At 45.4% G+C, this 49,581-nt stretch carries 37 protein-coding genes; 20 read left to right on the top strand and 17 right to left on the bottom strand.

Annotated features, from left to right (window positions below; translation table 11 throughout):
• The first annotated feature begins 305 nt into the window (after positions 1-305).
• A complete protein-coding gene (locus QUB35_RS24695; RefSeq protein WP_333144315.1) occupies positions 306-860 on the top strand; it encodes a class I SAM-dependent methyltransferase in 555 nt (184 codons plus the stop codon).
• Positions 861-963: 103 nt separating this feature from the next.
• Positions 964-2,466, top strand: coding sequence for a cryptochrome/photolyase family protein (locus QUB35_RS24700; protein ID WP_333144316.1), 1,503 nt, complete (start codon positions 964-966; stop codon positions 2,464-2,466).
• Between the two features lie 106 nt (positions 2,467-2,572).
• Here QUB35_RS24700 and QUB35_RS24705 read toward each other — a convergent pair whose 3' ends face one another.
• Complete coding sequence (locus tag QUB35_RS24705) at positions 2,573-2,842, bottom strand: hypothetical protein (RefSeq protein ID WP_333144317.1); 270 nt, start codon at positions 2,840-2,842, stop codon at positions 2,573-2,575.
• Between the two features lie 211 nt (positions 2,843-3,053).
• Here QUB35_RS24705 and QUB35_RS24710 point away from each other — a divergent pair, with 211 nt between their 5' ends.
• A complete protein-coding gene (locus QUB35_RS24710) occupies positions 3,054-3,311 on the top strand; it encodes a DUF2811 domain-containing protein (RefSeq protein WP_050813024.1) in 258 nt (85 codons plus the stop codon).
• 469 nt (positions 3,312-3,780) lie between these two features.
• Here the strand turns inward: QUB35_RS24710 and groL are convergent, their stop codons facing one another.
• Positions 3,781-5,472 (bottom strand): chaperonin GroEL, encoded by a 1,692-nt coding sequence (gene groL / locus QUB35_RS24715; RefSeq protein ID WP_333144318.1) that lies wholly within the window; start codon positions 5,470-5,472, stop codon positions 3,781-3,783.
• Between the two features lie 358 nt (positions 5,473-5,830).
• On the bottom strand, positions 5,831-5,989 hold the full coding sequence (locus QUB35_RS24720) for a hypothetical protein (protein WP_333144319.1): 159 nt from the start codon (positions 5,987-5,989) through the stop codon (positions 5,831-5,833).
• A 56-nt stretch (positions 5,990-6,045) separates the two neighbouring features.
• Between QUB35_RS24720 and QUB35_RS24725 the strand changes: the two genes are divergently transcribed.
• Entirely contained in the window at positions 6,046-7,794 is a 1,749-nt protein-coding gene (locus QUB35_RS24725) for an ABC transporter ATP-binding protein (RefSeq protein ID WP_333144320.1), read from the top strand.
• Between the two features lie 1,005 nt (positions 7,795-8,799).
• On the opposite strand, the gene QUB35_RS24730 is transcribed toward QUB35_RS24725, so the two are convergent.
• Complete coding sequence (locus QUB35_RS24730) at positions 8,800-10,272, bottom strand: Dyp-type peroxidase (protein WP_333144321.1); 1,473 nt, start codon at positions 10,270-10,272, stop codon at positions 8,800-8,802.
• A gap of 401 nt (positions 10,273-10,673) precedes the next feature.
• Here QUB35_RS24730 and QUB35_RS24735 point away from each other — a divergent pair, with 401 nt between their 5' ends.
• The 7 genes from QUB35_RS24735 (at position 10,674) to QUB35_RS24765 (ending at position 22,574) form a co-directional block, all read left to right on the top strand.
• Positions 10,674-10,991, top strand: coding sequence for a hypothetical protein (locus QUB35_RS24735; RefSeq protein WP_333144322.1), 318 nt, complete (start codon positions 10,674-10,676; stop codon positions 10,989-10,991).
• Between the two features lie 193 nt (positions 10,992-11,184).
• Positions 11,185-11,508, top strand: coding sequence for a hypothetical protein (locus tag QUB35_RS24740; RefSeq protein WP_333144323.1), 324 nt, complete (start codon positions 11,185-11,187; stop codon positions 11,506-11,508).
• A 46-nt stretch (positions 11,509-11,554) separates the two neighbouring features.
• Positions 11,555-11,884 (top strand): hypothetical protein, encoded by a 330-nt coding sequence (locus tag QUB35_RS24745; RefSeq protein WP_333144324.1) that lies wholly within the window; start codon positions 11,555-11,557, stop codon positions 11,882-11,884.
• A 238-nt stretch (positions 11,885-12,122) separates the two neighbouring features.
• Positions 12,123-14,378: a TOMM precursor leader peptide-binding protein gene (locus QUB35_RS24750; RefSeq protein WP_333144325.1), complete on the top strand. Its 2,256-nt coding sequence runs from the start codon at positions 12,123-12,125 to the stop codon at positions 14,376-14,378.
• Between the two features lie 310 nt (positions 14,379-14,688).
• Positions 14,689-15,783 carry an amidohydrolase family protein gene (locus QUB35_RS24755; protein ID WP_333144326.1) on the top strand — a complete coding sequence of 365 codons (1,095 nt, stop codon included), beginning with the start codon at positions 14,689-14,691 and terminating at the stop codon, positions 15,781-15,783.
• A 154-nt stretch (positions 15,784-15,937) separates the two neighbouring features.
• Positions 15,938-21,277 carry an AAA family ATPase gene (locus tag QUB35_RS24760; protein ID WP_333144327.1) on the top strand — a complete coding sequence of 1,780 codons (5,340 nt, stop codon included), beginning with the start codon at positions 15,938-15,940 and terminating at the stop codon, positions 21,275-21,277.
• Positions 21,278-22,217: 940 nt separating this feature from the next.
• Positions 22,218-22,574, top strand: coding sequence for a hypothetical protein (locus QUB35_RS24765; protein WP_333144328.1), 357 nt, complete (start codon positions 22,218-22,220; stop codon positions 22,572-22,574).
• Positions 22,575-23,310: 736 nt separating this feature from the next.
• On the opposite strand, the gene QUB35_RS24770 is transcribed toward QUB35_RS24765, so the two are convergent.
• Positions 23,311-24,426, bottom strand: coding sequence for a fatty acid desaturase (locus QUB35_RS24770; protein WP_333144329.1), 1,116 nt, complete (start codon positions 24,424-24,426; stop codon positions 23,311-23,313).
• A 258-nt stretch (positions 24,427-24,684) separates the two neighbouring features.
• Between QUB35_RS24770 and QUB35_RS24775 the strand changes: the two genes are divergently transcribed.
• Together QUB35_RS24775 and QUB35_RS24780 are read left to right on the top strand one after the other, a co-directional pair.
• On the top strand, positions 24,685-24,888 hold the full coding sequence (locus tag QUB35_RS24775) for a hypothetical protein (RefSeq protein ID WP_333144330.1): 204 nt from the start codon (positions 24,685-24,687) through the stop codon (positions 24,886-24,888).
• 101 nt (positions 24,889-24,989) lie between these two features.
• Positions 24,990-25,457 (top strand): hypothetical protein, encoded by a 468-nt coding sequence (locus QUB35_RS24780; protein WP_190734193.1) that lies wholly within the window; start codon positions 24,990-24,992, stop codon positions 25,455-25,457.
• A 67-nt stretch (positions 25,458-25,524) separates the two neighbouring features.
• Here the strand turns inward: QUB35_RS24780 and QUB35_RS24785 are convergent, their stop codons facing one another.
• The 4 genes from QUB35_RS24785 to QUB35_RS24800 form a co-directional block, all read right to left on the bottom strand.
• The gene (locus QUB35_RS24785) at positions 25,525-25,791 is read right to left on the bottom strand and encodes a type II toxin-antitoxin system mRNA interferase toxin, RelE/StbE family (protein ID WP_333144331.1); all 267 of its coding nucleotides are present in this window, start codon (positions 25,789-25,791) and stop codon (positions 25,525-25,527) included.
• Positions 25,792-25,793: 2 nt separating this feature from the next.
• Entirely contained in the window at positions 25,794-26,000 is a 207-nt protein-coding gene (locus QUB35_RS24790) for a hypothetical protein (RefSeq protein ID WP_190734189.1), read from the bottom strand.
• A gap of 112 nt (positions 26,001-26,112) precedes the next feature.
• Positions 26,113-27,222 carry a glycine oxidase ThiO gene (thiO, locus tag QUB35_RS24795; protein WP_333144332.1) on the bottom strand — a complete coding sequence of 370 codons (1,110 nt, stop codon included), beginning with the start codon at positions 27,220-27,222 and terminating at the stop codon, positions 26,113-26,115.
• A gap of 296 nt (positions 27,223-27,518) precedes the next feature.
• A complete protein-coding gene (locus tag QUB35_RS24800; protein WP_333144333.1) occupies positions 27,519-27,857 on the bottom strand; it encodes a 2Fe-2S iron-sulfur cluster-binding protein in 339 nt (112 codons plus the stop codon).
• 75 nt (positions 27,858-27,932) lie between these two features.
• On the opposite strand from QUB35_RS24800, the gene cimA reads away from it, so the two are divergent.
• Positions 27,933-29,717: a citramalate synthase gene (cimA, locus tag QUB35_RS24805; protein WP_445252071.1), complete on the top strand. Its 1,785-nt coding sequence runs from the start codon at positions 27,933-27,935 to the stop codon at positions 29,715-29,717.
• A gap of 503 nt (positions 29,718-30,220) precedes the next feature.
• On the opposite strand, the gene QUB35_RS24810 is transcribed toward cimA, so the two are convergent.
• Together QUB35_RS24810 and QUB35_RS24815 are read right to left on the bottom strand one after the other, a co-directional pair.
• Complete coding sequence (locus tag QUB35_RS24810; RefSeq protein ID WP_333144334.1) at positions 30,221-31,189, bottom strand: SPFH domain-containing protein; 969 nt, start codon at positions 31,187-31,189, stop codon at positions 30,221-30,223.
• A gap of 137 nt (positions 31,190-31,326) precedes the next feature.
• Entirely contained in the window at positions 31,327-31,758 is a 432-nt protein-coding gene (locus QUB35_RS24815) for an NfeD family protein (protein WP_333144335.1), read from the bottom strand.
• Positions 31,759-32,092: 334 nt separating this feature from the next.
• Here QUB35_RS24815 and QUB35_RS24820 point away from each other — a divergent pair, with 334 nt between their 5' ends.
• The 6 genes from QUB35_RS24820 (at position 32,093) to QUB35_RS24845 (ending at position 39,941) form a co-directional block, all read left to right on the top strand.
• The gene (locus QUB35_RS24820; RefSeq protein WP_333144336.1) at positions 32,093-34,222 is read left to right on the top strand and encodes a protein phosphatase 2C domain-containing protein; all 2,130 of its coding nucleotides are present in this window, start codon (positions 32,093-32,095) and stop codon (positions 34,220-34,222) included.
• 859 nt (positions 34,223-35,081) lie between these two features.
• Positions 35,082-36,989, top strand: a complete 1,908-nt coding sequence (gene dxs / locus QUB35_RS24825) for a 1-deoxy-D-xylulose-5-phosphate synthase (protein WP_333144337.1) — start codon at positions 35,082-35,084, stop codon at positions 36,987-36,989.
• 191 nt (positions 36,990-37,180) lie between these two features.
• The gene (locus tag QUB35_RS24830) at positions 37,181-37,879 is read left to right on the top strand and encodes a hypothetical protein (protein ID WP_333144338.1); all 699 of its coding nucleotides are present in this window, start codon (positions 37,181-37,183) and stop codon (positions 37,877-37,879) included.
• A 151-nt stretch (positions 37,880-38,030) separates the two neighbouring features.
• Positions 38,031-38,348, top strand: a complete 318-nt coding sequence (locus tag QUB35_RS24835) for a hypothetical protein (protein WP_333144339.1) — start codon at positions 38,031-38,033, stop codon at positions 38,346-38,348.
• The gene (locus QUB35_RS24840) at positions 38,345-38,713 is read left to right on the top strand and encodes an aspartyl protease (protein ID WP_333144340.1); all 369 of its coding nucleotides are present in this window, start codon (positions 38,345-38,347) and stop codon (positions 38,711-38,713) included. Before QUB35_RS24835 ends, QUB35_RS24840 begins: the two co-directional genes overlap by 4 nt.
• Before the next feature lie 7 nt (positions 38,714-38,720).
• Complete coding sequence (locus QUB35_RS24845; protein ID WP_333144341.1) at positions 38,721-39,941, top strand: NAD(P)/FAD-dependent oxidoreductase; 1,221 nt, start codon at positions 38,721-38,723, stop codon at positions 39,939-39,941.
• Between the two features lie 56 nt (positions 39,942-39,997).
• Here the strand turns inward: QUB35_RS24845 and QUB35_RS24850 are convergent, their stop codons facing one another.
• The 6 genes from QUB35_RS24850 to QUB35_RS24875 form a co-directional block, all read right to left on the bottom strand.
• Positions 39,998-42,424 (bottom strand): sulfotransferase, encoded by a 2,427-nt coding sequence (locus QUB35_RS24850; protein WP_333144342.1) that lies wholly within the window; start codon positions 42,422-42,424, stop codon positions 39,998-40,000.
• 134 nt (positions 42,425-42,558) lie between these two features.
• A complete protein-coding gene (locus tag QUB35_RS24855; protein WP_333144343.1) occupies positions 42,559-44,631 on the bottom strand; it encodes an ATP-binding cassette domain-containing protein in 2,073 nt (690 codons plus the stop codon).
• The gene (locus QUB35_RS24860; protein WP_333144344.1) at positions 44,632-45,423 is read right to left on the bottom strand and encodes an ABC transporter permease; all 792 of its coding nucleotides are present in this window, start codon (positions 45,421-45,423) and stop codon (positions 44,632-44,634) included.
• Positions 45,420-45,680 carry a hypothetical protein gene (locus tag QUB35_RS24865; protein WP_333107368.1) on the bottom strand — a complete coding sequence of 87 codons (261 nt, stop codon included), beginning with the start codon at positions 45,678-45,680 and terminating at the stop codon, positions 45,420-45,422. The genes QUB35_RS24860 and QUB35_RS24865 overlap by 4 nt, the downstream gene beginning before the upstream one ends.
• A 30-nt stretch (positions 45,681-45,710) precedes the next feature.
• A complete protein-coding gene (locus QUB35_RS24870) occupies positions 45,711-47,129 on the bottom strand; it encodes a glycosyltransferase (RefSeq protein ID WP_333144345.1) in 1,419 nt (472 codons plus the stop codon).
• A 389-nt stretch (positions 47,130-47,518) separates the two neighbouring features.
• Complete coding sequence (locus QUB35_RS24875) at positions 47,519-48,748, bottom strand: glycosyltransferase (protein WP_333144346.1); 1,230 nt, start codon at positions 48,746-48,748, stop codon at positions 47,519-47,521.
• Positions 48,749-49,581: the final 833 nt, after the last annotated feature.

Here is a 49,581-nt window from a genome sequence, read left to right on the forward strand (position 1 = left end):
TGACTTCGACTGCTAACTCTGGCGTAGAGGATGGTTGGTTTAGTAGATGGAATATTGACAACTGAGTCTCCGTCGTATCGTCGCTGTCCTGATGGTGTTCTGTACGCTTTGATTTTCCCTTCTTTTTCCCACCGCTAAGCGTGTTTTTGAACATACTCCGAGTCGTTGAATAGCGATTCTTGGTGGTACATATGTGGACATATCTGGGTTTGGTTAGGTGAATTATTCCAGTCTACACCAATTGTCTGATTTATAAGGAAAATGTCTAAGAAAAGCCCGTCCTAGGGATTACTCCCCTTTTAGAAATGCTGGCGACACTTCAGCAGACCAGCAAGACAAAACTCCGAGTTTTGGATCTCGGCTGTGGCAATGGCAGCCTCAGTCACGTTATCGCAGAGCACGGCTGCGAAGTTGTCGGCGTTGACACTTCTGCACCCGGAATTGCCATCTCCCGTCAAAGTTTCCCAGAGTGTCAGTTTATCCAAGCAGATATTTACGACCTTCCAGATACCGATATTCTGAACTCATTTGATGTTGTCTTAGCTATTGAAGTAATCGAACACTTGCTTTATCCTAAAGAACTAGCAAGAACTGCAAAAAAATGCCTCATTCCTGGAGGAACATTAATTATTTCCACCCCCTATCACGGCTATTTAAAAAATCTGGCTTTAGCTGTTTATGGCAAACTAGATCAACATTTTACCGTTCTTTGGGATAACGGTCACATTAAATTTTTTTCAGTAGAGACGCTGACCAAGTTATTAATATCCGAAGGATACACAGAGATAAAATTTCAATTTGCTGGCCGGTGTCCCTATCTTTGGAAATCAATGTTATGCTCTAGTAAGTTTTCAGGATAACCTGAAAACATATGAGTTGTGAGTTGTCAATCAATTCAGTTTCTTGACTAGACCGCCCGACCTCATAAAAAGTAAAAAATAAGTTTCACTAAAAAAAAGTAAAATGACTGTTGGCGTTTGGATATTAGGCGATCAACTATGGCAGAACCAAGCTGCCCTCAACCGCACAGATGATAAACCCTCCCTACCGATAATTTTAATTGAATCTTGGCAGCACGTTCAACACCGGCGCTACCACCAACAAAAATTAGTATTAATTTGGTCGGCCATGCGGCACTTGGCTGAAGAATTGCTCGTCGGTGGATGGCAAGTTACTTACACAAAATCGGAGGACTTTGAAGCACCTCTCAAAGCTTGGATACAAGCTCAGAATATCACCGAAGTGCGGGTGATGGCTCCGAACGATCGACCTTTTTTACAGCTCGTTCAAAATTTGCAACTGCCCTGTAAAATAACCCTAATTCCCAACAATCAATTCCTCTGGACACAAACAGAATTCAAAGATTGGGCGTCAAGCCGCAAACGTTTGTTAATGGAAGACTTCTATCGAGCCAGCCGCCAGCGTTTCCAAATTTTAATGGATGGCAATAAACCTGTCGGAGGAAAGTGGAATTTTGACAAAGAAAATCGTCAGCCACCAAAAGGAAAACTGGATACCCCCAAACCTCTCTGGTTTGAACCGGACGCCATAACTCAAGAAGTTATCGCACAAGTTAAATCTCTATCTTTCCCAACTTACGGAAGTATTGAACCTTTTCGCTGGGGGGTTACACGAGAGCAAGCATTGCAAGTATTAGATAATTTCATCGAACAGGGTCTCCCCACTTTTGGCCCTTATCAAGACGCGATGGTAACGGGGGAGGAAACAATGTGGCATTCCCTAATTTCTCCGTATCTCAATATTGGCTTGCTGCATCCTTTAGAAGTTATTCAAGCGGCGGAAACAGCCTACCTCGAAAAAAACTTAAATTTAAACGGCGTCGAAGGTTTTATCCGCCAAATTCTGGGCTGGCGAGAATACATTCGCGGTATGTATTTTTACGTGGATGCTGATTATTTTGAGAAGAATTGGTTCAACCACACTCAGCCACTGCCGGAGTTTTTTTGGGACGCTAGTAAAACAGATATGAACTGTTTGTGCCAAGTTTTAACTCAAGTCGAAGGCAGCGGTTACGCGCACCATATCCAGCGGTTGATGATTTTGAGCAATTTTGGTCTAATTGCGGGAATCTCGCCCCAGGAGCTAGAAAAATGGTTCCACAGTGCGTTTGTGGATGCCTATGACTGGGTAATGCAGACTAATGTGCTGGGCATGGGTTTGTTTGCTGACGGCGGTGTGTTGGCCTCGAAGCCCTATGCTGCTTCTGCCAATTACATTAATAAAATGAGCGATTATTGTCGGGGGTGCAAATTCGATCGCACAGTGCGATCGGGCGAAAATGCCTGTCCCTTCAACTTCTTCTACTGGGATTTCCTAGCGCGCCACCGGGACAAACTTCAGTCGATCGGTCGCATGAGCTTTATCTTAGCCAATCTCGACAAAATGCCGCCGCCAGAATTGGCAACCATCCGCCAAAAAGCGGCAGAGTGGCACTTAGGAAGTTGACTGTTGACTGTTGTCAGTTGACTGTTGTCAGTTGTCAGTTGTTAATCCTTTGCAGTGGCTAATAACAAATAACCAATAACATTAATCAACAGTCAACAGTCAACAGTCAACAGTCAACAATGCCCCATGCCCCATGCCCCATGCCCCATGCCCCCATGCCCCATGCCCCATGCCCTTTGCAATTCTTATTTTTTCCCTGACTTTTCCCTAAACATTCCACAGCGTTTCCCCAGGCAAGTCTGAGGTTTTCCACAGATTCGACAAAGTTTTCCACAGAAATTAACGGCACGGTAGCATCTTGCTGCGGAATTGGGGATTTCCTTAACTTGCTGCCTAATTCCTCATAAACCCCCCGACACATAAAGATATGTAACAAAAAATGCCCTAAAAAGCTGATTATTTGGTAGACTTTTTTTTTATCTAAAGGAGTTTGTAATATTTCGCAACATTGACAAACCCACCCCCTCATAGCGCACAATGATGCGACCGACCTAAAAAAAAGCGCTCTGATTTCGGCTGTGCCTGCACCTGTATCCGGCCGAAGGGGGGGTTCTGTTTTCAATTTATTAGCGAGACTAAAAAAAATGATGAACCCAACAGTCAGTATTTTTGCTGAAATTCCCGAAACGCTGCACGATTCTCTCAAAACTTACCTGGAAACCCATCCCGAATGGGATCTAGACCGAGTATTTTGCGCGGCCCTGTCGCTGTTTTTGTTGCAGAATGCCGATAGCGGTACGCCTGAAGCTTCGCGCAGTTATCGCCAAGCTGCGAGAGTTTATCTCGAAACTCTGTTTCAATCTCCTCAAGACTTGCACAGCAACAATGTAACTCCCTCGTCTTAAAGGATCGGGGGAGAGGGGGAGACGCGGTTTCTGGGAAGGATTTTAGTTGACCCAGAGGGCGCGTACTGCAGAGGTGGCAACTTCAGCTTAAAATCCCTGAGAACTATCGCTTATAGCTTAATGCCGAGCCCCATTGCATCTCCCTTAAGAAGGAAACTTTGATAGCTTCAAGTCCCCCCGGACTATCAGGGCAGGGCTGTTTCATTCTCAGGAAAACCAGCCTTTTGACTCTTGTCGTGCCAAGAATGCCGACCCGACCCCTCCACGATTTGTTAGCCCTTGGGTGGGATTGGGGCTGCCACGGGGGGATTGCCCCTACAAGAGAATGAAAAATCCCCCCGGACTATCAGGGGATGCCGGGGGGATAAGCTGCCTTAATCGTCAAACAGTAGACGGGTAGTACATAAGACGCGCTTGTTTACACGCATGGTGCGGCGCACCCTACAGACTACAAACTAATGGCTGAAGACTACATCATGCCCATGCCGCCCATGCCACCCATGCCACCCATGCCGCCCATGCCGCCCATGCCGCCCATGCCGCCCATGCCGCCCATGTCGCCCATGTCGCCGCCGGCTTTTTTCTTCTCGGGTTTTTCGACAATCACAGCTTCAGTGGTCAATACCATACCAGCAATGGAACCGGCATTTTGCAAAGCCGATCGCACCACCTTAGCCGGGTCAATAATCCCGGCGGCAATCATATCTTCGTACACGTCGGTAAGAGCGTTGTAGCCAACGTTGAACTCGCTAGCCCGCACTCGTTCGATGACGATCGAACCTTCAACACCGGCATTATCAGCGATTTGACGCAAAGGTGATTCCAAAGCTTTCTTCACCAAGTCAGCGCCTACTTGTTCTTCGGTGTCTAAAGTATTTCTGATCGCATCTATTTTTGTAATCAGGTGAATTAGCGTCGTCCCACCTCCGGCAACGATACCTTCTTCCACAGCAGCTTTCGTAGCGTTCAAAGCGTCTTCAATACGCAGTTTACGGTCTTTGAGCTCGGTTTCGGTAGCTGCGCCGACTTTAATTACAGCGATGCCGCCGGCGAGTTTGGCGATGCGTTCGGTTAGCTTTTCCTTGTCGTAGTCGGAATCCGTCGCTTCTAGCTGCTTGCGGATTTGCTCGATCCGTTTTAGCACGTCAGCTTTGTGTTCTTCGCCTGCAACAATGATCGTGTTTTCTTTGTCGATCGTAATTTTGCGGGCGGTACCGAGCATTTCTAGGGTTGCGGTATCGATGCTGAGTCCGACTTCTTCAGAAATCAGTTGACCGCCGGTGAGCACGGCGATATCTTGAAGCATAGCTTTGCGTCGATCGCCAAAACCAGGAGATTTGGTTGCTGCGATGTTCAATACGCCGCGGGCTTTGTTGACTACCAGAGTTGCCAAAGCTTCGCCTTCAATATCTTCGGCGATAATTAGCAGCGGTTGACCGGTGCGGGCGATTTTTTCGAGAACTGGAATTAGTTCTTGAATCGAGCTAATTTTTTTGTCGGTAATCAGGATGCGAGCGTTTTCGTACTCAACTTCCATGCGATCGGTGTTAGTGACGAAATACGGAGAAAGATATCCGCGATCGTACTGCATCCCTTCGACAACTTCCAATTCTGTTGTCAGAGATTTCGACTCTTCTACAGTAATTACGCCGTCTTTCGTGACTTTTTCCATTGCTTGGGCAATCATGGCGCCGACTTCTTCGTCGTTACCGGCGGAGACAGTGGCGACTTGAGCAATGGCGCTTCCTTCGACTGGTTTCGCCAATTTCTCGATTTCCAGCACCAAGTGGGCGATCGTTTTTTCAATACCCCGGCGCAGCGCGACTGGGTTTGCGCCTGCAGCGACATTCTTCAAACCTTCGCGAATGAGGGATTGAGCGATAACCGTTGCGGTTGTTGTGCCGTCGCCTGCGATATCTTTAGTTTTGGAGGCGACTTCTTGAATTAAGCGAGCGCCGGCATTTTCCAGGGGGTCTTCGAGTTCGATATCCCTAGCAACGGTGATACCGTCGTTAACTATTTGGGGAGCGCCGTATTTCTTTTCCAATAGGACATTCCGGCCTTTCGGGCCCAAGGTGATGCGGACAGCATCGGCGAGTTGATTGACGCCGCGTTCTAGTGCCCGCCGAGATTTGTCGCTAAATGCAACTATTTTGGTCATGTTTGTCTCCAATCGCTTACATTAGCAAATTTAGCACTCTCTGAGTCTGAGTGCTAAGTTGATCGATTTTTGATTGTAGCGCGCCTCAACCGTGTGGGGGATTGGGGGGACGGATGGGAGATTTGGGCGAGCTCGTTCCGGGTGGCTAAGGACAGGGCAATGCCGTGTCCCCACATATCTCGTGTCGCCACAGATATAATGTGGTTTGTTACATATCGATATAATTAGGTTTTGGTTGAGGCCAAAACCTAATTTTGATGGCGCGTCCTCCCAAAGCAGAATTTTTATTAAAAATTTCTTAACTGGTGTTTTCGGTCATCTACCTTTCGATAGAGCTTCTATTTTTTTTTTCAAACTTCTACCTTCTATAGCAACCACGCCCGACGATGATGACGTTCTTAATTGCTGAAACATGAGCTGAAGATTGCGCCTTCCTTCTTCCTTCTTCCTTCTTCCTTCTTCCTTCTTCCTTCTTCCTTCTTCCTTCTTCCTTCTTCCTTCTTCCTTCAGCATCCATCCGTTACATCCGTTACAAAATCCGCTGCCGAACCTTCTTCCTTCTTCCTTCTTCCTATGGCTCGTTATTCTCGACTGCAAAAACTCGGCTCTTATATGCGCCCGCACTGGAAACCAACATTCTGGGGCATTTTTTCGCTATTGGTTGTCAATGCTGTGGGCGTTTACATTCCCCTGCTGATTCGGAATGCAGTTGACACTCTCCAATATGCGACTAAATTTGACCAAGTTTTCAACTTCGTGGCACTAATTCTGATTCTCGCCTCAATTATGTGGGTGATTCGGATGGCGTCGCGGATTTTGCTGTTTGGCGTCGGGCGTCAAGTCGAATTTGACCTCAAACAGCAAATATTTAACCATTTATTAACATTAGAACCGTCTTATTTTGCCGCCAATACGGTAGGGGATTTAATTAACCGCGCTACTTCCGATTTGGACAATATTCGGCGCTTGGTGGGGTTTGCGGTACTCAGTTTGGCGAATACGGCATTTGCCTATGCTTTGACTTTGCCGGTGATGCTGGGGATTAATGTAAGGTTGACGCTGTTTGCGATCGCAGTTTATCCTTTAATGCTGGTTTTGGTACAGTTATTTAGCGACAAACTTCGCATCCAACAGTTAGCCGTGCAAGAGGAATTGTCGGCGATGAGCGATTTAATTCAGGAAGATATGAGCGGGATGTCCGTAATAAAAATCTACGCTCAAGAAGAAAACGAACGCCGAGCTTTTCGCAATTCCAACGCGCAGTTGCTATCAGCAAATTTGGAATTAGCAAAAACTAGAAACTTTATTTTTCCGCTGCTGGGCGGTTTGGCAAGCATCAGTTTGTTGGTGCTGCTTTCTGCTGGTGGCGGGGCAATTGCTAATGGTCAAATTAGCATTGGCGATTTTGTGGCGTTGCTGATTTATGTCGAGCGCTTGGTGTTTCCGACGGCGCTGTTGGGTTTCACAATTACGGCTTACCAGCGGGGAGAAGTGAGTGTCGATCGCATCGAATCAATTCTGACTGTGGAACCGCAAATTAAGGATACTGCCGATGCAGTTGAACTGGCAACTCCAGTCAAAGGAGAAATTGTGGCTCGCCATCTAAATTATACTTATCCGGGTGCTAAGACACCCGCGCTTAAAAATGTTGATTTTACCATAAAACCGGGCGAAACTGTCGCAATTGTTGGGGCGATCGGATCGGGAAAATCAACTTTAGCTAATGCACTGCCACGCTTGCTAGATATCGATCCGGGCGAGTTATTTTTAGACGGACAGGATATTACTGAGGTAAAATTGAGCGAATTGCGCGGGGCGATCGCCTACGTTCCGCAAGAAAGTTTTCTGTTCGGCACTACCATCAAGAATAACATCCGCTACGGAAACCCTTTAGCGGAACAGCCGGAGATTGAAGTCGCAGCAAAACAAGCGCAAATTCACGCCGAAATCCTCAACTTCCCGCAACAGTACAAAACAGTTGTCGGCGAGCGCGGCATTACTTTATCCGGCGGACAGCGGCAGCGGACAGCACTTGCTCGCGCTTTGTTAGTTGACGCCCCGGTGTTAATTTTGGATGATGCTCTTTCCAGCGTTGACAATCAAACTGCTACCGACATTTTGCGAAACTTGGCAACGGGAACCGATCGCAAAACGGTAATTTTTATCTCCCATCAAATGTCAGCAGCGGCCAGTGCCGATCGCATTTTTGTGATGGAGAGAGGAGAAATAGTTCAGAGTGGCACTCACCTTGAATTGGTAGGGCAAACAGGGCTTTATCAGTATTTGTGGAACCAGCAAAAATTAGAGGAATTGCTGCATTGACAAGTGACAGATACTTTGAGTCATCTATACTTAGACCCTAAATAAGTAGATTGGTCAGAACTTACGCAAGTACGCTATATATAGCGCAATACGGTTCAGTTAAGAGCAATCTGACTTCTAAAAGATGCCTGTATTTCCCATAAAATCGTGAGGTTAAATTCGTCGGACAGCGTTAACTGAACCGTATTGACATATAGCGTGCTTGCGTAAGTCCTGTGGGAGTCGGAGTGATTTCGGGGATGACGGGATTGTTACATCTCTTTACATTTGGGTTTGGGACAGCTCGTATTCATAAAAATTCATACCGGATGCGGGAAACTCAGCGGCTTCAGCCCTGAGAGGTAAGCGACGCGGGGACTTCAGTCCCCGTGTTTTTCTTTGTTTCTATTTTGGTTGAAATATTGTATTATGTTCGAGAAGTGAGTAAGAACGAGCATCTACGTGTTGAGACATCCTAGAAGGCGAGAAATTCCCGCCCCTGGAAACAACGGTCAAGTGCAAGCTTGATGACAGTATGACAGTAAAGGGCAAGCAATAGCAGGTTGTTGAGCGTACCGCATTTTGGCAAGCGTGATGGTTCAGAAAACGTTAAAACGACAAAAGTAGCTAGAAACCTAAACTTGATTTGGGTGACTAAGTAGACGGTATTTGACCACCGTAGCGAGAATTAAACTTTAGTAATAACTAAAGTTATTCTGTCAGCAGAATCTCAGTGGCTTTAGCCCGCTTGAGTGTCAAGCTTACCTTCTATTGTATGTTATGCAAGCTTTTTACTTGTTCTGCTTGCTTCAATAAATCTGCCTGGGAGTGGCGGCTTCATTACATTTCTTTACATCCTGTCCTATTTTGTCCGTATCCCGGCTTTACCCCTAAAGGGGATATTTAAGCCGGATTTGGTATAGCGGTTCTCAAAAAAGTGAGGTATGCCCTATGCCCACGGAGGCCTATGCCCTATGCCCATGAGTACCTCATATGAGAGCTCGAAAGGCTATATAATCGCGTGTTTTATTTCACGGCGAGCGCTGAAATATTTTTCAGAAAACTAATGCTAGGAGCAAAAAAGAATTCGCCTCCTTTCATCGTGACAAAATTATAAAAATCGAACGGTACTTTCTCGTCCTTCCCCCACTCTTTCGGCCACGCTTGCCCTTCAATTTGTTTTTTTCCTTGACCTGCAATGCCGTCCAAGCCTGTTGTATAGTTGACAAAATGCTGATTATTCGCCCAGTTTTTTTGCATAAACATAAACTGGTTGAAAATGTCGCGCTGAAAACATAGAAACAGCAATCCTACTTTTTCGCCTGACGCTGGCTGAACCTTCAACTCTTTTAAATGTTCCAGTTGATTTTCAAATCGCGAGAGTTTTGACAGGGAGTTATCCCGTGCATTCGGCATCTCGCCATAGCTAACTGCTCGACGAACAATTCGACGCTGGCGGTGTTCTTCTAAGGTTTGGTATTTGTCGTTTTTGTCGCCGCGCGGATTTGCTTTGCGGATGTGTGCGTGAAAGGGACATTTCATTCCGTCGCGATCGCTATCATAATTGAAATTATTAGGAACCGTATCGGAATTTTGTTCCGATGGAGAAAGCGTCACTGGGGTTCCGTCTCTGAACCGCCCTACAACTAAAGCGCCGGCCCTTTCTACATCTCGATCTGACAATCGCAGCTTTTTAGCCAGTTCTCTCTCTGCTTCTCTGAATCCTCGCACATCTTGTTCGAGCTTTCGGTAGACGCAATAGCTGCCAAAGCTATGCTCTCCCTCACCGAAAGGATCTTTTACAAGCACTAATTCTAAAGGTGCAGAAGCATCCCACAAATCAGTACCTTGTTCTTTGGCTAGCTCAATATCTTCTTTTAAAAATAGAGGCTGGCTGACACCATCTCTGAACCCAAAATGTTCAATAGTCTGCCCTTTTTTATTTTTGAGGACAATGCCTACTTCTGTATGAACAATCTCTGCGACGCGCCCAACTTCTTCTATGACTTGTTTTGCCTGTTTTTCCAGGTTGTCGCGATCGTTATCAGCCAGGAGAATAAAAGCATGAATTTCATCTTGAAAACCTTCTTCCCATTCTTCAACTGGAGGGTCGAACAAAATTGTCCTAAATTGCCGAAGTCCCACCTTAAAAGCCGGACTGGGAAATTCGCCGCTTCCCCCGGCATCTAACTCGAAGCCGAGCACTTTATAACCGTTATAAGATAGAAAAAAGTTGGCAAACAAACCTTCGACTTCTTGACAGTTGCTTCTAAACTTAGCATTATCGTCCCACTGTTTCTTAGCGGACATAACAAACTTTTCGGTAAAGTAGCCGATCCATTTTTTAACTGCGTCCGGGTCTGACTTGAATTTAATCAAAATATGGGTTGAATAGTCTCGTTCGTGACTTTTGAGGATATTTCCCTGCAAATCCTCTAACATATTTTGATACTGTGGATTGTTAGGATCGATATGGGTTTGGTTTAAGTCTATGGTCACAGCTTTTTTGCAGCACTCTATTTTTGAGGTTTTGGCTTTAGCCGTTTCTCAGTTTTGCAAACTGTAAGATAGTTAACAGCTTTGTTGCTTAGCGGAGCTTGGCTTTGATTTATCAAAATTACCAGGTTGTAAGTGTCCTGTCAAGCTATAAACTTTTGTAAAAAATACAACAATTTTCCCGTTTATCTTTAAAACCTTTTATTTGTATTTACAATTCTATGAATTGAAGCCCGCGTTGCGGTCTATGGAAAATATTTGTAAAGAAAAAATACTTGTATAAACTTTTAATAAAACCTCTTGACACAAATATTTTTCCTTAATAAATTTAGGAGGACAAGCTTTTAGCGCAAAATAGTCTGTCTAACTATTTCGCAACACCAACACCTAAAGAGAGGTAAATTATGACTAAGAGTCTGTACCCGTCAGACCTACAGGCTGCGTGGGTCAAGGTCATAGCCTATGCTTGGAAAAATGGAGAGTTTTTGCGGCAATTGAGAAAATATCCAAAACAAACAATCAATAATGTAGTAAACTCTGGAAATCCTCAAAAACTGAGCGGAGCTTGTGCGACTATCATCGAGCATATAAATTCGCCAGATTCAGAAGAGGGTTTTCTCCCGCTTCCCAATCTACCGGAGGAGCTAGATACTTTAAGCGATGACCAACTCTATGGATATGCCAATCAAGGTGGATTATTTGGGCTTATGAGATTCACTTAAATCGGATATCTTGTAGCATTCTCGCTCCGCTCTATAGCCAGCCCGGAAATTTATTTCCGGATTCATAACGTGCAGTTGGCGTAAATTTATGTAAATTGTATCTTGACTTAAAGATATTTCCGTACTAGGCTGTCATCAGCCGATAGGTTTTATCGACAAGTGCTCTATTTGACCATTAGCTGAGAGGTAAATTATGGACAAACCCCTGTATCCTCCAGACTTAGCTGAAGCATGGAACCGTCTTTTTGGTCATGCTTGGCATAAGGATAATAAGGAATTTCTGCACCAACTGAGGAAAGATCCAAGGCAAACAATTGGTGATGTTGTAAACTCTGGTAAACCTGAAAGTATACTAGGGTCATGTGCGACGATTCTCGAATATGTAAATGACGACTACTGCGAGTATGGTTTCATATCGCTGCCGACTCTACCAGAGGGATTAGAAGGATTGAGCGAAGAACAACTCTATGCTTATGCCAATCAAAGCGAGTTGTACGGAATTATGAGACATACTTGAATGGCCTAAAAATTTTGCACGACCTACGCATGAAAAGAGAAAAATAATGATAAACACTCCTTGTCCGCCAGAGTTGCGAGATGCCTGGGCACGGGTTTTTGCTCATGCTTGGAAACACGACAATAAAGACTTTCTGCGAAAACTGAACAAAGATCCGAGACAAACAATTAGTGAAATCGCCAACTCTCGCTCACCTGAAAAGCTAGCAGAAGCTTGCCAGACTATCCTCAAATATGTAGATGCCCCTGACTCGGAAGAGGGTTTTTTAGCCCTTCCTCCCCTGCCAGAAAGTTTAACAACGGGGGATTTAAGCGAGGAACAGCTCTATGGCTATGCCAAGCAAGACGGATTGTACGGAATTCTCAGAGTATGTTGAAGATCGAATCTGGTGTTTTAAAACGCTAATTCTCAAGACATATTTTTTGAATTAGCGATCGCGCGTAAAATTAGCCCTGACTTACTCCTACCAGATATGCCTTCTCCATAGGGGCGCATGGCTATGCGCCCCTAGAGCCTAAAGCACGAAAGAAGAGATAGTTTTTTGGCGGAAATAAAATATAAAAAATTTGCACTAATCTCTGACATGAGTTATTTAAACAATAGTTATTTAAACAATGATGCGTCTGCCGAGGTTTAAGCCCTGTTTTCGCTGCGAAATAGTCCCTTCTGAAGGCGTATTTTTACTTACCGAAAAAGACCATTTTTTGTTACGGGGAGATGCCTACATTCAGCTTGCACCGCTTCTAGACGGTAAACACACCTTAGAAGAAATTATAGAGACTCTGCAAGATAGACTCTCTTTTGTCGAAATATTCTATCTGCTCGATCGCCTGCAAAGTCAAGGCTATATTACAGATGCCGCTCCCTCCGTGTCCGCCGAAAAAGCCGCTTTTTGGGAAATGCTAAAGGTAGAGCCAGAGATAGCTGAAAAACGCCTCAAGGAAGCGATTGTTTCTGTAGTTTCCTTGGGTGAAATCGACACCGAACCCTTCAAAGAAATGATCGCATCTGTGGGAGTTAAACTCGGCGAAAATGGCGATCGCTCGGTGGTGCTAACTGACGATTACCTGCAAGAAGATTTAGAAGAAATTAATCAAAAAGCCTTGCAGAACGATCGCCCCTGGATGCTCGTCAAACCATTAGGAACAGAAATTTGGATCGGCCCGATTTTTATCCCCGGCAAAACTGGCTGCTGGGAATGCCTAGCGCACCGACTGCGATCGCACCGCAAAGTAGAAAATTACCTGCAAAACCAAAAAAACACCGCATCCTTCCCCACTTCTTTGTCTGTATTGCCATCAACCCTAGCTACAGCCTACGGCATCGCCGCCACCGAACTTGCTAAATGGATCGCCTGCGATCGCAGCGAATCTCTCGAAAGCAATATCATCACCTTAAACGCGCTTTCTCTAGAAAAACGCCATCACTTTCTCGTGCAGCGTCCCCATTGTCCGTGCTGCGGAAACCCCCAAGATTTCGCAGCCAAACAATCAGCACCCATCGCTCTTTCTAGTCGTAAGAAATCTTTTACTCGCGATGGCGGACACCGCTGCATCTCGCCACAACAAACCTTGAAAAACTTAGAGCATCACGTCAGCCCAATTACTGGCATTATCAGCATTCTTCAGCGAATTTCTACCTGGGAGGAAGAAAACGGACTGACAACTTCCTACCGTGCCGGTTACAGTTTAGTCGGCGCGATCGCAGACTTAAATGAATTGCAAGAAAGCCTGCGTAGCGAATCTTACGGTAAGGGAAAAAGCGACACTCAGGCAAAAGTCAGCGCCTTGAGCGAAGCAATCGAGCGCTACTCCATCGCATTTCAAGGAGATGAAGCCAGAATTAGAGGGAAGTTAAAAGACTTGGGGAGTGTCGCAATTCACCCAAATACTTGTATGCTTTTTAGCGAAAAGCAGTTTTCAAATCGCGAGGAATTGAATAGCGATCGCATCAGATTTAACTGGATTCCAGAACCATTCAACGAAGAGGTGGAAATCGAGTGGAGTCCAGCTTGGTCGTTAACTCACAACGCGCCTCGATACATCCCCACTGCCTACTGTTACAGCGGTTATTCCCAAAAATATCATGCCCCCTTTGCGGTTGCCAACTCCAATGGATGCGCCGCCGGAAACTACTTAGAAGAAGCAATCCTGCAAGGCTTCATGGAATTAGTAGAACGAGACAGTATTGCCCTGTGGTGGTATAACCGATTGAAAAAACCTGCAGCGGAGCTTTCCAGCTTTGACGAGCCGTATTTTCAGGAAATAGAGGCGCATTACAAAACGCTTCAGCGCGACCTCTGGGTACTCGACCTTACCAGCGATTTAAACATTCCCGTATTTGCCGCTATTTCGCGCCGCAATGACCGCGAGGAAGAGAATATTATTATGGGTTTCGGGGCACATTTTGACCCGCAAATAGCCCTGCTACGGGCCTTAACCGAACTGAATCAATCGCTGCCTGCTGCGTTTTTTGGTATACTCGATCCAAAGAGTGCCGATCGCGATCGCGACCGAGAAGCGATCGAATGGTGGAAGAGTGCAACAGTCGCTCAACACCCCTATTTATTGCCAGACAAAACAGCCCCATCAAAAACACCCGCAGACTATCTCAAACAGTGGAGCGACGATCTTTATACAGACGTAATGAACTGCGTAGAAATTGCCAGAGCGAACGGATTAGAAACAATTGTTTTAGACCAAAGCCGCCCTGATTTAGGCTTATCTGTTGTTAAAGTAATTGTACCCGGACTGCGGCATTTTTGGCCTAGATTGGGTGCAGGTCGGCTGTACGATGTACCCGTTAAAATGGGTTGGCTAGCTAAAGCTTTGACTGAGGAAAATTTGAATCCCCTCCCAGCTTTTTTCTGAGAGGTTTAGGCTTATGGTTAATGCAATTTTAAATCATTTGTGTAAAATTGTAGGGGCGACGCCCCTTGCCCCATAGGTGTCAACATTAAGGTTAAACCCGCAGTCCGACAGGGGTAAAAACCCCTGTCTCATAGCTAAAGTCATCTAAAGAGGACTGAAGAAAACTCTCAAATTTATTAGTCCTCTTCAGAGGACTTAAGCTATTAGCCAGGGGTTAAAACCCCAGGCGGGCTTTCAGCTTAAGTTGACACCAATACACGGGGGGATTGCCCCTATAAATGTTTTCACATTTCAAAAATCTCAATAATCTATGTTGAAGCCCTATCAAATTATCGATGCAGATTGCCACGTTTTAGAGCCGATCGATCTGTGGAAAAATTACCTCGAACCAGCCTTTAAAAACCGGGCACCATCGCTCGATCTAAAAGTTGATGGTCAACCGATTTATCAGAAGATAACCCGCCAACACCAAGAGGAAGGGCTGAAAGTGGCAATCCGGGATTTCACCAGCTACGGAATCGATCGCTACGATCCCTGTTCTCAGGTAAAGGCGATCGCGAAAATGGGAGCTGATATCGCATTTTTGTATCCCACAATGGGACTGTGGCTGCTTGCCGTCGATACAATGGATGCACAACTGGCAGGTGCATTTACCCGCGCCTACAACAATTGGCTGCGAGACTTTTGCAGCTATGACCCCCAGATTCTTAGAGGAGTCGGTGCGATTAATCTCCACGCTGCCGAAGAAATGGTGCCAGAACTGCGCCGCATTGCAGAATTTGGATGGAAAGCCGTGTTTTTGCGCCCCAACCCAGTCAAGGGACGGCTGCTTTCTGACCCCGCTTACGAGCCATTTTGGAGCGAATGCGAGCAGTTGGGGATTGCCGTCAGCCTCCACGAAGGCACTCATTCCCAACTCCCAACCACCGGATCGGATCGGTTTAACACCCGATTTGCCATGCACGCCTGTTCGCATCCAATGGAACAGATGATGGCGCTGTTGACCCTCATCGAAGGAGGAGTGTTGGAACGTCACCCCAAACTCAGGGTGGGCTTTCTGGAGTCTGGTTGCGGGTGGCTGCCCTACTGGTTGTGGCGGCTCGATCGCGAGTATTGCGACTTAGGCTGGGAAGTCAAAGATCATGTTAAAATGAAGCCCTCAGAATATTTTCGCCGTCAGTGCTTCATCTCCTTTGAACCTTCTGAGCCTTATTTAGCTGAGACAATTGACTACATCGGCACGGATAATCTGATCTTCGGTTCTGATTTCCCTCACATCGATCACCACCCAGACGTTATCGGGGAAGTTGTAGCGTTGAGCGATCGCATATCCGAAAAAACCGTAAAAAAAATCCTCTGGGACAACCCCTTTCGCTTTTACGGACTTGAGGGTGAAAATTTGTAGGGCCAAACCCCCCGTAGTTGCCCCAATGCCGAAAACGCCTATTTCCTCCGTTAGTCAAGCGGAGTCGGCACGGGGGTACAACCATACAAAATCCTCATTTTCCTGAGAATGAAACAGATGTCTCTATAGGGATAATGAAGTAAGGAACAAATCAATGACGCTCACAATTTCCGGCTACCAAATTACCCAAGAAATTTACGAAAGTGCCAACTCACTAATCTATCGCGGATGCAGCCCAACAGATAACCAGCCCGTTATCCTCAAAGTGCTCAAACAAGCCTATGCGCCGCCGGAAAAAATAGCCTGGTTCAAGCGGGAATATGAAATCCTCCAAAAATTGAATTTGGCGGGAGTCGTAAATCCCTTAAACCTGGAAAGCTACCAAAATCGCTGGGTAATCGTACTGGAAGATTTTGGCGGCGAATCCCTCCAGCAGTTAAGAAAGAGTCAGCCCTTCACGCTGAGCGAGTTTTTGTCTCTTGCCCTTCAGATTGCAGACATCCTTGCTCAAGTGCATCAGCAGCAAGTTATACACAAAGATATTAACCCTTCTAACATTGTCTTTAATCCCAAAACTGGACAATTAAAAATTATTGATTTTGGTATTTCTACAGTTCTCTCGCGAGAAAATCCCACGCTGCGAAACCCGAATGTTTTAGAAGGAACGCTCGCCTATATCTCGCCTGAACAAACAGGGCGAATGAACCGAGCGCTCGATTATCGTACAGATTTTTATTCGCTCGGAGCAACTTTCTACGAGTTGCTAACAGGGCAATTGCCTTTCCAGATTGACGATGCGATGGAGTTGGTGCATTCGCACATTGCTAAACACCCTACCCCACCTCACCAACTCAACGCAGATATTCCCCAGCCTCTGTCAGAAATTGTCATCAAGCTAATGGCTAAAAATGCCGAAGACCGCTATCAATCGGCCTATGGCGTTAAGGCAGATTTAGAGGAATGTTATAGGCAATGGGAGCGATCGCAGCGCATCGAGCCTTTCCCTCTAGGTCAGCAGGATTTTTCCAGCAAATTCCAAATTTCGCAAAGGTTGTACGGACGAGAGCGAGAAGTGGAAATGCTACTCGCCGCCTTCGATCGAGTCGCAGGCATACAAAAAAATGAAAATCCCCAATCGCAAATCCCCAATCGCAAATCCCCAATTGAAATGATGCTGGTAGCGGGATATTCTGGTATGGGCAAGTCGGCTTTGGTACAGGAAGTTTACAAGCCAATTACGCGGCAAAGCGGGTATTTTATCTCTGGAAAATTCGACCAATATCAGAAAGATATTCCCTATGCCTCGCTGGTACAAGCCTTTCGCTCTTTAGTGGCGCAATTGCTGACCGAAAGCGAATCTCAGATAGTAGCGTGGCGCGAAAAAATGTTAGCAGCTATTGGTGAGAACGGTCAGTTAATCGTTGCGGTTATTCCCGAATTGGAATTGATTATTGGCACTCAACCAGCAGTCCCCGAACTGGCTCCAGCAGAAGCCCAAAATCGCTTTAATTTAGTGTTTCAAAACTTCATTCGGGTGTTGGCTCGACCAGAACATCCAATGGTGATGTTTCTGGACGATTTGCAATGGAGTGATGGCGCTTCTTTAAAATTAATTCAGTGGCTGATGACAGGCTCAGAAAGTCAATATTTGTTTGTTATTGGCGCGTATCGAGATAACGAAGTGAGCGATGCTCATCCCCTAATGCTGACACTGGATGAGATTCGTCAAGCTGAGGGAATTGTTAGTCAAATAACCTTAAAACCATTGGAGTTATCTGATGTCAGTCAGTTGATTGCCGACTCTTTCAACTATGACTTAGCAACGGCTATGCCTTTGGCAGAATTGGTGCAGACCAAAACCAATGGCAATCCCTTCTTCATTAATGAGTTTTTGAAATCTCTGTACAGCGAAGGACTGCTGAAGTTTGATTTTCAGCTTGGGGGCTGGCAGTGGGACTTGCAGCAGATTCAAGCGCAGAACATCACCGATAATGTCGTAGAGTTGATGGCGGGCAAGGTGCAGAAGTTACCGCTTTCAACGCAGCAAGCTTTGAAGCTAGCTGCCTGTATTGGCAACCAGTTCGATCTCCAAACGTTGGCAATTGTCTCTGAAAAATCGCCGCGAGAAATAGCGATTGATTTGTGGGAAGCGATCGCAGAAGGTCTGATATTACCCATCAGCGATGCCTACAAGTTGATAGAACTTGACGTGCAGGGGTTAGCAGAAGAGATAGAAGTTGAGTATAAATTTGCCCACGATCGCATTCAGCAAGCCACCTATTCCCTCATTCCCGAAGCAGACAAAAAAGTTGTGCATTGGCAAGTGGGGCAACTGCTGCTACGGAATACACCGCCCCAGAAGCGAGAGCAAAAAATATTTGATATCGTCAACCAACTAAATCAAGGGGGCGATCGCATTTCCTGTCAAGCCGAGCAAGACGAGCTAGCTCAGCTTAACCTGACAGCCGGCAAAAAAGCCAAGGCATCAGCAGCCTATCAACCCGCCTTCAATTACTTGCAAGTTGGCTTGAGCTTATTAGAAGAAAATAGCTGGGAATGCCAGTATGAATTGATTCTAGCGCTGCACGTAGAAGCCGCAGAAGCAGCTTATCTCAGCGACAACTTCCAGCAGATGGAGCGATTAGCTTCTGTAGTGAAAAATCGCGCCAAAACTGTACTCGACAAAGTAAGAATCTACAGAGTAACCGTACTGGGTTATGCAAACCAGCATCAACTACCAGAAGCAATGCGTAGCGGACTCGAAATTTTAGCTCAGTTGGGGATCGCGCTACCGGAAAACCCAAGTTTAGCAGACATCGGACAAGCTATAGAAGAAACAAAAGCGGCTTGGCTAGGCAAGCAAATTGAGGATCTCATTGACCTGCCAGAGATGACCGCTCCTGAAAAGCGGGCAGCAATGGATATCCTGTTTGATGTCATACATCCAGCCTATGACGGGAACTCCGGACTCTTCACACTGTGTGCCCTGCAAATGGTCAATTTATCGGTCAAATATGGCAATACGCCTCTATCCGCTCAAGGTTATGGATCTTACGGAATAGTTCTGTGTGGTGTCGTCTTCGATATAGAGTCTGGCTATCAATTTGCGAAACTTGCATTGAAGTTGGTAGAGAAATTCAATAGCAAAAAAATCAAATCGGCGGTGATATTCTTAGTTTATTATTTTTCGGTAATTTGGAAAGAACACTTCAGAGAAATACTTAAACCTTTTTTAGAAGGATACCAAAGTGGCTTAGAAACTGGAGACTTGCTATTTGCTGCCTTTAATGCTTACGGCTATTCTTGTCATTTATACTGGATGGGCAAGGAACTGGTCGAAGTCGAACGGGAAATGGGCAAATACAGTCAGGCAATATCCAATATCAATCAGAATCTAATTCTGACTTATCTCAACAGATATTGGCAAGTCGTCTTAAATTTGAGTGGAAAATCAGAAAACACCTGTCGATTAATTGGCGAAAGTTATGACGAAGTAAAGATGTTGCCAAGGATGCAGGAAAACCAAGACAGATACGGAATTGGTGACTTGCATTTACACAAACTTATCCTCTGTTATTTATTTGGAAACTACGGCGAAGCCCTAGAAAATGCGGCCATTGCAGAAAATTATTTAGATGCTATGTTAGCTACGTCATCTGTCGCTATTTTCCATTTCTATCATTCTCTAGCACTGCTGGCAGTATTTGCTGATAATCCAGAGTCCGAAAAAGAGGCTTTTCTGGAAAAGGTTGCTGCCAACCAGGAAAAAATGAAAATGTGGGCGAGTTACGCTCCTATGAATTACCTGCACAAATATTACCTCGTCGAAGGGGAACGCGCCAGAGTTCTGGGCAACTATAAAGATGCCAGAGAATATTATGACTCTGCTATCTCCTGCGCCCGCGAAAATGAATATCTCAACGAAGAAGCTCTCGCCTACGAACTCGCGGGACGATTTTACCTCTGGCGCAACCAAAGCCACGTTGCTGCTCACTATCTCCAAGATGCTCGCTACGCTTACCAGACTTGGGGTGCCCTTGCCAAAGTCAAAGACTTAGAAGCGCGATATCCTCAGTTTCTCACCTCAACAACTAGCTCTACGAAAGTCACCCAAACAACCATTTCCACTACAGGCAGCAGTTCCGGCGAAGGGCTAGATTTAGCCACAGTCGTGAAAGCTGCTCAAGCTATTGCCGGGGAAATTGTCTTAGATAAATTGCTCGCCAAATTGACGAACCTCGTCCTCGAAAATGCCGGGGCACAAAAAGGCTTCCTCATTCTCTCCGACAACGGAATTTTAAAAATTCAAGCACAAGGAGAAATTGAGCGCGAAGCCCAAGTGCTGCAATCTCTTCCAGTTTCTAGCAGCGAAAATCTCCCCTTGGCGATAATCAATTACGTCGCTCGCACTCAAGAAAATGTGGTTTTAAGCGAAGCCACGCGCGAAGGGATTTTTACCACAGATCCTTACATTATAGCCCACCAACCCAAATCAATCTTGTGTAGCGCCATCGTTAATCAAGGCAAACTCACCGCCATTCTTTACTTAGAAAATAACATCGCGATCGGTGCTTTTACACCAGAACGCCTGGAAGTTGTGAAAATCATTTCTTCTCAAGCAGCTATCTCCCTTGAAAATGCCATTCTGTATCGCACTTTAGAACAAAAAGTCGATGAACGCACTGCCCAATTAGCATCAGCCAACCAAGAAATTACGGTGCTTAACGAGCGTCTGAAAGCTGACAATATCCGAATGAGTGCTGAGCTAGACGTAACGCGCCGACTGCAACAAATGATTTTGCCGAAAGAGAGCGAACTCAGTAATATTCCCGGACTTGATATTGCTGGTTTTATGGAACCCGCCGACGAAGTAGGTGGCGATTACTACGATGTACTACAATACGGCGATCGCATCAAAATTGGCATCGGCGACGTAACGGGACACGGATTAGAAAGCGGCGTTTTAATGATTATGGCGCAAACTGCCGTGCGAACGCTAATGGTGAACAATGAAACTGACCCCGTGCGATTTTTAAATGCCATCAATCGCACTCTTTATGACAATGTAAACCGCATGAATTGCGAGAAAAATCTCAGCCTTTGTTTGCTAGACTATGAGGAGGGGACTCTGCGCTTGAGCGGACAGCACGAAGAGGTGATTGTGGTGCGGTGTAGCGGCGAAGTGGAACGAATCGATACGATAGATTTAGGTTTCCCGATCGCTTTAGACTCAGAGATTGCCGATTTCATTCTATCAACTGAAGTCCACTTAAATCCGGGAGATGTGGTGGTGCTTTACACGGACGGAATTACAGAAGCGAGAAATGAACAAGGCTTGTTATACGGTATGGAACCACTGATAGAATCCATCGGCCGAAATCGCGATCGCACTGCTGAAGAAATCCGCCAAGCTGCGATTGATGACTTGCGCCATTACATCGGCGAACAAAAAGTGTTTGATGATATTACCTTAGTGATACTTAAGCAGAAGTAGCCTCGGCGGGGAGACTGGGCTGTTTCATTCTCCGCTCATTCATCAAGTCATGGAGGCAGCTATTCCTTACCGTACAGATTGGGTGATTGAAAATGCGAGCCAAGAAGGCCTAAAAATAGCGAAGCTGTCATCAACCGCAAAGTAGCACTTCAAACCTTTACCTGATAAGGCATTGCGATTAATGTTGCACTTTTTTACACATATCTCGGCTCAATACCCTATTCACATGACACAAGTGAATTAATTCCCTTTTGCCAAATAAGTGCTACAAGGTCAGAAAATTAAGGGATTTTTTATGAAGGTCAACTATAGCAATCCTAAATGATTCGTGTAATTCTTGTAGGGGCTCTCCCCACGCCCGGTTGCCCCGCCTTGACTGGGGTAGGCACGGGGAGTAGGGGTAGCACTACCCCTACATATTTTTACAAATGATTTAGGATTGCTATATCAAGAAAGAAGTGATGCAACAGTCAAGGAGTTGAAAATAATTTTGTCACAACAACGAACTGTAATTAATCGACAAAAAATCCACGCACTTTATTGCTTAAAAGCTGGCTATAGTCTAAGTCTGACAGATGTAGCTGAACGTTTAGGGGTACATAGAGTTACTGTACATATAGCCTTTCTCAGAAAGATGAGGTACTCATGGGCATAGGCCTCCGTGGCCTCCGTGGGCATAGGGCATACCTCACCACGCTTGAGAACCGCTATAGATGGTTGAAAAAATATAGTATTGGCGGTCTATCAGGATTGTTAGGAATACGGCAATCAACGGGTAGACCGCGAGTAATTCTTGCAGGGCGTAATAGCTGGATTGTCAAAAAAGTTAAGTGATGAGTCCTGTGAATTCAAGAGTTATAAGCAAATTGCGAAATGGGTGGAAAACAACTATAAAATATCACTCAATTATCACACATTATACAAACACTTACACTATCGAATGAAAGCTAAACTAAAAGTACCAAGACGCAAAGAGTATAAAAAAAATGAGCAAGCAGCTATCGCTTTCAAAAATACACTCAATAAATTGCTGAAAATGCCTTTATGGTTGGAGTCTAAGACTCCTAATCCAGCAAAAAATGGGGTCAAGGATTGGTCTCAAGATGAAACTAGAATTGGCTTAAAAACGATTGAGAGAAAAACAATTACAGCTTTGGGAGTTAAGCCAAAAGGTAAAGTTCAATGGAATTTTAAAGCCTTCTATTTATATGGGCCAGTTGCCCCGAAAACTGGAGAAAGTTTTTGGTTAGAGTTCTCACATTTTTCTGGGTCTCTGCTTTCAAATATTTTTAGCTAAATTAGCAGAACCATATCCGGATAATTTAAATCTTATCCAATTAGATAATGGGAGATTTCATCATGGTAGTAAGCTAAAAATACCCGCTCATGTTATCTTGATATTCCAACCACCCGGAGGCCCTGAATTGAATCCAATCGAAAGAGTATAGCAGCACATTAAACAAGAACTGAGTTGGGACATTTATGATGATTGATATGGTATTAAAGAAAAAGTTTGCGCTTATCTTAAAGAATTTTATACAGAGACAATAGCATCTATAACTGGATGGGATTACATTTTGTCAGCCCTAGCTACTGTTGCATGATTTTTGAAAATTGGTATCAGTTAAAAGCTAGTTTGTTAGCAGATTACCTCAGCCAAGAGCTTAAACATGCCTCTCTTAAGCTGAAATTTATTTAGTTGACTCCTCAATTCAAACACACATTGATTCTCTTTTTATCTAGCGATCGCCTGAGTCAGACTGTTGGCGATCGCCAGATCCTTAATGCGCTATATATAGCGTCATTGCGTAAGTCCTGTTGGTGCAAATAAACTGGTCACGAGGAGGGCGGGTTTTGTCAGAATAACAGGCTGCTAGCATAGCTCCCGGTTAAACCCGCCAGACCCATCTAATGTTTATTTGTAACCACCTACTTAACTAGGAAAGTTACTGTTAAAATTTATGCCACTAGCTGCATCCCTAATCATAGGATTTTGGTGATAAAAAAGCAACCAAATTTATTGCCCACCGATTTTAATTAGCTATATTACTCAAGGGAATTTCTTCTTGTTGATGAAATAATTTAATCGATTGCAGACTATCTGAAGCAGCATCCCAAAGAATGAATTGGAAGCAGTCAGGAATATCGCGAATTCTCAGTGATTTTGAATTAGCCAGCAGGTGAATATTAGTATTGTGACAAGCCTGAAGATTATAGTTAGGTATTCGCTCAGAAAGATGATGAATATTGTGGTAAGCAATATCAGCAGAAAACCAATTGAGAATAGTCGGTAATTTTAGGTAACTACTGCCTTCAATTGCGCCCAGAAGATAGTCCCAATTTTCTGCTTTATGAGCGTAGGAACCGTCAAAATTATGCTGAACAAAGAAAATACAGATAAATATCGCTGCAGAACAGGTCATGACAATTGAGTAAACACTCCAGAAAAAGCCAAACCCCAGTAAGTTGCTCAGATAAATCCAGCTACCAAGAACACAAATATTGTTGAACAGTAAATCCCAAAACTCAGCCGTCGTATACCAATGTTTGGATTTATAAGAAGCAATAATTGCAGATAAACCCATGCCAAAATCTTGCTTGAGACAAGCAAAAATATGTCGGATAAAACCCGTAATTCCCAATATCAGCGCGAGTCTTGGCTTAATAATTAGATAGAAAAAACCACCGGGAAACAGCATCAATGGGTGTCTGAGTAACTGATACATCTTTTGACTAAATGGACTTAGCGCCGCAAATTTTTCGGTGGATATCAACGCCGAAGGGCCTCGGTACATATCCCAATTACCATTATGTTTGTGGTGATAAGCGTGCCCCCTCGACCAGGGGTACTGAGGAATCGCATTGATGATACCTAGCAGAAAACCCATAAGGCGATTGACTTTTTTGGAACTAAAAAGAGAATAGTGTCCGCAATCGTGCATCAAAGAGAAACAACGTCCTGAAAAAAGTGTCATTAACACCATTATCGGCGGCAGCAAGAATACAGAAATAGCAGCAGCTTTAAATGCTAAAAACCATAAGAATATATAAGGAATAACTGTATTGAGTATTTGGCAAGTAGCTTTCACATTGTTGCTATTCATATAAGGAGCCAGCACAAAATCCGACTTTTTGATCGCGCTTTTCATTCAGTATATCTATGGTGTGTGGATAAGTGCTTAGCTTAGCATCACAGTTGCGGGACAGTGGCGGATTTACCCCGGACTTTCCCCGTTTCTTCCAAAGGTTTTTTTGTGGGAACCGATTTTTGCACATTTATGAGGTTATCACAACTCTGGTTTGTTTACAAAAAAAACTGTGAAGCCTGTTAGCAGCCGAACAAATTGCTGCACCGGAAGGCATTAATATGATTGATTGGTTGCACGATCGACCTTTGGTGATGTAGTATGCCGCTATTTTTGCTTGCATCGTCTGTGCCACACTTTACCGTACCGGGATCTACCCTCAACTCGATCGCACGCTCAAAAGTTGGGATACTGGCGAAAACTTTTTATTGGCGGGCTATAGGGGCGATCGACAAACCGCCCGCCCCGGAAACCAAAGCTGGCACAACATCCAGAAGCGCAGAGGATTTTGGATCAACTCCTTGAGAATATAATTTGAAGGACGATCGCAATTGCCTGCGTTTTTTGTGCTCGGAGATAGCTCGGATTTGCTACAATCTAATCGCACACGCGACTAGAAATGGGTTATGACCGAACTATTAGATGAGACGCTTTCTATTGAAATGGCCGCTCGCATCAAAAGCAACCGTAAAAACTGCTTTGACAACGCTTGTAAAGCAGCATTAGCCACCGAGGGCGCAATTTATGTTCAAGGCTTTTTAGCTGTGCCCGGAGTGCCATATAAACCCATCGAGTATAGCTGGATTGAACTCGACGAGCGAATTGTGGACCCAACCTTTCCCCATCTCGGTTTCATCGCTCAAGACATTCATTACTTCCCAGTCCAGCGCTTCAGCGTCAAGAAACTCAAAGCAATCCTAGAAGAATCAAAAGAAGATTATCCTGAAGACGACCCGCTGCCGATTTATGGCAATCAACCTTATGAATATTACGGCGATTTGATGTTAGGCGGTAGCGATTACCAAAATGCTTACGATTTGGCTGCCGCTAAATGCAGAGAATTAAACCAACCCAAAAAACAGGATGCAAACTAATTGAGGACTTACAAAAAAATGGTTAGGCGCGCTACTTACAGCGGTACTTTAGCCACTGTTGTGTCGATTAATATACTTCATCATGACTTCCCAAATCTACAAACACGGCTTTTCCGTCTTCTGTAAAGTAGAAAAGTACCCTTTCGTCGTAATCTACGCTAAAGCTCCAAAACTCCTTGAGCCTACCGGACAATTTATGAGTTTTTAAGCTTGGTTCAAACGGCTCTCTGATGAACTGTTCCAGCTTTTGCCAAAACCTAGCCTCCAAATCAGCATCGCCTTTGATCCGCTTTTTGAAATCACGCTTGAATGAAGAACTGAAACTGACTTCCACGATTATTCCTCTATCATTACTCTGAGTTCATTGATGTTAGCGGAAAATTTCAGTTCACCTTTTTGTTGTTCAATCTGCGCTGACTTAAAGTTTTGATACATCTCTTCGCGACGTTCTTCCCGGAGATATTGCTTCAACAACAGTTGAAGCTCTTGCTTTTCGTCAGTAGAAAGATTCTTGATCGTCTCGACCACATCACTGAAAGTCATAACTTACAAAACCCTATTGTGCTGATTAGATTATAGCAAAAAATATCCTTTTGGTTGACTTTCGTTTCTCGTTCTGCGGCTCTGCCTCGTCTTAAAAAAGCAACAAATCTCACTATTTACCATTTTCAACCTTCCAAGATTCAGGAAACCTCGAATAATGAAAAGCAGCCAATAACGGCTCTGATTTCTGATTCCAAATCAAATCAGCCAACAATTTAGCCGTCACCGGAGCCAACAAAATGCCATTGCGGTAATGCCCCGTAGCCCATGTCAAATTCTCCCAAGCACTAGCACCCAAAATCGGCAACTCATCGGTCGTAGCTGGCCGAAATCCCCACCAAAACTCCAGAATCGGATAATTTTGTAATTCGGGATATAACTTAATCGCTCCTGCTAGCAAAGTGTGCATTCCTGCAGGCGTATTGCCAGGTGTAAAATCCACATTTTCGCTAGTTGCACCAATAATAATTCTGCCATCTTGACGCGGCACAATATAAATGCCCGTCCCGAATAGAACTGTTTGCAGGGGCTGGATAACTCCACAATCTTCTGGTACACATACTGACAGCATTTGTCCCTTTCTTGGAAAAACAGGAACATTCAATAACTGCTCAGACCAAGCACCGGCAGCCAAAACATAACGGTCTGCTTGCAATTTTCCTGCTGTTGTTTCAATGCCAACAACTCGGTTTCCCTGCCGAATAATTTCCCCTGCATTGCCTTGAATAATCTCAATCTGCAATTCTTTAGTTGCGGCCTGAAGCGTCCGAAATAAAGCGCGGTTGTCAACTTGAGCGTCGTCAGGATACCACCAACCGCCCATTACTTCTTGACCTAATCCAAACTGGTGCTGGCGAACAGTATCTCTGTCCAACCATTGAGAGTTAAGGTTTGACAAAAGCGGCTTTTCTTGAGGCTCATTTTGACAAACTGGTGCGAGAATTCCCGATCGCCAATATCCCGTTTTCAATCCGGTAATATCTTCTAGCTGTTCCACCCAGGCGGGATACAGTGCGCGGCTTTGCAAGCACAAATCCAGCATCGGACTGGGTGTAATTCGTTCGGCTTGCGGGGCAAGCATTCCAGCGGCAGCCCGGGCCGTCGGTGGTTTAGAATCGGCGGTGAGAACCGCGACAGATGCCCCTCGCAATTTCAGTTCTACTGCTAGCGAAAGACCAATTATTCCGCCGCCAATAATCAGAATATCTTTAGATGAATTCATTAACTTTTATATGGACTTTCTGGGTTTTTTAACCGAAAGCATCTAGGATACAAGCCCCCGGATTTATCCGTGGAGAAATAAATAAAAAACGTGTATCCCATAAACAAGCCCCCGAATTTATCCGTGGGGTCAATGCTTCAATCTAAAATCTAAAATCTAAAATCTAAAATCGATTGACCTCTCGGGTTTCTTTATGGTAAGGTGCCCCCGGTGCACCTTACAGTTAGAATTCTTGCACAAGTCTTACAGATTATCTGGCAAGGCGATCGTCCTATCTGCCTTCCTTAACAAAAAATCTATGCTTGGGGTTTCCAGACAGTTTCAGAACCTTGACCCCAGAAACCGTCATATTTTGTCACCTTAATATCGCCTAAAACCTTGGTTTGGCAGGACAAACGGCGGTTGGAGGCGGGAGAATGGGGAGGAACCGAAAGTCTGGCTTTTTCGCGCCACTGGGACTCGGAAACTTCGCCCTCGACGGTGACGGCGCAGGTGCCGCAAGTACCGAGGCCGTGGCAGTTGATGACTTTGGCGTTGCCGTTGTAGAGATCGATGCCGTTTTTGAGCAAAACTTCACGGAGATTGGCTCCGCGATCGCACTCAAATGTTTTTCCTTGCGCTTGTACCTTGACCACAGCAATTTACCCCAGTTAGATTTATGTTAATTTTCCTATATATTATCGCATTAAATTCAAATAAATTCATCTAATATGGTAAGTGATATATTAGCAATTTCTCGATCGCAATTTCCCATGACAAATCGGCTCTGGATCTACGATACCACGCTGCGAGACGGTGCTCAGTGCGAGGGACTCTCCTTATCTCTCGAAGACAAACTGCGAATTGCTCGACAGTTAGACAGTTTAGGAATTCCCTTTATTGAAGGCGGCTGGCCGGGGGCGAATCCTAAAGACGTACAATTTTTTTGGCGTCTCAAAGAACAGCCCCTAACTCAAGCAGAAGTTGTAGCTTTTTGTTCGACTAGGCGGCCGGGAACTACGGCAGCTAATGATGAAATGTTGCAGGCTATTTTGTCCGCCGGTACTCGTTGGGTGACGCTGTTTGGCAAGTCGTGGGATTTGCACGTTATTGAAAGTTTGAAGACCTCGCTCGAAGAAAATCTGGCGATGATTCGAGATACAATTGAATATTTGCGGAGTCAGGGAAGGCGCGTTATTTACGATGCCGAACACTGGTTTGACGGCTACAAACACAATCGAGATTATGCTATTAAAACTTTAGAAGTAGCTGCCGATGCCGGTGCAGAATGGCTGGTTCTTTGCGATACTAACGGCGGTACTTTGCCTCACGAAGTCAGTCAGGTTGTTCGCGAGGTGGCAGAAATAATAGAAAGTTGGGATAATTCGGAAGCGGAAATTCACCCCCCCCAACCCCCCCTTATTAAGGGGGGGAGAAATTCTCAAATTCAACCCCTTATTAAGGGGGGGAGAAATTCTCAAATTCAACCCCTTATTAAGGGGGGGATAAAGTCTCAAGTTCAACTGGGAATTCACACTCACAACGACTCAGGAGTGGCGGTTGCTAATGCTTTGGCTGCTGTGCGGGAAGGAGTGAGGATGGTACAGGGAACTATTAACGGTTATGGCGAACGCTGCGGCAATGCCGATTTATGTTCCTTGATTCCTAATTTTCAGCTAAAGTTGGGTCAGAATTGCATTGAAGACGAGCAATTAGTTAGATTAACTCAAGTAAGTCGATCGATTAGTGAAATTGTCAATCTTGCTCCCGATGACCGTGCTCCTTTTGTCGGTCTTTCTGCTTTTGCTCACAAAGGCGGAATCCACGTATCGGCTGTTGAGAAAAATCCGTTAACTTACGAACATTTAGAACCGGAAAAAATTGGCAATAGGCGGCGAATTGTGATTTCCGATCAAGCGGGTTTAAGCAATGTTTTGGCGAAGGCCCGCACTTTTGGAATGGATCTCGATCGCAAAAATCCTGCTTGCCGCCAAATTTTGGAAAAATTGAAAGATTTGGAAAGTCAGGGATATCAATTTGAGGGGGCTGAGGCTTCTTTTGAATTGTTAATGCGGGAGGCTTTGGGAAAGCGCAAGCGTTTATTTGAAATCAAAGGTTTTCAAGTTCACTGCGATAAAGGTAGGGAGGAAACAGTTAATTCTTTAGCAACCGTGAAAGTGACTGTTAACGGTCAAGATATTCTGGAATGCGCGGAAGGAAATGGGCCTGTTTCGGCACTTGATGCGGCTTTGCGGAAGGCTTTGCGGAATTTTTATCCGGCAATTACTGATTTTAACTTAACCGATTATAAGGTGCGGATTCTCGACTCCGGTGCGGGAACTTCTGCTAAAACTCGCGTGTTGGTTGAGTTTAGCAACGGTCAAGACCGCTGGACGACTGTGGGGGTTTCTGGGAATATTTTGGATGCTTCTTATCAAGCGGTGGTTGAGGGTTTGGAGTATGGTTTGGTGTTGGGAGATAGGGAGGCGATCGTTTTAACTGTGTCGAGTTATTAGGTTGACGGCGAAGAGAAGTTGCCTGAATATCGATGTTTAAATAGATACCAAGGGGAGCATCTCAATGAAAGCAGCCAAGCTAGAAATTGGAGTTTTGAGGCAGGAGGCTCTCTTGCTGCGAGGCAGGAGGAAAGAGTCAGAAGGAAGGAGCCAGAAGAACAATACGCTTGGGTTAAAACTATTTATTCCGGGCGAGATCCCCCTCGCATACCCCCTACTCCCCCTGATTGTTGGGAGACGCAAGAGTAATTTCTTGTCCCCCCCTTTGTAGGGGCGGTGCCCCCGTGCCCGCCCTAGGCTAGGGGGGATCGAGCTTAACTGAACCGTATTGGCCAGAAGAAGTGTTTTTACAAATATGAGATGCTCCCCTACTTTTGGGAGCATCTCAATGAAAGCAGCCAAGCTAGAAATTTGAGTTTTGAGGCAGGAGGCTCTCTTGCTGCGAGGAAAGACGAAGAAGAAATGAGCCAGAAGAAGTGTTTTTACAAATATGAGATGCTCCCCTACTTTTTCACCTCATTATTATTACCTTCCCCAACGATCGATCGCATTCCTTCGAGCGTAGCGGGAATGCTGCGCGGGTCCATAAACATGACCTTGCTGCTGTCGCTGGTGCCAATTTTTAGACCCATATCCAGATAGTTTTGAGCTAGCAAAAATTGTAAAGCTTCGCGAGCATTGGGGTCATTTTGCAGAGTTTTGCCGATAATTTGCAAGGCCTCCGAAGTAGCTTGAGCTTTCAAAACCTGACTTTGGCGTTCTGCTTGAGCTTTCAGGACGATCGCCTTTTGTTGAGCTTCCGCTTCCAAAATAGTCGCTTTTTGGCGCGCTTCTGCATCCAGAACTTGCGCTTCTGCTTTACCTTTGGCGCTGTTAACTGCTGACTCGCGTTCGCCCTCGGATGTCAGAATTGCCGCTCGCTTCCGTCGATCGGCTGCCATCTGCAATTCCATCGATTCCTGTACAGTTTTAGAAGGGATAATATCCCGCAATTCTACCCGCGTTACTTTCACTCCCCAAGGATCGGTAACAATATCTAAATCTCTGAGCAATATTTCATTAATTTGAGAACGAGCAGTAAAGGTTTGTTCTAGATCCAGTTGACCCATTTCGGCGCGAATTTGAGTCAGCACCATATTTACCATTGCTGACTGGAGATTTTCTACTTTGTAACAAGCTTTTTCCAAGTCTACAATGCGCCAGTAAACCACAGCATCAACGGTGAAGGAAACGTTGTCGCGGGTAATACAAGCTTGCGGGGGAATATCTAAGACTTTTTCCCGAATGGTTTGCTCGTACACGACGCGATCGAGAAACGGCGTGACAAAATTTAAACCGGGTTCCAGTTTCTTGCCGCTGTATTTACCTAAAGTTTCCACCAGCGCTTCATTTCCCTGATTGATAATCTTGACGGAACCTGCGAGGGCTGAGCCGCCGAGTGCTAAAAATACAAGTAAAAAAATTTGTTCCACAACTGACTCCTAATAATTGTTGATTGTTAACTGTTGGTTATTGGTTATTGGTTATTGGTTATTGCCAATGCCCAATGCCCAATGCCCAATGCCCAATGCCCAACTACCAATTTCCAATTCCCAATTCCACATTTTGTTTAAGAATGCAAGAGATTTTCTGGCAAAACTATCAGAGTAGTGCCTTTACGCCCGACGACAATTACGTTTTGGTTGGGGGGGATAGTGGCCTTCGTGTCTTCGCAGCGAGCTTGCCAAGAATTCCCCTCATAAATGACTCGGCCGGCTTCTCCGGGGGGAATTTCTGTTAAAGTTTTTGCTTCCTGAGAATCTGCGATCGCCCTTGCCGTGCCTTTTGGTATCAACCGCCGAGACAGCAGCACAAAAACTGTCGAAAATACCATCCAGAGGAATATTTGTAAATTAACGTAAGGTAGAACTAGAGAGCATCCAGCTACGGCGAAGGCGCTCAGTCCCATCATAAAAGCGACAAAAGCAGTGGGGAGAAATATCTCTGCCAAACAGAGCAAAGACCCAGCTATCAGCCAAAGGAGCGTAGGAGTCAAGATCATAAAAAGAATAGGTGATACTATTTAGATCTTAGATTGGAAATTTAAGATTTAAGAATTGCCAACAACTGACTATGCAAGGGTTTGCGACTTGCAGCCCCTCAGAGCGATTTTTCGCGCCGTGGTACCAGGTTGAGGCTTCCATCGTACTCCAAGTCAGAGTTTAGTAACTTAGATTACAATTTTAGCCGGTGCAGACTGGCAGAAACTACAATTTCTAGGGGCCCAAAGGCAGTTAAGAAATTGATAGGGCCTAAAATCAGTTTATTCTCAAGCTCATGAATTTGGGCTGGCGAATCAAATATCTTCAGAATGTTTTTACACAAACTATTTCGATATGATCAGCAGTTTCTCCGAACCCATTTATTGCCCGAATCTTAGCTGTCCAGATCCCCGCAATACCTTTGGCCGCCAGCACTGTGCAGCGTGCGAAACGGATTTAATTTATCGCTATGTGTGGGCGGTGGGGCAAGCAGCCGAGGAAGTGCCGGCGGGTAAGGTAATAGCCGATCGATACTTTGTCATTGCACCCCAAATCTGGCTCGACAGCCGTCCAGCTTTGCCTCCCAGCGTCCCGGAACAACTGCCGGATACGATTATGCCTTACCTGCATTTGTATCCCCAACGGCTGCATACGCCGGAAGTATACGGTTTTTGTGCCTTGGGGGAAGCACCGGAAGCGGCAGAGGTGCTGTTGTTGGAAAATGTGCCAATTAATAATTTCGGCAGCCTGTATCCTTCTATTTTACAAGCTTGGTCTGGGACAACCGGCGCGCGCCAAGTATACTGGCTGTGGCAAATGCTCCAACTGTGGACGCCGCTGTCGGAACAGGGAGTCGCTTCGAGTTTGCTGGTACCGGAAAATTTGCGGGTGGAAGGTTGGCGGGTACGCCTGCTGGAACTGCACCGGGGAAATTTTGTACCGACTCTGCGGGATTTGGGAGATGTGTGGTCAGGTTTGGTGGAATCCGCGCAACCCGAGGTGCAGTCGAAACTCGGAGAAATTTGTCAGTTTATGCGCCGCAGCAGCATGAATTTCGACGCGATCGCCCTGGAACTAAACGATTTACTATTAGAACAAGCCGCTAAATTGCCTCTGCACTTAGAAGTAGTCGGCATGACAGATACCGGGCCGCAGCGCTCCCAAAATGAAGACAGTTGCTATCCGATTGCTGCTGATTTTCAATTTAGCAAAACTTCAGGGGGCGAGAAACTAATTCCTTATTTGACAATGGTTTGTGACGGGGTTGGAGGCCACGAAGGAGGAGAAGTTGCCAGTCAATTAGCCGTCCAGTCCATGAAAGCTTTAATCCAAAATTTGCTCGCCGAAATCACTCAACAAGAAGAGTTGATGACGCCAACAATGGTAATTAAGCAACTCGAAGAAATAGTCAGAGTTGTGAATAATGTGATTTCCGCTCAAAATAATGAGCAGGGAAAAGAGTTGCGGCAGCGGATGGGGACGACTTTGGTGATGGCCCTCCAGTTGCCTCAAAAAGTGAAAATTTCCGAGGATTTGCCCTCGAATAACAGTCATGAACTTTATTTAGTCAATGTTGGAGACAGCCGCGCTTATTGGATTGGCAAAAATTACTGTCACCGGCTGACTGTGGACGACGACGTAGCCTCAAGGGAAGTCCAGCTAGGACATTGTTTATACTGGGAGACTCAAGTGCGATCGGATGCAGGAGCCCTGACTCAAGCTTTGGGAACGCGGGATGCCGATTTCCTGCGCCCGACGATTCAGCGATTTATTGTCGAAGAGGAAGGCGTACTGCTGCTGTGTTCCGACGGTTTGAGCGACAACGACTGGGTAGAGAAATCTTGGGAGAATTATGCCCCAGAGGTGCTTGAGGGCAAAATGTCTTTGGAAGCAGCAGTTCAGTCTTGGATTCGTCTCGCCAACGAGAAAAACGGTTATGACAACACCTCCGTGGTGGCGACTCACTGTCGGATGTCGCCGGAGAGATTGGTACTGTTTGATCCGGCGGTGGCCTCAGCGCCAGTGTCACCCTCGGTGTCGCTGCCGCCTTCCCTCGTCGCTGCGTCCCTCCAGAAGTCCGGGAGGATTCCAGAATCTCAGCTTTCAGAATCGTCCAAACAGTTGTTGTACCCCGAAACTTCCCCCGCCCCGGAACCCTTTCAAAAACAGCGCTCCAAGCTGCCGCTGCCCCTACTGGGGGTGTTGGGGCTGATATTAGCCGGCGGCGGTTTAGGTTTGTGGGTGCAAAGCCTCCAAAGCCCCCAGCCAGAGCCCGCACAAGTTCCCCCACCGCCGGAAACTCCCGCCCCAAGTCCTTCGGAGACTCCCTCGCCCGATAGCGAGAGTCCCTCGCCGTCGCCCGAATCGACTCCTGCGGAAATTCCGCCGCCCGATAGCGAGAGTCCCTCGCCGGCGCCCGAATCGACTCCTGCGGAAATTCCGCCGCCCGAAGAAGCGGAAACTCCTTTGCCATCAGCGGAGTAAGGGAGAGTCTCTCGCCGTCGCCCGAATCGACTTTTGAGCTGACAAAACAATGCTTCGAGCGTCGCAGCTCTCTACTATCCCAATTCGGGAAAACTTTCCCAGTGTAAATGGAATGATTTCTGGTAGAGGTCATTGATTTACAGCATATTCCATTTAGATGTAGATCGCGAGAAACCGGGTTTTTTGAACAGAATGAGTAAGGATGCGAGAACTGTAAAGAAACCTGGTTTCTGGGGTGTACTTCATAAACCTGGAATACGCTGTATATAAATCACACTTCACAGGGGAGCATCTCAATGAAAGCAGCCAAGCTAGAAATTGGAGTTTTGAGGAAAGAGGCAGAAGGAAGGAGCCAGAAGAAGTGTTTTTACAAATATGAGATGCTCCATCACAGTTAATGATTTTGTATCATAGTCCGCTTGCAGAAACAAGATGGCTAAAAAGTCAGCCAGCGCTACAAAAAGTAGTTAAAAATACTTAATAATCTCCATGCAGCTAACAATTAGCGATTAGGAACTAACAACATAAGCTTTTTTATATTGACACGAATTTCAAAGGTGGTACAAGCCCCCGCATTTATCCGTGGAATCAATCGAAAATCGAAAATCGAAAATCCTCAAGCCCCCGCATTTATCCGTGGGGTCGCCTCGAAAATCTCAAATCGAAAATCGAAAATCGATTGACGGCGCACAATTTATTAACTATAATTACCAGGCCAAAACTAACAAAAATCTTACGCCTAACAGTTTTTCTCAAATAACCGTTAAACTATTCTAACGTTTGCGTGTACCCAACCTCGCAGGCACAACCTATATCTGTTAAGGATTCGTCCTGATTCACAGGAGCAAGATTTTAAAATATGCATCTCAGCGAACTGACTCACCCAAACCAATTACACGGCCTCTCGATTCATCAACTCGAACAAATTGCCCGACAAATTCGAGAAAAGCATTTAGAAACTGTAGCCGCTAGCGGCGGCCACCTCGGCCCAGGATTGGGTGTAGTCGAACTGACCTTAGCACTCTACCAAACACTCGACCTCGATCGCGACAAAGTTACCTGGGATGTCGGCCACCAAGCTTATCCTCACAAATTAATCACCGGCCGCTACAACCAATTCCACACCCTACGCCAAAAAGACGGCGTTGCAGGCTATCTCAAGCGCTGCGAGAGCAAATTTGACCACTTCGGCGCAGGCCACGCTTCCACAAGCATTTCCGCAGCGTTAGGAATGGCGATGGCGCGCGACCTCAAAGGGGAAAACTTTAAAACTGTAGCAGTCATCGGCGACGGCGCATTGACGGGCGGCATGGCACTCGAAGCCATCAACCACGCGGGCCATATGCCGAAAACCAATTTGTTAGTTGTGCTCAACGACAACGAGATGTCAATCTCGCCCAACGTCGGCGCAATTACCCGCTATTTGAACAAGATGCGATTGTCGGCACCGGTGCAGTTTCTCAAAGATAACTTAGAGGAACAATTCAAACACATTCCCTTTGTGGGCGAAACTTTTACTCCAGAAATGGAACGCCTCAAGGAAGGGATGAAACGCTTGGCCGTCTCGAAAGTTGGAGCCGTAATTGAAGAATTAGGCTTTACTTACATGGGCCCGGTAGACGGACACAATTTGGAAGAGTTAATTGCCACTTTCAAACAAGCTCATACTATCCAAGGGCCGGTGTTGGTTCATGTGGTGACGGTGAAAGGCAAAGGATATGCGATCGCCGAAAAAGACCAAGTAGGATATCACGCCCAAAATCCCTTTAACTTAGCCACGGGCAAAGGCATTCCCTCCACTAAACCAAAGCCTCCAGCTTACTCGAAAGTCTTTGCCCACGCCCTCGTCAAGCTAGCAGAAGATAATCCAAAAATTGTCGGCATTACCGCTGCTATGGCAACCGGAACAGGCCTGGATAAACTTCATGAAAAACTGCCTAAACAGTACATTGATGTCGGGATTGCCGAACAGCACGCCGTGACTTTATCCGCTGGTTTAGCCTGCGAAGGAATGCGCCCGGTTGTGGCAATTTACTCGACATTTGTGCAGCGAGGCTATGACCAAATAATTCACGATGTTTGCATCCAAAATTTGCCAGTTTTCTTCTGTTTGGATCGCGCAGGCATTGTCGGTGCTGACGGCCCCACTCACCAAGGGATGTACGACATTGCCTTCTTGCGGTGCCTGCCAAATATGGTAGTTATGGCACCAAAAGATGAGGCAGAATTGCAGCGGATGGTAGTCACGGGAATCAACCACACAAGCGGCCCGATCACCATGCGTTACCCGCGCGGCAATGGTTACGGTGTGCCTTTGATGGAGGAAGGTTGGGAAGAATTGCCGATCGGCAAAGCCGAAATTCTCCGCAACGGCGACGATTTGCTGATCTTGGGTTACGGTTCAATGGTTTATCCGGCAATGCAAACCGCCGAGATTCTGAGCGAACACGGCATTGAAGCAACCGTCATCAATGCGCGTTTTGTCAAGCCTTTGGACACAGAATTAATCTTGCCTTTAGCACAGCGAATCGGCAAAGTTGTCACAATGGAAGAAGGCTGTTTGATGGGCGGATTCGGTTCAGCAGTAGCCGAATCTTTGCTCGACAATAATGTCCTCGTGCCACTGATGCGGTTGGGTGTAACCGATACATTAGTAGATCATGCAACGCCTGAACAATCATTTGCCAGTTTGGGATTAACTCCGTCGCAAATGTGCGATCGCATCTTAGCAACATTCAGCCGCAAACAGTCTCCTGTTAGCGTGTAAATAGCTAGAATCGTAGGGTGGGTACTGCCCCACCACGGGTGTCAACAAACACCCTATTTCCCTCAGTACGGCAGGGGTTTAAACCCCTGCCTCAAAGCTAAAGTCTTCTTGGATAGGACTGAAGAACTCATTAGTCCTACTATATAGTTAAGGTCATTAGTTGATAGCCATAGAGCGAATAGGAGGATTTTGTGGGAGAAGCTAACCGCCGAAAAAGATTCGATTCAAATTACGGTAACAGCCTTAATATTGGATGTTTTATCGCTGCTTCTACTTCCAGCGATGCTCATGCTGTCTACCTTGGATTTGGACGCAAAAGAAGCGTAGAACGCAGACTTATATCAGCTCACGCAAGCATCATTGACGCCTGGAAAATCTTTGTTTATTGCCAAGATATTTTATCTAAGCTTAAATATTTTCATCTGCAAAGCAACGATCAAATTACTAGCAATTTCATTAGCAGTTTGATTGGGACTTACGGTGATTATTCTGATGACGATGCTGTTTATGAAGTGTCGGGCGATAAAAAAGCGCTTATGGATTGGCTGTCGCAAGGCAAAACGATCTTGGATGATGATTTGCCTTCCAATATTAACGTTTTGGTTGTAAAGCCCCCTGTTTCCAAAAAGTACAAAGTTTTTTGGTACGAATCACAAGAAGCTCCCAAAAATACTTACGGTAATCCCGAAGAAAATTGTGTTTTTACAGTCGGTAAAAATTCTGATGAACCCATTTCGGGGGGTGCTCACAAGAAAGTAATTTTATTCAGCAGTTATGTAACCGCTGCCTATGTAGCTGACTATGTGAATCGGTTGAACAGAGATAGTTTAACTGAGGAAGAAGTCAAGCGACTGTTGTTTGAAGCCAATCGGCTTCAAGGAAAAATTTAGCCAACTATGAATCAATGCTTTCAGTCATTTCTTATAGTTTTTGACGATCGACAACATAGTATCATCTCACACAAAGGAAAACCAACAATGAAATAGAAGTTTATGGTACAATCAGATTGCAGAAATATGGGAATATAAGGGAGAAAAAACAATGACTAACGTGAAACCAAATCGTACCGTGCGGCGGGGAAGACTGTTCCCAGAAATTCAGTGGTCAGAAGAAAAAAAAGCCCAGTGGCGAGCTGAAAGATCGGCATTTCGCAAGCGTTGCAAAGTAATTTTCGATCGCCTTAAACCAGAATTAATTGACAGTCACTACAACTGGTACATGGCGGTTGAACCTGATAGCGGGGAATATTTTATCGACAAGGATGATATGGCGGCTACCAAAATGTGCCGCCAGAAACACCCAAATGCTATCCCCTACCTTTTCCGCATCAACAATACAGGGGCGTGCGGCTCAATATGATTGAAGGAAGATTTGGTGATGAGGGCGAGCTATTTTTTGAAGTTGAATTGATTGCTAATAACGGCTTAGAATTACCTGTTGATGCTCTGCTAGATACAGGTTTTTCGGGCTGGTTAGCAATGGACGAACAAGATTTCGAGGGACTTGATTGGATTTATATTAGGCGACAAGAAATGCGGACAGCAAAGGGAGAATTTGATTTCGATCTTTATGCAGGAAAAGTACGCATAGATGAGCAAGAGTTTGACATTCCCGTTCATGTGGGTGACGGAGTACCTGAAATTTTAATCGGCCGCCAGTGGCTGAAAACTCGGCGGTTAGTAGTTGATATGTCTGCGGGTGTTTTGACATTGGAAGCGAGTTAAAAGCAAAATGAATTTAAAAACTTTTGACATAGTAATAGTAGGAGCAGGCCCAGCAGGCGGTCACTGCGCGAGAATCCTAGCCCAATCCGGCCACAAAGTCTTGCTGGCAGAGCAAAACGACAATTTTAATAAAAATGACTTCTCTAGCGCCGCCACGCCTCTAGAAACCCTCTCTAAATTCGATTTACCAGAGTCCGTTATCGGCAGTTTTTGGCATAAACTTACTATTGAAACTAGCAAAGTCAGTCAAACTTGGGAGTCTCCCGAAAGCTTGGGAGTTGTTCTCAACTTTGCTAAATTTAGAGCATTTTTGGCCAGCGAAGTTGAGCGATTTGGTGGTGAAGTTTGGCTTGGTTATCGCTACACCGGACATTCACAAAGTAGGGGCGAAACCACAGTCGAATTTAAACAGTTATCCGACGGTAAAATTATCAACGTTAGCACTAAAGTATTGGTTGATGCTACTGGCTTTGCTAGGGCGATTATGTACGAAAAAGAGAATGATAAGCCAGATTTTTTGTCGGGAACCGGAATTGAATATTTAATTGAAGTAGAGCCAGAAGTTTATAATAAATACAGCGGTGATTTAATCTTCTTTTTGGGCAAAAAATGGATGCCCGATGGTTATTCCTGGATATTCCCGATGGAACCAAACAGGCTGAAAGTTGGTGCGGGTCGCATTTTTTTAGATCCCAAAACGGTGAGGCATTTGTCACCGCTGAAAAAATATATTGATTTACTGATTGATGAATATCTGAAGTCAAAAAATTATAAAATTATTGACAAACACGGTTCGACGCTGAAGTACAATCCTGGTTTGAAGGATATTTATTGCAAGGATAATATAATTGCGATCGGTGATACTGTCTCGACAATAAATTTGTTGGGCGGCGAAGGGATTAGACACGGGATGGATGGTGCCCAAATCGCGGGGAAATATATTCAAAGGTATTTGGATGGGAAAATATCAGATTTTCGGGATTATGAGACGGAAATGCACCGCAAGTTTGATCGGAAATGGAATATTTCGGAAAGGTTGGCGGTGAGAAAGTATATCGATGATGTTAATGATGAACTAACCGATAAAATGATTTCTTATTTAAAGTATATGAAAACAGAAGAGGTGATGGAGATTTTATTTTATTATAAATTTGAGAAAATTTCCCGAGGATTAGGCGGTTATTTGCAGAGAAAAATCAAGGAATTGATTAAGAAATTTCACTTGTAATGTGCCTCCGTTGAGAGATTGTTAGTTGAGGGAAAAATCTCGCTGGCTGACGCACCCTACAAACCTAATTGCCATAAAAAATTTTCTCCTGTAACTTTAATGCGGGGCAGCGACAATAAAGAATCGTCAAAACTGCTAAAATTTAATTTATATGATACACCAAAAGTATATCCACTCGCTCCAATTAAATGCGCTACAATTGGATCGACATCCCCGTAAGGATAGGCAAAACATTTAACAGATTTCTCTAATCCCCGTTCCAAGATAGCACGGGATTTGGCTGCCTCCCGCACAATTTCTGTCGGCGACAATGCAGTCAAAGGTGGATGAGTAGCAGACATAGAACCGAATTCAATTCCTGCATCCCGCAGTTGCAAAATTTCCGGCCATCCCATTAACTGCACTTCTTCAAATTCGGCTTTTTCCCAACTATTTGTCTTTCCTATTGACTCCGCTACGAGAAAAACAGTTGCTGTAAAATCGAAGCGTTTTAGCAGAGGCCAAGCATATTGGAAAAAGTCGAGATAGCCGCCGTCAAAAGTCATCAATATAGCTTTACCGGGTAAAGGAGTTTTAGCCAGTTTCGCGCTTCGCCAATTTTCCCAACTCGCACTGTAATAACCCAGATTTTTGAGATTGTGTAACTGTTGTTCAAAAATCTGGGGAGTAACTGCGTCTAAACCGTCAGGAGAAATGCGGCGGTAGGAGAGAATCGGCAGCCTTTGTGTAACGCCATGATTGTCCAAAAGTTGAGGTTTCACGGAGTGAGAAACTTCCCGATAAGAAGATTTTGAACCCATGATTTCCGGTGCGTAAAATACTTGCTTGGGAAACTCGTTTTCTTGGGGAATGTGCATTGTCGGTTCCCCAGCGATTGCCGCCGCTGACTCGATTTCCGGCAGCGCCGCCGCCGGGAGTGAGGCGCGACGGCTGACACTCGTCCCGATCGCACCCGATCGCCTGCCGAAGATCACCGCATTTTGGGGGTAAATGCCCCCAGCACCCGCTGCATTCAAACTGTCGGGCAAATTAGACCTTTGTTGAGCACAAGAGGCTAAGCGCGATCGTAGCCATTGCTTGCCGTTGAGGGGTTTTCCCAGCAAAGCTTCTCGCACGGTGGCGACGCACAACTCAAAACCAATATTTCGATTAATTGTCGATCGCAATTTTTGAGCCGAAACAAAATTATTTTCCACCGCAACAGTGACAATCCCGACAGCAACCCCACCTACTTTCACCAGCACGTCAATTTCAGAAAGCTCAACTTTTATATTAGCAAATTCCTCGCTAATTTCTACAGCAATCCAATCTTTTTCGAGCGTAATTGTTGGGACTTCCTCTGCGCTTTCTGGATTGTAGAAATCCTCCAAATTCCAATGCGGACGCCCCCATAATTCTTGCAAAAATAGCGTCCAGTCATGTTTAGGGTGCAATGGTTTCAGCACAGTTTCCCACAATTTATTGCCTTTTTCACAGCGATTGCGTTGAAAGAAGCGATCGAGAATTTGCCAAGCAAACTGGGCTGCAACCGCATCCGCCAACACCGAAGCCGCAACCATGCCATCGCAAATCGGCAATTCAATAATACCGAGTTTAATTCCTTCTAGTTTGATCGTACAGCACAGGCGATCGTATATTTGCGGAAGATCGCAAATATCGGAAATTGGTTCGCTTACTTCCACCGTCAACTTCCAGGCAATTTCACCCTTGACTCGCTTAATTTTATCTAAAATATATCTGATTTCATTGCTTTTAAAAATTTTATGATATTTGTGAACCTTATTACTTTTAACCTCTCTATCAATCCCTTGATGCCAAGGCAGATTCAAACTGAGATGAGCAGCTTTTTCTTGATAAAATTCCAGCATCCTCTCATCATATTCAATCCCCATAAAATCACAAAGTTCTTCTAACTTTTTGACTTTATTCTCTAGAATTTCCTCATACTTGACTAATATATGATTAGATTTTTTAGCATATTTGTGACTAATTAACATCGCCTCCTTCCAGCGATGGATACAGTGGTTTAAATCCCAACCAGGCCCCCACAAATCATGAGAATTCCTAGTAGCCTCATGCAGAGAAGCTATTGTATCCATACTGTTTCGCAAAATATGTATAAATTTAGCATCCGGCAAAAAGCGCTGTATATCCTCAATAAAATATATGTGTTCCGGCGTTTTTTCCAACCAAATACTTTTGTTTTGTTCCGCCGCCAAACCATCCAAAACTCCGACAAACCAACTAACTTTAGTTGCCACAGTTTGACTATTATCAAAATCTTGCAAAAGTTCAGGCCGATTAATCTCATCCTTAAAAAAAGCTTCCATCCTACCTGGGAACTTTCCCGCAAACTTCTTGTACAGTAAATAGTGAAAAAACTTAGATTCAGGAAAAGAAATAACTTCAGGATGAGCGGCTAATAAACTTTGAAGCATGGTTGTGCCGCTTCTCGGAGAGCCTACTAAAAATATCCGTTTCATTTTTATAGCTGATAAATGGTTTGTGAATTAGATTTTTTTACGAACCGCAGAGAGCGCAGAGGGCACAGAGGAAGAGAAGAAAGAGGTATGATTCATGTTCCTATCGGGGAACTCTGCAGTTAAAAACTTTTTTCCTAAGTCCAACTAAAATCCTCATGCAACAAATCCGAAAGTTCCTGATTGTAAGGTTGGAAATAATTAGTCAATTTTTGTGCGATTTCCGGGGGCATTGGGCTGTATTCATCGACATGATTAATTTCATATTCTTTACTTGGAGTCTCATTAATATCCAGAAATTTCAATACTTCCGAAAAGACTTTGCCTGTATGTGCGTAAAAATCTTCGCTCTTGATAATTAGCAACTGTTCCCTCGGAAAATAGTCGAGCCAATTTTTGATTTGTTCTACATAAATTCCCCGCGACAAATAGGAATAATGCTGGTGATTAAAACTGTAATAATTTTCATCTGCTTTGATTTTTTCAATCTCACCTTTGAGTCTATCAGGTTCAGAAGCGATCGCCTTTTCAAAATCCAACTTTTCGCAGCCACTCGCCACTTCTAAATGATAGTGCATCCACGCTCGTTTTACCGGGTTTCGCAGCATTACAATCAGCTTAACATCCGGGAAACACTTGTAAACTCGCTCCGCCACCAAAGGATGATAAATATAGTAAGAAGTCATCTCCCACAGCAGCACTTTGTCACTCGCTACACTCCGCGTCAACTGCTTGCTGTACCACTCAACACCACGCTCAAAATTTAATTCAAAAAAGTGAATATCCCGGGAACCTTCTTTGATAATTTGCAAGTGATTTGCGAGATAGCCGTATAAAGATTCCGTGCCGCAGTTTTGAGCACCTATCATTAAAAAGTCAGGTTTTTGCTTGTTTTCCAACTGAGTCAAAATCTTGGCGTAGGCGGGATTATTCTTATCCAAATCGTAAGTTGCAGTGGCTGGTTCGGCCACATCCAAAAGTGGCATTTTGCCCTCAAATTCCCAGCGGTACGGCGGACAAAGAATCGTTTTTTGGTTTACAGTCGATCGCACGTACAGCGGATAAACCTGCCACTGATAATCGTAGGCGTAAGCCAAAGTTTCCTCGTAAACCCCAGCATTCACGTAATACTGACCGTTTCCTAAATCCAGCCTATCTATTTGCAGCCGGATTTTGCCTTTCCCTTTCACCAGCGGCAGCAGTCTGCCCATTTGATTAGTATTAGTCTCAAAACAACTTTGACCATCATCCCTGCTGATTGTCACGGCAAAAATAGCAGCCGAAATTTCCTGAGACACCGAATAATGAATTTCAATGCTAATAGCATCACCACTATCTATTTCCGTATTTGGCGACACTTTGACATCGGTAATTTCTACTTCCATAGTACCGAAGCGATTCTGATTACCTCGCAGTGGCGAACCGCTACTTGTAGCTTCAGCAGCACGCAGGGTAGTGCTATTTTCTGTGGACGATCGCATTTCTGACAAATACTGCCCGACTACCACTTCCGGTTCCCCGTAAGCGACGATTTCACCGGATTTCAGCCACAAAGCCCGATCGCACATTTTCTGAATTTGCGACGCAGTGTGAGAAATCAAAACAATCGCACATCCTTGATTCTTAAACTCAGTTATCTTATTCAAACATTTAGTTTGAAAAGCCACATCACCAACCGACAAATGTTCATCAACTAACAGCACTTCGGGATCGGTATGCACCGCCACCGAAAAAGCCAGCCGCATTTTCATCCCCGTACTGTAAGTCCGCGTCGGGCTGTCAATAAACTGTTTTAACTCTGCAAATTCCACAATATCGTCAAACCTGCGCGCCACTTCCCGGCGAGTCAAACCGGCCACCACCGCACCGACAAACACGTTTTCTCTGCCCGTTAGATCCGAGTGAAAACTCGCACCCAAATCCAACAAGCCGCCAATTCTGCCGTTAACTTTAATAGAGCCTTCCTCAGCCCTGCAAATACCGCCGATAAGTTGCAGCAGCGTTGATTTTCCCGCGCCATTCTTGCCAAGAATTCCCAGCATTTCGCCAGGAGAAACAGTAAAATTTATATTCCGCAGCGCCCAAAAACTCGCCTCCGGCTTCAGCTTCCACCAACCGGACAAAGCGGCTTCCATAATCGTATGAGGTTTCGCGGTAGAGTAGCGGTTAAAACGCTTCCCCAAACCTTTGACAATAATTGCTTCACGCATTTACACTTCCTCCACAAAATGAGCGCTTTGCCGTCTAAAAATTCCCAGTCCGATGGGTAAAAGAGCCGCCACAGCCAAGCTCAAAATTAACAGAGCAGACCAATCCGGCTGCATACCTTTAAGAAGTATGGCGCGGTAAGCTTCAATCAGGGGCACCATTGGATTTAAGTAATAAAAAATCTTAAATTTTTCGGGGACGCTGCTGATGTCGTAGAAAATCGGAGTCAGGTAAAACAGCATCTGCAAAACTACTCCCAAAGTGTGCTGAGTGTCGCGGAAAGTGACATTCAAAGCGGCAAGGGGATAAGCAAAACTAACTGTCAGGAAAAACTGAATAATCATCAGCAGCGGCAACAACAAGAGCACTGCATTCAGAGGAGCGCCATCAATTGCCAGAAAGATAAGTAACACCGGCAATGCTAAGAAAAAGTGAATGAGCCCCGTCGTCGTCGTGACTACCGGCAAAATTGCCGACGGGAAATTTGGCTGCCTGATTAGTGGCTTATGATTGGTAATTAATGCCGTTGATTTAAATAATACCGTTTGAGACCAATTCCAGATTAACAAGCCGCTAAAAGCAAAGGAAGAAAATTTGGGAATATTAAGGGGTACGACAGAGCGAAACAAAAAGGAAAATACAGCCAACTGTAACAGCGGACTGATTAAAGTCCAAGCAATCCCCAAGGTCGATCGCTTGTAAAGTAATTTCATCTCGCGATCGACCAACACCCGCAGCAAATCGAACCACTGAGCCATTTTGCGCCGATAAACCAGCGTTCCAGCATTTCTCACCGCACACCTCCGGCAGCTACCAGCGGTTCAACCCCAAAAAGAGCAGCCAAACGCTGGGCTTGCAAGTACCCTTCCCGGTAAGCAAAAGGACTTTGCAGAGAGCCCAGCAACTCTCTCACAACGTCAAAATTGCCCACAGCCTGGAAAACTTGGCGGCCCAAAGCCAGATTCCCAATGCGAACTCCTTTGTATTTTTCTAGTTTCCAAACCGGATTAATCTGTTCGGTCAACTCAATTTTGATCACTTTTATTGCCATAAGTTGCTCCTCAAAATAGTGCAGCGGGAACTAGAGAGAAAAGTTCTGAGTTTTGAGTTGGGAGTTTTGAGTTGCAATTTCCCAATTTTCTAATTTTCCAACTTTTGAGGTTGGAGTTTGGAGTTTAAAGTCCCCGACATATTTATTAATTGCTAATTCGTAATTTTTCAAAGCAACTAAAGGCTGTTCTTCGATCGTTTCACCAGTGCGGGGCATACTGTTAACCGCGATCGCCCCAGCCAGGGGTTGGGCAAAGTCAAGCGCCAGAATCGATCGTAAGTGAGCGCCCCGCAGCGGTTCCGCACCCGCTTGCGGAACAATGTGACCGACTGTCAGTTGACCGTAATACAGGTAAACCCCAGTCGGTCGTTCCGCGTCGAGCAGGCTTTCAGCAGCTTCCCAACCTTGCTGCAAATCGATGTTAATTTCATGTCCGCCCAAATCGCCGCTGGCCGGGCCTCCTTGTATAAAACTAGAAATTGCCGATCGACTTTTCAACTCATCGATGACACCCCTCAAATACCAATAACCGCGCAATTTTTTCCACAACCACCGCCAAGTTCCCCGCATCCGCAAGCTTTCGAGTAAATCAAGAGATTTCCTCAGTCCCAGGGCCAGGCAATCCACAGCAGCCGGCCAGAAAAACGTGATCGCCACCAGAATTTTATCTACCACCGAGTAAGCACTTTCGTAGCCTGCTACCTGCAGTGTCCGTCTAAGTTCCGGGTGTCGGTGGCCCATCAAAACATCAGATCGCCCTTCCTGACGGGATCGGCGGAAATAGCGATCGAGATTGTTAGTTTCGTGTTCGTAATGATAGCCCACGGCTTCAGCAGCCACAACAAAAGGTACATCAGCTTTCAGCAAACGCACCCCAAACTCGTAATCTTCCCCGCCGCAGTTCCCGAAGGCCGAATCAAAGCCATCGAGACGAGCAAACAGTTCTGCATCCAGAGAAAGGTTGCCACTGAGCAAATCTTTATAAATAAATCGGTGAGCCGGCTGGCTCATGTGATAAAACTTGTCTGCCCACCACGATCGCACTTGCACATGAAACAACCTAGTCGCTCCCTGCAACTTAGGCGGATAGGGCCCCATGACAGCCGAGCCCGGACGCAAAGAGTGAACCCGCGCGTGGCTTTCCACCAAAGGCGGCAGCGCTTCGATATCGTCGTCGAGAAACAGCAGCAATTTCCCGGTAGCCGAAGCCGATCCCGTATTGCGGGCGATGGCAGCACTCCGGCAATTTACCTCGATCGTCTGCAGTTTAAACGGAGCTTTGTAGTCTTGTAGCATTGCCAAAGTATCGTCAATGCAGCTATCTGCCACTACAATAACTTCCATTAGGTCGATCGGATAAGTCTGCAAGTGCAAAGCATCCAAAGCCCGTCGCAGCGAAGAACTTCGGTTGTGGCTAGGAATAATTATGCTAACTGTTAGATTTTCCATATTTACATGACAACAATTAACTTCATCTGCATTTCATCTGCATTTCATCTGCGGTTAAAAATAATCTAAAAATCCCTATTCATCAAAATTCCTCGGGTCTGAAACCCCGTCCTTACAGGACGGCTTTACATTTAATTTGAATTCCCTTGCGGGGTAGGGGGGTATGGTTGCCCCCCCGTGAGGATATGGGGGTCCTCAATCTCCCATTTCTGGGGTAAAGTTAGCTTTGCCAATGTTTAGTGAGCTTGCGCGGGCTAGCAGCACTGTAAAGCGTGACCTTAGAACTGTTTAACCACTAGCGACAGAGCAGGGAACTAGCTTCGCATTCTCCCGGTGTCGTGACTCAAAAAACGTAGTCAGTTAAGACTTAGGCTGGTCAAGATGGCTTGTTAGATTTCTCTTTCAAGCCTCATGCCTTTAGGCTGAGGTTCTTGACTGCTCCCCTTAATTTCTTGCAACCACTTGCGAGACACAAAATAAGCCCCCGGGCCGCTGACACAGCCCCGCAGTTGAGCCAAAAGCAAATCACTAGGGATAGAATCCGCTTGCTTTCGCAAAGAAGCAATTAGTTCAGGAATTTGTTTGTACAACAGCCATGACAAGGCTAACACAGGCACACTGAATTCTCTGTTGATTACAAACAGCCGGGTCCAGAAAGCATAGACTGCGATGCCGTAGCCCTGGAGCGTTTTTCGCAATTCTTCCCAAGTGCGCCGATGGCGGTGCCAGCTCAATGCTCTCGGCTCGTACACAATGCAGTAGCCCGCGCGCAAAATGCGGGCAAAAAGTTCACTGTCTTCGCCACCCACCGTGGGTGTCCCCGCCCCCAAAGCTTCGTCAAACAGGCCAATGTAGTCGATCGAACTTTTCCGCAAAGCCATACTCGCCGAAACTCCCACAAGATGCACAATCAGAGGGTTGCAGTGCGCCCCATCAAAAATTCGGCGCTCAAATCCCCGCCCGTGGGGGCTGTAGCGCTCGAACCATTCTTGCGCTTCGGTTTCCAGTTCCAATGGCATCACCAGCCCCGTGACGCACATAACTCGCGGATCGCTAAAATTTCCCAAGAGCGATCGCAGCCAGTTCGGATCGGGGGCCGCATCATCATCTGTAAAGGCTACGAATTCATGTTTAGCTTCGCGTAAAGCTCTGTTACGGGCAGCGCTGGAGCCTGGTACGTCTTCGCGCACATAGCGGACTTGTGGGTAATTTTTGACCAGTTCCTTGGTAGCGTCCGTGGCGGGACAATTGTCAATTACTAAGTATTCCTGACCCTCGTCGGGGAGCTGCATCAGCGCGTCCAGACAGCGCCGCAAATCTTCCGGGCGATCGCGCGTGCAAACCGCTACTGTGGCGATCGGCAGTGCCTGCACAGGCCCGCGTTCGTCCCATTCTAGAGTGTCGTAGAGCCAATTTTTCCACAAGTTGTCCCCCGCAGCCTTCATCAGTGTTTCCCGTAATTCGTCACCGCCAAGGCGGCCTCCGACTACGGGCAAAAGAGCTTGGCCGATCGGTTTTCCGTGCAGTCGAATTAAAACCAAGGCTTTGCTGTAACGCTCCTCAACCGTAATTTCTGGCGAGAGTTGGGAGATTTCCAGATCGAGAATAGCTGTTGCCATTTTAGCTTTTTGAATTTTTATTTTAGATTGCGAAAAAATCCTAGATTCTCCGTATATTACCGGATGTATTTTAGCAGAAATTGTTTTAGGAAATAGGAACTTCTCAATCCCCTACTTGCCGATCGCCGATTGCAAATCAAACATAAAGCCTCATTGTTTTTATTGCTTTTATTTATTTTTACTTTCTATTATACGCTGATGTCAAGTTTTTTCTCCACACAACTTTTACCACCGGCAACGCTCCCTCCTTGATGCTTGTGTCAATTGCAGGTGTTATTGGCAGCCAACCGCCACCAAGCCTCGCCATTAATACCGAATCTAAAAACCCGATTTTTTGATCAAACCGGGTTTGTGCGATCGCTCCTCATTTCAGCTTTAATTGCGATCGGATACTATTCAAGGGCAATAAGCTGTTGTGCATTTAAATTGTATATTTCGAGTCCCGATCAAAAATCGCCAAATCCTCTCCCCCGATCCCCATCGGACCTTCTCCCTCTCTAATACCATAGGCAATCTAGATGCAACACAGCTTATACCAAACAATTAAACACTCTCCAAGTTCAAACTTTCGCGGTTTAACCGCGCACGGATTAGCTGAAAAGAACTCCAAAACTCCACCCTAAATAAGGCCCAGCAATGAGAAAAAAACAGGAGATTACAGGCCGGTTGGAGACTGATCGAGCTGAGATTACTTCTGGCAAGCTAGTGGTATTTTTATAAAATGAATATCATCTATAGCAATCCTCGCATCATTTGTGAATTTCTTACTCCCTCCCCGCGGGTTCGGGGAGGGCTGGGGTGGGGTAAAAAATTTACGACTCCTGCAAGGATTG

The sequence above is a fragment of the Microcoleus sp. B13-B6 genome (genome assembly GCF_036705405.1).
Taxonomy (GTDB): domain Bacteria; phylum Cyanobacteriota; class Cyanobacteriia; order Cyanobacteriales; family Microcoleaceae; genus Microcoleus.

Excerpts from the sequence above, each read along its gene's own strand:
- QUB35_RS24695 (WP_333144315.1), top strand. The coding sequence starts at position 306 with ATGCTGGCGACACTTCAGCAGACCAGCAAGACAAAACTCCGAGTTTTG.
- QUB35_RS24700 (WP_333144316.1), top strand. The coding sequence starts at position 964 with ATGACTGTTGGCGTTTGGATATTAGGCGATCAACTATGGCAGAACCAA.
- QUB35_RS24710 (WP_050813024.1), top strand. The coding sequence starts at position 3,054 with ATGAACCCAACAGTCAGTATTTTTGCTGAAATTCCCGAAACGCTGCAC.
- groL (WP_333144318.1), bottom strand. The coding sequence starts at position 5,472 with ATGACCAAAATAGTTGCATTTAGCGACAAATCTCGGCGGGCACTAGAA.
- QUB35_RS24720 (WP_333144319.1), bottom strand. The coding sequence starts at position 5,989 with ATGGATGCTGAAGGAAGAAGGAAGAAGGAAGAAGGAAGAAGGAAGAAG.
- QUB35_RS24725 (WP_333144320.1), top strand. The coding sequence starts at position 6,046 with ATGGCTCGTTATTCTCGACTGCAAAAACTCGGCTCTTATATGCGCCCG.
- QUB35_RS24735 (WP_333144322.1), top strand. The coding sequence starts at position 10,674 with ATGACTAAGAGTCTGTACCCGTCAGACCTACAGGCTGCGTGGGTCAAG.
- QUB35_RS24740 (WP_333144323.1), top strand. The coding sequence starts at position 11,185 with ATGGACAAACCCCTGTATCCTCCAGACTTAGCTGAAGCATGGAACCGT.
- QUB35_RS24745 (WP_333144324.1), top strand. The coding sequence starts at position 11,555 with ATGATAAACACTCCTTGTCCGCCAGAGTTGCGAGATGCCTGGGCACGG.
- QUB35_RS24750 (WP_333144325.1), top strand. The coding sequence starts at position 12,123 with ATGATGCGTCTGCCGAGGTTTAAGCCCTGTTTTCGCTGCGAAATAGTC.
- QUB35_RS24755 (WP_333144326.1), top strand. The coding sequence starts at position 14,689 with ATGTTGAAGCCCTATCAAATTATCGATGCAGATTGCCACGTTTTAGAG.
- QUB35_RS24760 (WP_333144327.1), top strand. The coding sequence starts at position 15,938 with ATGACGCTCACAATTTCCGGCTACCAAATTACCCAAGAAATTTACGAA.
- QUB35_RS24765 (WP_333144328.1), top strand. The coding sequence starts at position 22,218 with ATGAAAGCTAAACTAAAAGTACCAAGACGCAAAGAGTATAAAAAAAAT.
- QUB35_RS24770 (WP_333144329.1), bottom strand. The coding sequence starts at position 24,426 with ATGAAAAGCGCGATCAAAAAGTCGGATTTTGTGCTGGCTCCTTATATG.
- QUB35_RS24775 (WP_333144330.1), top strand. The coding sequence starts at position 24,685 with ATGCCGCTATTTTTGCTTGCATCGTCTGTGCCACACTTTACCGTACCG.
- QUB35_RS24780 (WP_190734193.1), top strand. The coding sequence starts at position 24,990 with ATGACCGAACTATTAGATGAGACGCTTTCTATTGAAATGGCCGCTCGC.
- QUB35_RS24790 (WP_190734189.1), bottom strand. The coding sequence starts at position 26,000 with ATGACTTTCAGTGATGTGGTCGAGACGATCAAGAATCTTTCTACTGAC.
- thiO (WP_333144332.1), bottom strand. The coding sequence starts at position 27,222 with ATGAATTCATCTAAAGATATTCTGATTATTGGCGGCGGAATAATTGGT.
- cimA (WP_445252071.1), top strand. The coding sequence starts at position 27,933 with ATGGTAAGTGATATATTAGCAATTTCTCGATCGCAATTTCCCATGACA.
- QUB35_RS24815 (WP_333144335.1), bottom strand. The coding sequence starts at position 31,758 with ATGATCTTGACTCCTACGCTCCTTTGGCTGATAGCTGGGTCTTTGCTC.
- QUB35_RS24820 (WP_333144336.1), top strand. The coding sequence starts at position 32,093 with ATGATCAGCAGTTTCTCCGAACCCATTTATTGCCCGAATCTTAGCTGT.
- dxs (WP_333144337.1), top strand. The coding sequence starts at position 35,082 with ATGCATCTCAGCGAACTGACTCACCCAAACCAATTACACGGCCTCTCG.
- QUB35_RS24835 (WP_333144339.1), top strand. The coding sequence starts at position 38,031 with ATGACTAACGTGAAACCAAATCGTACCGTGCGGCGGGGAAGACTGTTC.
- QUB35_RS24840 (WP_333144340.1), top strand. The coding sequence starts at position 38,345 with ATGATTGAAGGAAGATTTGGTGATGAGGGCGAGCTATTTTTTGAAGTT.
- QUB35_RS24845 (WP_333144341.1), top strand. The coding sequence starts at position 38,721 with ATGAATTTAAAAACTTTTGACATAGTAATAGTAGGAGCAGGCCCAGCA.
- QUB35_RS24850 (WP_333144342.1), bottom strand. The coding sequence starts at position 42,424 with ATGAAACGGATATTTTTAGTAGGCTCTCCGAGAAGCGGCACAACCATG.
- QUB35_RS24855 (WP_333144343.1), bottom strand. The coding sequence starts at position 44,631 with ATGCGTGAAGCAATTATTGTCAAAGGTTTGGGGAAGCGTTTTAACCGC.
- QUB35_RS24865 (WP_333107368.1), bottom strand. The coding sequence starts at position 45,680 with ATGGCAATAAAAGTGATCAAAATTGAGTTGACCGAACAGATTAATCCG.
- QUB35_RS24870 (WP_333144345.1), bottom strand. The coding sequence starts at position 47,129 with ATGGAAAATCTAACAGTTAGCATAATTATTCCTAGCCACAACCGAAGT.
- QUB35_RS24875 (WP_333144346.1), bottom strand. The coding sequence starts at position 48,748 with ATGGCAACAGCTATTCTCGATCTGGAAATCTCCCAACTCTCGCCAGAA.